Origin of the sequence: Lentibacillus kimchii, from assembly GCF_042666895.1 — a bacterium.
Lineage (GTDB): Bacteria > Bacillota > Bacilli > Bacillales > Amphibacillaceae > Lentibacillus > Lentibacillus kimchii.
The window spans coordinates 113,259-170,929 of the sequence record NZ_JBHTGR010000001.1 but is presented as its reverse complement, the minus strand read 5'-3'; the positions used below and the strand labels follow the sequence as shown (position 1 = coordinate 170,929).

The following is a 57,671-nucleotide window of genomic DNA, read 5'->3' as shown; positions in this document are numbered from 1 at the left end:
GCCTGGCTGTTGGTGCGTCTTCTTTGCCAATGCTGACCATTTTTTCAGCAACTGTAAAAGTTCTGGTGCTGCTTTTGACAAACTCGCCTGATCATTTATTTGATTAAGCTGCTTGTCAGCAGCAGCAAATAATAATTTAAATTGCTGTTGTACCGTTTGTCCGTCACTGCCTATTTGAGACAGTTTAGGCATCGTCATGTGAACAGGGATCTTTTGCTCTTCTGACTGATTAGCTTTTCCGGCTTTGCCATCCAAATCTGTGAGCAGTTTTTCGATAGCCGCTTGCAGGTTCTCTGGCATATCACTCAGCTGTGCATCTTTGCCTTCTCCAGTCAGTTTTTCCATGACGTCTTCCGGAATAGCCATTCCCTGTTCCGATGACCCGTCCCCATCACCTAGCTTAGTCAGAGCCTCCTGCAGATTCTCTAGCATGTCACTCAGCTGTGCATCTTTGCCTTCTGCAGTCAGTTTTTTCATGACGTCTTCCGGAATGGCCATTCCCTGTTCCGATGACCCGTCTCCCTCTCCTCCAATAAGATTCGCGATAAGTTGCTGCAGCGCATTTTCTGCTGATTCACCCTGGTTCTGCTGTTTTTGCTCATCGTTTGATTGTAAAAGCTGCTGCACTTCAGTCTCGCCGTCTTCTTGAGCGGTCTTCAGAAGATGCTGAAAGGGACTTGTTTCACTTTCTGCTGACGTGTGACCATTTGCTTGCATTGTTATTTCCTTTGTCTGCAAAAATGGCTGTAACATTACTCCGGCTGTATTCAATCGTTCACCCCCTTTCAAGTAAGAATCACTTTATTCCGTCTAATTAACAAACCTTTTCGTTAAAGTCGCCGCATAGTCAGCATCCATAGCATCAAAAATATCGCCTCGTGCGTCATTGGACAGCTCCTGCAGAATGGAAACCGCTAAATCCTGTTCCATTGCCTGTAAAACACGAGCAGCCTGCTCATTATCCATGTCGGAGAAAGATGATGCGATGTCTCCGACGGCATCTGGTCCATCCTGTTTAGACGACTCATCACCGGCATCATCTTCTTTAGAAATCTTGTTGTCTTTTAATTTAGCATTACGCTGTTTCAATTCAGTAATATTTGATTCCAAAATAGAAATCTCCCCATTTAATGAGTCAATTTTATCGTCTTGTTTATCGACCTTTTCACGCAGCTTGGCTCCCGCCTGCTTGTCATGCTGTTCCTGATCATCTGAAAGAACATCCGATACAACCGGAATATGACTGGCTTTTTCTTTTGCCCATCCTGTAACATCAACACCTGCCATCGTCATTATCATAGCAACAAGGAATAATACAATAAGTCCGGGTATCACAATTACAACAAGAAACCACAGCAACGGATTCATTTTCTTTTTGTCATATTCAGATTTCTGTACCATATGTCTCACCTGTTTTTTGGCTCATATACTGTTGCATCGACATCTCATCCATTGCAGCTTCTTCTTGCTTTTTAACGACAGCCGCGCTATCACGCTGGCGCTTTTCGATCAGCTTTTCAAATTTCTTCATTTCCACATAAGCTTGAGATAGGTGTTGATGTTTCGTTTCCATATTATTTCGGGCGCGCTGTACATGGTTCTGCAAATCTGTAATCTGTTCAGTTAAATTTGCAATATAATCAGCCTGTTCCCGAACTTTGTTAATGGGGACCGGTTTCTGTAAGCATTGCTCATAGGCTGCCTCAGCTGTTTCTTTTTTCCGGAGCAATTCATACAACTCGGTTGCCACATTTTCAAACTGATCAATCGATGTCTGATAGGCTTTTTGAGCATGATCCTTTTCATTTTCCCTAATATGCAGAACTTTCGTAAGCGCAGCTGTTTCCGTCATTATCAAGCCCCTCCATTCAGCAGCGTTTGCATTTGACTGATTGACTCATCCATTGCGTAATAGTCGTCAGTTCCCTGTTTTAAATAGGCCTGAATTTTCGGGTGATAGGTAATAGCACGATCAATGGCCTGATTTGTCCCGCGTTTGTAAGCGCCAATCTGGATTAATTCACGGTTCTCTTCATAAGCTGCTATCAGTTCTTTAATTTGCTGTGCCGCGTCCAGATGTTCTTTTGTCACAATACTTGTCATAACCCTGCTGATCGATTGCAAAATACTGATAGCCGGAAATTGACCTTGTTCGGCCAAATTCCGATCAAGAATAAAATGCCCATCTAAAATGCCCCGCACGCTATCGGCAATGGGTTCGTTCATGTCATCCCCATCAACAAGCACCGTATAAAAAGCGGTTATCGATCCCTGACTGCTTGTCCCTGTACGTTCCAGCAATTTCGGGAGTGTCGAAAAAACTGAGGGTGTATAGCCTTTCGTCGTTGGGGGCTCACCTGTCGCCAGGCCGATTTCACGCTGTGCCATCGCCACGCGCGTTACCGAGTCCATCAACAGGTTCACCTTATAGCCCTGATCCCGGAAATATTCACTGATAGCTGTGGCCGTATAGGCACCTTTAACGCGCATAAGAGCCGGCTGATCTGATGTTGCGACCACAACGACTGACTTTTTCAGCCCTTCTTCACCGAGTTCGCGGTCAATAAATTCACGAACTTCGCGGCCACGTTCCCCTATTAGACCAATCACATTAATATCTGCCGTGCTGTAGCGGGCCATCATCCCGAGCAATGTGCTCTTGCCAACGCCGCTTCCAGCAAAGATACCAATTCGCTGACCTTTTCCAACTGTCAGCATTGCATCTATAGCTTTAACACCTACTTGAATTGGCTCTGATATGGTCGGTCTGTCCAGAGGATTCGGCGGTGGCTGCTCTGTTAAATAGCTGGTTAGACCTTTAGGCAATGCCGAACCATCCAAACATTCACCAAGCGAATTAATGACTTGACCAATTAGACCCGGACCGACCTTCACCGTAAGTGGTTTCCCGGTTGACTCCACCAGAGAACCGGGGCCGATTTCGCTAATTGACCCATATGGCATCAACATAATCGTTTCGTCTCTGAAACCAACCACTTCGGCCATGATCACGGGTGCATGCGACGGACGATGAATGTAACAAACTTCTCCAATATTTGCCTCTGGTCCGCGCGATTCAATCATCAAACCGACAGCCCGCAATATTTTTCCATAGCGTTTAAACAAATCTGTCCGGTCAATCGCATCAAAATATTTGGTCATATTCATAGATCATTCTCCATACCGATTTCCCGTAATGTTGTGCGCAGTTGTTGCAATTGCGCATCAATACCAGCGTCAATACGGCCAAATGGATGTTCAATCAGGCAGCTTCCTTCACTTAACGTATCATCAGCATATATGGAAAGAACCGTATCTTTGCCGGTAAAGCTCGTAAGCTCGTCTTTTTGCCGGCTGATCAGATCATAATCAGCTGGATTCAAGTACAGTGCGACATTTGATTTATCTCTTACTGTCTGGATTGCTGATGTTACAAGCGGCATCAAGGATTCGGGCTGTTCGCTTAACTGCTGATGCATGATCTTTTCCGCGATATGAACGGCTAAATCCAGCAGCTGGTCATGACTCTCATCAAGGGTCTTATAATAGTCGTGCTGTGCCGCTTTAACAGCGTCATTAGCATTCGATATTAATTGCTGGTAATCATCCTGGCCACGTTGTAATCCCTGATTAAACCCGTCAGTATATCCTTCCTGTCTGGCCTGTTCGATATATGTCTGTTTTTCCTCTTTCCAAGCCGTTTGCGCAGCTTCAATTTCAGCATTTGTCTGGTCGATAACTTCCGTTTGTCTGACCTTTAGCCGTTCCAATTCCTCTTGCGCCTGTTTTATTTCTGATTGAACAGTCTCGTGTTTTGTTTCACTAGCATCTGCCAGCGTGGCATCAGCTGAATGTCTGCCGCTCACAGGCCGGACAGTAATACGTCTTTTTCCAGTTATTTCGGACTGTTTTGAAATGCGATCAGACAATGATATCGTCTCCTCCGCCACGTGCAATGATAATTTCGCCAATTTCCTCAAGATGACGGATAGACTCAACAATTCGCATTTGTGCATCTTCTACATCACGCAGCCGGACAGGACCCATGAATTGCATTTCTTCTTTAAATGTTTCTGACATTCGCTGGGACATATTCTTAAACACTGTCTCTTTAACCTCTTCACTGGCCGTTTTCAGTGAAAGGCGCAAGTCCTCATGGTCAACTTCCCGGATAACACGCTGAATAGCACGATTATCCAGCACAATAATATCTTCAAACACAAACATGCGTTTTTTAATGTCCTCTGCCAAGTCAGGGTCCTGAATTTCCAATGTATCAAGAATTGTCTTCTCTGTACTTCGATCAACGCCATTTAAGACTTCAACGACTGACTGAATACCGCCCGTCTGAGTATAGTCTTCAGTACCTGATGAGGAAAGTTTACGTTCCAACACCTGCTCAACCTGATTAATAATCTCCGGTGATGTCGAATCCATTGTCGCAATACGTTTAGCTACTTCTGCTTGCATCTCCTGCGGCAGTCCGGACAAAATCTGTCCGGATTGTTCTGAATCAAGATAGGATAAAACAAGAGCTATCGTCTGCGGATGTTCATTTTGAATGAAGTTCAGCACCTGCTGCGGACCGGCCTGACGAGCAAAATCAAAAGGCCTGACTTGTAAAGATGACGTCAAACGATCAACGATATTTGTTGCTTCCTGATCGCCAAAGGCCTTCTCGAGAACCGTTTTGGCATAACCAATACCACCCTGTGAAATGTAATCCTGTGCAATTGCCATCTGATGAAATTGATTCAGGGTATCCTCCTTGACATCGGGTTGTACTTTTCGAACTGACGAGATAGCCAGGCTCAGGCTTTCAATTTCTTCCGCAGATAGATGTTTATAAACTTGTGCCGATACGTCGGGCCCCAGTGAGATTAATAAAACAGCCGCCTTTTGTTTACCGGACAACGCCTCTTGTCTGGGCATCTGCATCTTCCTCCTTAATCATCTGAAAGCCAGCTTCGCAACAATTTAGCGAAATCTTCCGGGTTTTCCTGCGCCATTTTTTCTAATTGCTTCGTCCGCTTAACAGATTCAGAATCCTCGGCACTCTCCATTTCCGGTACGTCTGGCTCAGTTTCTTCGGTGACAGTACTTTCAAAAACCGTTTCCTCGTTTTTCTTCTGTTTTCTGTTTCGCAGCAGCATCACAGCTAAAGCAATAATAATGGCCAGCAGGGTCCCGCCAACAACATACATCCATACCGGGATAGCAGGAGATGGCTCTGGAGCATCAAAGCTTTCACTGAATTCCTGAAACACGATCGATGTTTTCTCTTCCGGGTCGATATTTTCATCGTAATCGCCATCAATGGTTGTGCTAATAACCGAATCCAAAATTGATGAAATACCTGAACTGACCGTTTCCTGTTCTGGATTCGACAAATACTGCACATTGCCATCGCCGTCTTGTTTATTTTTCGCTTCATCGACAGCAACTTGAATACCTAGATCGCGAACTTTATAAGGACTCTCGGCAATTTCTTTACGGATCCGGTTATACTCGTTGTTAACCGTTTTTTTGGACACCTCATAGTCGCCATTGTCACCTTCTTCGGATGCCTCATAATTAGGGATATCGCCATCACCTGTTCCGGGCTCACCACCAGCAGGCGGCTCACCCTCATAGGTTTCTTCGACTGTTTTGATGCTTACAGGCAAACCCTTCATTTCCTCTATATCAACCGGCTTAACCAGCTCTTCAACCCGGCTTTCCTCAGTAAAGTCAACATCAGCTGTCACTGATACAATGACGTTATCACGGCCAACCATCGTTCCCAGCATTTGCTGGACCCGCTGCTGGACATCTTTTTCGATATTTTTCTTAACATTTTGCTGATATGTATATGTATCTTCTTTACCGGTACCAAGCTGTGAATCCTGATCGTAATATTCAAAGTACTGGTTCATGATACTGATATTGTCTTCATTCAGATTCGGAACAGCCTTCGCAGCCAAGTGATATAAGGCACTGATTTCATTTCCTTTAAAATCGTAGCCGGGCTCTGTGTTAATCACAATTGATGCGCTTGCTTCCTGTTGGGATTCACTGACAAAAACAGGATCTTCCGGCATATTGATCATAACGTCAGCATCACGAATACCTTCGACACCTTTGATCATATTAGCCATTTCATTTTGCATAGCGTCCAGCTTGATCATATCGAATTCATTATCCGTTATCCCCCAGGAAGCATTATCACTGAAGAACGAATAATCAATGCTGCCACTATCCGGTATTCCTTCACCAGCCAGATCAACAAGCAGTGAATCAACTTTCTCCTCAGGAACTTTTATTGTGGTTCCGCTGCTTTCGACCTCATATGCAACACCTTTGGAATCTAATTCATCTTTAATCTGACTGATTTCCTGAGCGGATAAGTCATTATACAGCGGCACAAATTTTGAACCAGAGACCAGTAGAATAATAGCTATAATGATAATAAGAACGATCGCAATCGAGCCTATAAATATTCCTTTTTGACTTTTGGAACGTTCAGTCCAAAAAGACTTAGCCTTATCTTTTGCTTCTATTATTTTTGTCTTCATAAATTTTTCCCGCCAAATTCTAAAAAAGTCAATCAGATAATAAGCAGGCTTTAATATCTGATTCTAGTACCTAACTATTTAACATAAATTAACGTTCTAACCATCAGCCATATTTGCTAAATTTGCATACGCATAATTTCATTGTAAGCATCAATCACTTTACGCTGTACTTGGGCAGAAGCTTTCAAAGTGATTTGTGACTTTTGGGCCGATAGCATAACATCGTGCAGATTTTCGGTATCGCCTTTAGCCATTGCCTCTGTTTTTTTATCTGACGTAATTTGAGCATCATTAACATTGTTAATAGCTTTTTTTAACGAATCAGCAAAATCCTGCTGTGCTTCGCTCGGTGATACCGCCTGCTTGACTTGGTCAGCATCTGGTTTAACAGCTTGACTGTCTGGAATGCCATGCAAAAATCCACTCATCGAAATACTCCTTTCCTGCAACCTTGTATGTTACAAGCCACAATTCCAAATGGGAGTGTTAGGTTTATTTTCCGATTTCAAGGGCCTTCATCAGCATATTCTTACTGGCGTTAATAGCTGTCACATTAGCCTCATAGGATCTGGATGCTCCCATTAAATCCACCATTTCCTTCAAAGGATCAACATTCGGCATCTCTACATAGCCGTCAGGTCCAGCATCCGGATGGTTTGGGTTATATTTCTGTTTAAACGGGGAATCATCTTCCGTTATTTGCGACACTTTAACGCCTGAACCCGTACGAGACGTTTTCGAATTAACAGCCTGATCCAAAAAGGATTGAAAATTATCCCCTTTTGGTTCCATTGTCACCATCTTTCGCCGATATGGTTCATAAGTGCCGTCTGCATTCATGTCTGCCCGTGTCGTTTGCGCATTCGCTATATTCGATGAAACAACATCCATCCGGAGACGCTGGGCTGTCAATGAACTGGCACTTGTATTTAAACTATCAAATATCGACATCACTAACTGCCTCCTCCAATAGCCGTTTTAAGACTGGACAATTTACCATTCAGACGATCGACCAAGGCCTGATAGTAAATTTGATTTTTCGCCAGATCCGCCATTTCCTTATCTACGTCCACGCTGTTTCCATTGTGGTTATACGTCGTGTTGTTTGTCGTTGTAGAAAATGACTGATTCGTATTCGATTGAGAAAATGGTATATGTTCGGGACGGGTACGTTTAGCTGCTTGTGGTGATGTCATTTCCTGCTGTAAAACGTTCTTAAAATCAACATTTTTCGCTTTATACCCAGGTGTATCCGCATTAGCAATATTGTTGGAAATAGCACGATTCTTAGCGGAAGCATACTGGAGAGAGTTATCCAGTGTTTGCACGACGCCGGAGAACATCCCCATTGGACTCCCCTCCTAACATTGTTTTAAAACTTGTTTCCTCTTCGCCGGAATATCCCGCAAACATTCAGGCAGGATTGTCAAATCAATTCTTCATTTGTCAAGTGAACCAGCATAGTAACCAATCTTATCCATATCGTCATTGTAATGTAAAATAGTGTAAAAGTCTATCATGATTCGACATTTTTTTCTCTTCATGAATACAATTAGTTTGAAATTCCTATGACTTTGTCATTAGTTTGTCAATAAATTGTTGTTTAGTAGCTAATGAGGAACTTGCATACTAAATCAGATCCAATAAAAAAACGATTATCATGATGATAATCGTTTTTTATCTTGCCATTTACTTTTTAGCGGACACCTTATTTTGAACGCAATTTCTCCAGCTCGACCAGGAATTTGTCATTCAGCACTTTAATATATGTTCCTTTCATACCAAGTGAGCGGGATTCAATAACACCAGCGCTTTCCAGTTTGCGTAACGCATTAACGATAACAGATCGTGTAATGCCGACTCTATCAGCAATTTTACTGGCAACAAGCAATCCTTCGCGACCATTCAATTCTTCGAAAATATGATCGATGGCTTCCAGTTCACTGTACGAAAGCGAACTAATGGCCATTTGAACAACTGCTTTACTCCTGGCTTCCACTTCAATTTCTTCGGTTTTTTCATGCAGCATCTCCATGCCGACAACAGTAGCACCATATTCCCCGAGCAATAGATCATCTTCATTGAAGCTTTCCGATAATCTGCTCAGCACTAATGTACCTAACCGTTCGCCACCGCCAATAATTGGAACAATCGTCGTCAGACCATCTTTAAACAGTTCACGGTTTTCAACCGGAAATGCTGTGAAAGGACTGTCTATATCCAAGTTGGCTGTTGTTTCAAAAATGTTAAATAAACCGTGCGTATACTCCTCAGGAAATTGACGTTCTTCCAGCATTGATTTCATACGCTCATTCTCAATTTCCTGGTTGATCGCATAGCCTAATAGCTTTCCACGGCGGCTAAGGATGAAAATGTTGCCTTTAATAGCATCCTGAAGCGTTACAGACATATCATTAAAGTCAACTGGCTTACCACCGGTTTTTTGCAGCATGGCATTAATTTTTCGAGCTCGTTCTAATAATTCCATTTTCCATTTTCCTCCATTCATCACTAACGTACCATCTATAGAATAAATTGGCTTAAGTCTTTGTTTTGTATAATGCTGCTGAGTTTATCATCAACATAGTTTTCTGTGATTTCAATCGTCTCCATATTAATATCAGGCGCTTCAAACGACAAATCTTCCAATAATTTTTCCAGTATCGTATGCAGTCTTCTGGCACCGATATTATCTGTCTCCTGATTCACCTGAACAGCAATTTCTGCCAATCTGTTCACAGCATTGTCAGTAAACGTGACATTTATACCTTCTGTTTCCAACAATGCTGAATATTGTTTCAATAATGCATTGGATGGCTCCTTCAGTATACGTTTGAAATCTTCGACAGCAAGCTTCTCAAGTTCAACCCGAATCGGAAATCTCCCTTGAAGTTCCGGTATTAAATCGGATGGCTTCGCTGTATGGAAGGCTCCAGCAGCAACGAACAGCATATGATCCGTTTTAACTGAGCCGTGCTTCGTCTCAACGGTTGACCCCTCAACAATTGGGAGTATATCCCGTTGTACACCCTCACGTGAGACATTTGCGGAATCATCCTGCTTACCGGAGACTTTATCAATTTCATCGATAAATAAAATACCGGATTGTTCAGCACGATCGATGGCTTCCTGTGCCGCCTCATCCATATCGACAAGTTTCTGAGCCTCCTGAGTCGTTAGCACTTTTCTCGCTTCCGAAACAGGAAGTTTGCGCTTTTTCTTTTTATTGGGCATGAATTTGCTGAATGCATCCTGCATGTTCATACCCATCTGTTCCATGCCTGATCCCTGCAGCATATCAAACATCGATGGGGGGGTCTCCTCCATTTCAACTGTCACAGTTCTATCTTCCAATTCGCCTAATGCCAGCTGATGTTCCACTTGTTTGCGTTTGTTTTTAACCTCATCACTCTGCTCTGTCTGCTCATCTGATTCCTCTTCCTCATTCTGACCCGAAAATAACATTTCGAACGGGTTTTTGACACTATTTTGTTTTTTTGTCTGAGGAACCAGCAGTTCAACGAGCTTTTTATTAGCTTCCTGTTCTGCACGGCCTTTGACTTCTTCCATTTTTTCGTCTTTAACCATTCTCAAAGCTTGCTCAACTAAATCCCGGATCATTGATTCGACATCACGTCCAACATAGCCAACTTCGGTGAATTTAGTTGCCTCCACTTTAATAAACGGAGCACTGACCATACTGGCTAAACGCCGGGCAATTTCCGTTTTGCCAATCCCTGTCTGACCAATCATGAGAATGTTTTTCGGAACTATTTCATCCTTGATTTGCGCATCAAGTTTCATGCGCCGATACCGATTTCTTAACGCCACAGCAACTGACTTTTTGGCTTCAGCCTGACCGACAATATACCGGTCGAGCTGTTCCACAATTTGTTTCGGGGTATAATCTATTCCCATGCAATCAAGGCCTCCTTAATCAATTGTTTCCAGCGTTATGTGATCATTTGTATAGATACAGACTTCGCCTGCAATTTCAAGAGATGCCTGGGCGATTTCTTTAGCTGACAAGCTGTCTGTGTGCCTAACTAAAGCCCTGCCCGCACTCAATGCGTAGTTTCCGCCGGATCCAATCGCCAGTATGCCATCATCAGGTTCGATGACTTCACCAGTTCCTGATACAAGAAACATCTTATCCTTATTCACGACAATCAGCATGGCTTCCAATTTACGCAGAACCTTATCACTGCGCCATTCTTTGGCCAGTTCAACAGCTGCTCTGGCAAGGTTGCCATCGAACGTTTCCAATTTCCCTTCAAATTTTTCAAACAGTGTAAATGCATCCGCGACTGATCCGGCAAATCCAGCCAGCACCTGATCTTTATATAACCGGCGCACTTTCTTTGCTTTATGTTTCATAACAACGGCATCACCCATTGTTACCTGACCATCACCGCTCATCGCACATTGCCCATTATGTCTAATAGCAAAAATCGTTGTGGCATGCATACCTTCCGTCACGTGCACCACCTCTTTCAAGTAATTATTCTTTTGCCCGCGGATGACTATCCATATACACTTCCCGTAAATGATCTTTTGTAACGTGTGTATAAATTTGGGTGGACGATAAGTTTTCATGCCCCAAAAGCTCTTGAAGTGTCCGGAGATCGGCGCCTTCATTCAGCATATGCGTCGCGAATGTATGCCTGAGTTTATGAGGATGAACATGGACCGTCATTGCGGCATTTTCTACCATTTTATTTAAAATCATCCGCATTCCCCGGGCAGTTAACGGACCGCCTCTGGCATTTAAAAAGACAGCATCAGGAGAAGATGTTGTCTTTTCCAGCAATTTTTCACGTCCATCATTAATATAATGTTCCAAAGCCGTTTCTGCAAAGTGGCCAAATGGGAGATACCGTTCTTTATTGCCTTTTCCATTAACAAACATTGTCCCAATCGTAAAATCAATGTGCCCAAGCTTAACATTCTGGCATTCGCTGACACGTATGCCTGTGGCATAAAATATTTCGAGCAACGCTTGGTTGCGCTGACCAAGTGGATCATTTAAATCACTGACACTAAACAGTTTCTCCAATTCTTCAGTATATAAAAAACCCGGAATTGGATGTGTTGTTTTCGGAAGACTGACATAAATAAATGGATTAGCTGTTACTTGCTCGTGACGCTCCAAAAAACGATAAAAGCTTTTCAGACTGGAAATTTTTCTGGAGACGGACCGGCGGCCAAGTTTTCGTTTATATAACCTGGTCAGATACACACGAATAATGCGTTGATTAACATCTTCAAGTGAGCTGATCTGTTCCTCTTCTAAGAACGCAAAGAAATCCTCCAGATCATCCACATAAAAACGAACTGTATAGGGTGACGCATTTTTCTCAATTTGCAGGTATTCGGTAAAGTCTGTCAAAAAATGTCTCATTTCCATTAGAACTACACCCCGCCATACAGCTAATAAATCATATCACATTTCAAAACCTGCAGCAACTAATTTAACAGAATTATATTAAAATTCAAAAACAAACACAGTTCGATTAACTCTTAGCTAATTTGTCACCACTGCTATACTTTAAAAAGTCAAAGCCTGATCTGTCAAGCATCTACCTTAGCAATGCGCTATTATAGCTCTTTCGATTTAAATAGTCAATCAACAGATTAATGAATGTAGGAACATTTCGTTATTTATGACAGAATTGTGTCCGCAGAGGCTTTTGTGATTATAGAACACAAGAAAAACTGCCTGGTTTAAACAGGCAGTCAATTATCAACACTTTCTTTATAATCACACTGGGTACACTGGACTCTTGTTTCCTTTTTCGTTTTCTTTTCTACAAGCAGTGAACCACATTTTGGGCAAGGTCTGGCAATCGGTTTATCCCAGGAGACAAAATCACATTCCGGATACCGATCGCAGCCATAAAATTTCCGGTTTTTTTTCGATTTCCGTTCAACGACATCACCCTTTTGACACTTGGGACAGGTGACACCAATTTTCTTTAGAATCGGTTTTGTATTCCGGCATTCAGGAAAATTGGAACAAGCCATAAACTTGCCGTAACGCCCCATCTTATAAACCATTTCATGACCGCAATATTCACAGTCTATCCCAGCAGGCTCATCCCGTATCTCGACCTTTTCCATTTCCTGTTCCGCTTTTTCCAAACGTTTCCGGAAGCCGCTGTAAAACTCATCGAGCACATTGATCCATTTGGCCTTTCCTTCTTCGACAGCATCCAGGTCGTCTTCCATTTGGACCGTAAAATCAACATCGATGACTTGCGGGAAAAATTCTTTCAGGATATCCATGACAATCGTTCCCAGCTCAGTTGGGACAAAACGTTTACTGTCAAGTTGTACATACCCTCTCCGTTGTATTGTATCAAGAGTGGGAGCATACGTTGACGGACGTCCTATTCCTTGCTCTTCCATTGTCCGGACAAGTCTTGCTTCAGTAAATCTTGGCGGAGGCTGTGTAAAGTGCTGATTAGGTGTAATGTCTGTTGCATCAACAATCATACCCTCCGTTAGTTCAGGGAGCAGTTTATTGTCACTTTTTTTCTTGTCATCTGTTCCCTCAACATACACTTTCATAAACCCGTTAAATTTTAATTTTGAACCATTTGCCCGAAACTCAATCCCATTATTAAGCAAATTTACGGTCATTGTATCCATAACAGCGGGCGCCATCTGACTGGCAAGGAACCGTTCCCAGATCAATTTGTAAAGACGGTACTGATCACGTGACAGCGTCTCTTTTAATGATTTGGGGTCCCGGTTCACGGATGTCGGCCTGACAGCTTCGTGAGCATCCTGGGCACCCTGCTGCTGCTTGCCTTTGCCTTTATTCGGAGAGCCCAAATAGTTTTTGCCATAAAGTTCCTCAATATAACCTTTAGCCTCTTGTTTGGCCGTTTCAGCTATACGGGTGGAATCGGTACGCATATAGGTGATCAAACCCGTAGTACCACCATTTTTTTTACCCAGGTCAATTCCTTCGTACAATTGCTGGGCTACCATCATCGTTTTCTTGGCTTTGAAATTAAGTTTACGAGCAGCTTCCTGCTGAAGTGAAGATGTGGTAAACGGTTTGGATGGATTACGTTTGCGTTCCTTTTTCGTTACGTTATTAACGGTGAATTTATTGCCATCCAGCTTGTTGGTGATGTTTTTGACATCGTTCTCGGATTTCAGCTCCTGCTTTTTACCATCGAAACCATAAAAAAAGCCTTCAAAAACATCTTTATCTTTTTGAAATTGTGCGTCAATTGACCAATATTCTTCTGATTTAAAATTTTCAATTTCCTTTTCGCGGTCAATGACCATTTTAAGTGCAACAGATTGCACTCTTCCGGCGCTCAAACCTTTTTTGACTTTTTTCCATAGTAATGGACTGATATTATAGCCGACCAGTCGATCAAGAATACGCCGTGCCTGCTGAGCATCGACAAGATCACGGTCTATCGAGCGCGGATGCTGAAATGATTCTTTAATCGCTTCTTTTGTAATTTCATTAAAAACAACCCGGCATTTGGTATTTTCATCAATATTCAGTGCATAGGCCAAATGCCAGGCGATAGCTTCACCTTCGCGGTCAGGGTCAGCAGCCAGATAAACTTTTTTAGCTTTTTTAGCAGCTGACTTTAATTCTTTCAGCACATCCCCTTTACCGCGAATCGTTATATATTTCGGATCAAACTGATTATCAGGATCAACACCTATATAACTTTTCGGCAAATCACGCACATGTCCCATGGATGCTTTCACTGTATATTTCTTTCCCAGATAGCGTTCAATTGTCTTAGCTTTTGCCGGTGACTCAACAATCACCAGATAATCAGACATAGCATTTCCTCCCGGAGTTGCATTCATACATTTAATGGAAAATCTTTACTAATACTAAATAGTTATGCTGTGTTTGTCAAATACGTTATCATATGCCCCAATTCGGACCAATTCCTGTCCAGTCCTCTATAATATCCCCTGGCTCCTGGACGAGTTTCGCGCCATCCTGTATCATACGGTGACATCCAGCTGTCTGCAATGCTAGCGGTGAACCAGGAAGAGCGTAAACATCTCTGCCCTGATCAAGAGCCTGATCAACCGTAATTAACGTCCCGCTTTTTTCGGTGGCTTCAATTACAAATGTAGCAAAACTCAAGCCGCTGATAATCCGATTCCGCTCGGGGAAGTGATGACGTTCCGGCGGGATATCGGGAGGATATTCCGATAAAAGCAGTCCTTCAGCGGCAATCTTTTGGAAAAGCTCACTATGCTGTCTGGGATAAATATGATTAAAACCACTGCCCATAACAGCAATTGTCGGCCCATTATGGTTAATAGCGAGCTTATGGGCATAACCATCAATTCCTGCTGCCATACCACTGACAATAACCCAATCGTTCTGGATTAAAGGCAGCACAAACTTATTCATTTTCGAAGCCGCTTCAGAGGATGGACGTCTTGTGCCAATCACACTCAGGAGCGGCTGCTGCGTCAATAAATCGATATTACCTAAGGCATACAATACCAGCGGCGCATCTTTAATAGTTTTTAACACATAAGGATACACGGCGTCAACTATCGTTATCACAGTAATAGATTTAAGATCTTGCTGAATACGTCGTTTCAATGCGGGATTTTTAAGGTCAGAATGAAAGAGAGAAGCTTTGTTCAGAGGCAGCGAAAAAAATCGGCTGATTTCTGAGGCAGTCAGATGATAGATCGTTTTCAGCGAGGAATCATAATGAATAAATTTACGAATAGTCCTGCGTGTGATACCCCGGCATCTGTGAATATGAATTAACCGCTTACGCATTAATTCCAATCAATCACACCCTTTTTGATAATTGGAACCCAAAGATCGCCATCTTTGGGTTCCTGTCTATAACATCAGTGAGTTTTGCATTTTTCCTGCAAGCCGTTTTCTTTTAATACGTTAATCATTGTTTCGCCAATGACGGCTGGCGTATCAGCTGTCGCGATTCCGCATTCATTCATGATACGGATTTTTTCTTCAGCCGTTCCTTTGCCGCCGGAAATAATAGCACCAGCGTGACCCATCCGTTTTCCTGGAGGGGCTGTTGTGCCGCCAATGAAGCCAACAACCGGTTTGTCCATATTAGCATCAACCCACCGGGCCGCTTCCTCTTCTGCTGCACCGCCGATTTCACCAATCATAACAACGGCTTCTGTCTCTGGATCATCATTGAAAGCTGACAGAGCATCAATAAAGTCCGTACCAATGACCGGATCACCGCCAATGCCGACAGCGGTCGTCTGTCCATAGCCGGCCTCTGATAGTTGATGAACAGCCTCATATGTTAACGTGCCTGATCTGGAGATAACGCCAATATGGCCTTTTTTATGGATATAGCCCGGCTGAATACCAATTTTACATTCATCGGCTGTAATCACACCTGGGCAGTTCGGTCCAACAAGCCGTGTCTTCTTGCCTTCCATCGCACGTCTAACCTTAACCATATCCATAACCGGAATATGCTCCGAGATGCAGACAACAAGATCTAATTCAGCGTCAACTGCTTCCAGAATCGCATCCGCTGCTGCTGGAGCCGGAACATAGACAACTGAAGCATTCGCACCTGTTTCATCAACAGCGTCCTGAACAGTGTTAAAAACGGGAACACCTTCAACTTCAGTGCCACCTTTTTTCGGTGTAACACCGCCTACAATATTTGTTCCGTATTCAAGCATTTGTTTCGTATGAAATTTGGCTGTGCCGCCTGTAATTCCCTGTACAATCACTTTAGTGTTTTGATCAACATATACACCCATTTTCGTCCGTCCTTTCCTTGATTATTGTCATTTGGCCACGTTATTTAACCGCGGAAACAACTTTTTCTGCACCGTCTGCCATAGATGCGGCCGATGTAATATTCAATCCTGATTCATCCAGAATTTGTTTGCCTGATTCGACATTAGTGCCTTCGAGACGTACGACAAGCGGGATTTCGAGACCCATTTGCTTAGTCGCTTCTACGACACCTTCAGCAATGACATCGCATTTCATGATGCCGCCGAAAATGTTAACAAAAATACCTTTTACGCTTGAATCGGACAGAATGATTTTGAATGCTTCAGTTACCTTTTCGGCCGTTGCGCCGCCGCCAACATCAAGGAAGTTAGCCGGATCGCCGCCATAATGTTTAATAATATCCATTGTTGACATAGCAAGACCAGCACCATTGACCATGCAGCCAATATTGCCGTCGAGTGCGACATAGCTCAAGCCGGATTTGGATGCTTCAATTTCTTTATCATCTTCTTCACTCAGATCCCGCAGCTCCGTAAGATCCTGCTGACGGAACATAGCATTATCGTCGAAATTCAATTTAGCATCAAGTGCCATCACTTGGCCGTCACCTGTTGTCACGAGCGGGTTGATCTCAGCAATGGAACAATCTTTTTCCACATAGACATCATAAAGCCCCATCATGAACTTCGCAGCTTTACCGATAAGCTCGTCCGGCATATTAATATTGAACGCCAGTCTGCGTGCCTGGTAGCCAGCAAGTCCGACGACAGGATCAATGACTTCTTTGAAGATTTTCTCCGGAGATTCCGAAGCTACCTCTTCAATCTCAGTTCCGCCTTCTTCGGATGCCATCATAACAATGCGTGAAGTGGCACGATCCAGAACCAGGCCAACGTAATATTCACTTTGAATATCTGATCCTTCTTCAATTAATAAACGCGTCACTTCTTTTCCTTCAGAGCCAGTTTGATGTGTAACAAGCTGTTTGCCCAAAAGCTCTTCAGCATAGGTGCGCACGTCATCCACGCTTTTAGCCAGTTTGACGCCGCCGGCATTGCCCCGTCCGCCGGCGTGAATCTGTGCCTTTACAACCTTTACATCACTATTAAGCTTCTGTGCCGCCTCAACGGCTTCATCAGCTGTATAGGCGACATAGCCATTCGGCACATTGACGCCGTATTCACGTAAAACATCTTTGCTTTGATATTCATGAATGTTCATCTTTCATCCTCCCATCATATTTCAATGCACTGCTATTGTATAAAAAAACAACTAATTTCACAAGAAATAGCGGCTTATGACTGATTTTGTCTCCAAGTCTGCAAGGAAACCTCCGTTGCAATCAGCCCAGATTTGAGACCATCTCACTCACGTCCCATACGCTGATCGGTTTTGTACACAAAGGCAAATACTTCTGCGACAACCTGATAAAGCTCCTCAGGTATCGTTTCATTAATATTCAATTCGGCGAGCAGCGCAACCAGCGACGGATCTTCATGGACAGGGACCTGGTTATCATTGGCTTTTTGAATAATGGTCTCAGCTGTCAGTCCTTTACCGGAAGCTGTAACTCTTGGAGCCTGTTCATGGCTTTCTTCATATCGCATCGCAACGGCTTTATGACGTTGATCTGTCATATATGATAATCCACCCCCATGTATGGTTTCTGATAAGCTGTCCTGATAGCTTCATCTCCCGCTGGTTTGGTTTCATAGATTGGTTTAAATGTAACGGCAGAAAGCTTATAATCAGCGGCTTCCAGTCCTTTCTTCAGTACGGGTCTCAATACTGAGGCTTTCTCGGTCATAAGCTGATCCTGATCATTATAAATGGTTAGCGCAACAGCCCGTTTTTGGACGTGCATATCAATAATGGTTTCATTTAAATTCGTTAGATTTAAGTAAAATAAAATACGGCATGAGTCAGGGTTAATCGCACCGCTCTCTGTTTTGTTGCTGGAGAATTCCAGTTGTATATCTCCGGGCAATTGTAAGGGCGCCCCGGGCAGGTACATATTCGCTTGAATCGCATAGGAGGTTTCATTAACGGACTGAATTTGCATACCGTTCAGAAAATGTAAAAGCTGCTGTGACTGGTTATGAAGAACACCATCATTTTGCGAAACCATCTGCATCAGCATGGACTTGAGGGTCATTCCTTGCCTATGAAATTGATTGCGGGCAAGCTGATTTTCATAGGTTAAACCAGTTACGTCAAGCATTTGCTTAATCTCGCTTAAAAACTGTTCTTTTGGTGAGGTCACTTGATCCCCTTTCCCAAGCAGTTGTGTTAAGCGATACATCAGCTGCTTTTCAAGTTTGCTTGGATCAGGATTTTCTTGCAATTGCTGCAAGAGCGACTGCAATTGGTCAGATAACGCTGTTGTGTTCATCGAGACAAGGGCCTTGTAAACTGATTCTGTAATTGGCAAACCTGCTGACAGCATACCTTTCAGGGTTTGGTGTGCCTGCGCATCACTTTTATGACTATGTAACAGCTGGAAGGCCTGTTTCAACTGCTCTTTTGTAAACGGGATTTTTTCATCCACAAGCGTCTGAGCCAAATTCACATTAGCCTTCGATGTTTTCAGGCTCAACTGCTGCAGCAATGCAGTGGTACTCCCGGTTTCCTGTTTTGGAAGCTCCTCACCGATAACGCGCAAATGAACAACATCCTCTGATGGCTGCACCTGGAAATGGTATTTCCCGCCAGATGATAATGGGGCTTCAAGCTTTGCCATTAGTTTCTGCGAACCCAATTGAATTTGCGCCTTTTGATTTGGATACAGCTTCACAACGTCACCTTGAATAATTTGCCCGGGCCTTAATGTCCGGGCTTTACTGGTCACATTGGCTGTTGATGAAACGCGGTTATGAACGTGCATAAAACCCTCTCCCTGTCTATTTGGCTGCATCACGTACAGGAGCAAAGGTACGTCTATGGTAGGGTGAAACTCCCCGTTCCTTCAATGTCTCTAAGTGCTGTTTGGTCCCGTACCCCATATTGGACTTAAAACCATACTCGGGATAGTTCTCAGCTATTTCCTTCATTAATTGGTCCCTGGTAACTTTAGCTAATATACTGGCAGCAGCAATGGAAATACTCCTCTGGTCACCTTTTGTAATAGCGTCAGACGTTGTTGGCAGCTCATGAAGCGGCACGGCATCAATCAAAATATGGTCCGGAGATGGGTCCAGCTGATCAACAGCCTCATACATAGCCCGGTTGGCTGCTTCAGAAATATTGATCACATCAATCGTCTGATTATCAATGATGGCAATGCCATAGCTCACAGCTGCCTGTTTGATAAGAGTAAAATAATCATTGCGTACTTTTTCAGTTAATTGTTTCGAATCATTCAGCCCAAGCAGTTTGAAGTCCGGCGGCAGGATGACAGCTGAGGCAACAACCGGGCCTGCCAGTGGACCGCGTCCTGCCTCATCTATGCCAGCGATATAATGACAGCCTTTCGCATAGAGCGCCTGTTCATAGCGTGACATACGGCGGAAATTTTCTTCCAGCGCCTGTTCTTGCAGCCTTTGTCGCTCATACTGTTTAATCAGTTTTTGCACACCTTTGCGGTTATCAGATTTCAGTTCGTTTAGCCAGCTTTCGTCAATATGACCGGCGGCAAATAATTGTTTCAGTTGCGCTATTGAATATTGTTTCAAATGAATCACCTGCACCTGTTGTATTTATATCGGCTGATCGTGAGAAAAGTGAAGTGTGAATGCTTCTAAAGGTTTAGCAGTCCCCAGCCAGTTGCATCAGCGCTGCAGGCAGCCATTATATCAGCCTTTTAAAAAAGACACCTTCCGGATATTAAGCGTTACCCGGCGGTGTCTCAAATGTAATTTTTCCGAGTTTACCTCCCCGCAGATCCTGTATAATCAAACCAGCTACTTTATCAAAATTCACATGCCCGCCTGATTCCAGTGCACCACGCTTTTTCCCGATAGCAACGAAGATATCCCACATATCGTCCATATCAGGTGCAATCCCGAAGCGTTTTTCCAATTGTTCGGGAGAGTGCGCCTGGACATACTGAATGACAAAAGCAGTCACATCATCTAACGGCAGCAAGTGATCTTTAATAGTGCCAATCGCAGCGAGTCTGTAACCAACAGCTTCATCTTCAAATTTCGGCCATAGAATCCCCGATGTATCAAGCAGTTCAAACTCATTTTTTATTTTAAGCCACTGCTGCTTGGTGGTAACGCCGGGTTTGTCGCCGATTTGTGCAATCTTTTTATTAGCAAGGCGGTTGATCAAAGTTGATTTTCCGACATTCGGAATACCAAGAATCATAGCTCGGGATGGGCGCGGATTAATGCCTTTTTCTTTTAATTTATCAAGACTTGCCTGGCCTAATTTCTTGCCTGTTTGAATAACCTGCTTAATATCGCTCATGTCATTAACATCAATGGCAATGGCCAAAATTCCCTGCTCTTTAAAGTGAGCAAGCCAGGCTTCTGTCAGCTCATCATCTGCCAGATCCTTTTTCATCATAACAATCATTTTAGGTTTTTGCTGTAAAATGGACTGCAACAGCGGGTTTTGTGAAGACAATGGCGCCCGTGCATCAATTAGTTCGATGACAAAATCCACTAAAGACACGTTTTCTTCCACTTCACGCTTAGCCTTAGCCATATGGCCCGGATACCACTGTATCGTCATGATAATCACCCTAATCGTGTATTAATTGGAATCGATCTAGCGGCCAATAAACCAAACTGGCTTTTCCGATAATCTTATCCATCGACACAAGCCCCAAAATCCGGCTGTCAGTTGAATTGTTCCGATTATCACCCAGCACAAGCACATGGTTATCAGGGATTGTTTCATAGCCGCCAGGGAGCTGCTCTAAATCAAAATCATTCGTCAGCGTCTGATAAGACGGCATATGCTCTTTTCGCTCCTGCAGAAAAGGTTCTTCCACTTCATCACCGTCAACATATAATTGATCATCTTTAACAGTAATATGTTCACCAGGCAGACCGATAACCCGCTTAATAAAATCTTTTTTTTCTGAAGCGTGAAACACAACAACATCAAAACGATCAGGTTCATGTATATCGTAAATAAATCGATTGACAACCATCTGATCCCCGTTATGCAATGTCGGCTTCATGGATGGCCCATCCACAACGATCGGGAGAAAAAGAAAGGTTCTTATGATTAAAAATACACCCAGAACGATCAATAACGTTTTAAGCAAGTCAAGCCATTCGCCCTTTAATTTTTTCATAGACTCCCACCGCCTGCTACTAATATCTCTTCATTAATGTTATATGAACAGTGTCATATGATTCATGCCTGTCAGGGACTTTCGGGCATCCTGACAAAAGTAAAAAGAGGCTTGCGTGAATACACCAAGCCCCTTTACAAAGTCAATTTCAACTGACGGATTAGCGACGTTCTTTAATACGTGCTGCTTTTCCGCGCAGATTGCGAAGATAGTACAGTTTCGCACGGCGGACAAGGCCACGGCGGGAAACTTCAATTTTCGCAAGGCGAGGTGAATGCAGCGGGAATGTACGCTCGACACCGATACCGTAAGAAATCTTTCTCACAGTAAATGTTTCACTGATTCCGCCGCCTTGGCGTTTGATGACAACACCTTCAAATACCTGTACACGTTCACGCGTGCCTTCAACAACCCTGACGTGAACTTTGACAGTGTCACCTGCACGGAATTCAGGATGATCGGTACGAAGCTGATCTTTCGTCACTTCTTCGATAATGCTTTGCATCCTGCTTCACTCCTTCCAACCAATGCTCATATCACACTAAGGACAGCGGAACATCGTTTTTTTCGCTTCTAACTAATGTAAGCACAATAGATACTATACCATATTGGAAATGCGAATTCAATCTTCATTTTGCTGGATTTTCCGCAGTAATTCGCCATCCTTTTCCGTTAAGTTCTCCTTAACAAGCATATCAGGCCGGCGTTCATACGTTCGCTTCAGTGACGCTTCCCGGCGCCATTCAGCAATTTTGGCATGGTCTCCTGATAAGAGCACTTCCGGCACTTTCATACCGCGAAAGTCAGCCGGGCGTGTATAATGCGGATGTTCAAGCAAACCCGATGAAAATGAATCTTCTGCCGCCGATTCTTTGTTCCCCAGTGCATCTGGAAGCAGTCTGACCACACTATCGATCAGGACCATCGCCCCAAGTTCACCGCCGGTTAAAACATAATCACCAATCGATATTTCATCGGTAACAAGGTGCTCGCGTATGCGTTCATCATACCCCTCGTAATGGCCGCAAATCAGCACCAAATGGTCTTCTTCTGCCAGCTCCTCTGCTTTTGACTGCTGATAAGGCTCACCCTGGGGGGACAGTAAAACCACACGAGGTTTTGTTTGCCCGCCGCTCGTGAGCGCATCAAGTGTATCAAACACCGGCTGCGGGGTTAAAACCATGCCAGCGCCACCGCCATATGGATAATCGTCAACTTTTGAATGCTTGTTTGCCGAATAATCACGAAAATTAACGAGGTTGTAATTAAATGCAGCGTTGTCCTGTGCTCTTTTTAAAATTGAAGCGTTCAAGACACCTTCAATCATTTCGGGAAATAAAGTTAAGACATCAATATGCATTAATCCAGCAGTCCTTCCATAGGTTCAATGACCACCTGGCGAGATGAGACATCAACCTGTTTAACAACATCTTCAATATAGGGAATAAGCGCGTCCTGGCCACTCGCTCGTTCAATCACCCAGACATCATTAGCACCTGGAGCAAGGATTTCCTTAATATCGCCGAGATAATCACCGTTCGTCTGATACACAGCACAGCCAATAATCTCATGATAATAAAACGCATTTTCTTCCAATTCCGTGAGCTGATCACCTGTGACTTTTAAATAAAGCCCTTTAAATGGCTCGACATCATTAATCGAGTCAAAACCAGCAAAGTGCAGCAGATCAAAACCCTTATGGGAACGGTAGCCATCGATGGTGAACGTTTGTTTAGTGCCATTTTCAAGCTCCACAAGCAGCTCATTGCCGTAAGCAAAACGCTCCGGAAAATCAGTGATGCGCTGTACTTTCACCTCGCCTTTGATACCATGTGTATTCACAATTTGTCCTGCATTAAACAGTTCTGTCATGTCATCACCTGCTATTTTCAATCCGGACAACGACATCGTCTTCAATGACAATAACCGCGGCTTTCATCACATCGTCCCAGTGCGATCCAACATCGACTTCAACAAGCGCATCAACTTCTTTTTCGGTTATTTCACTGCCCATTTCCAGAATCGCCAGTTGTTCTGATTTAAAATCAACCGACTCCATTTTTTCCTGGCGTTTTTCGATCTCTTTTTGAAATCGTTGCGACAGCTCCTGTTTGGACATTGTATGCTTATTTTCCTGTTTACGCTGTTCAAACTTAAGTTGTTGACATTCTTGTTCAAGCCGCATTTTCTGATCATAGAAATTATTCCGCAATTTAGCCTTGCTTTTTTCGGTAATAATTTGTTTAACCTGGACCTTTTTAATAATTTGCATGTGGGATCCCCGCTCTCATTAAACGTGTCCGGACTGGAATAGTTCCATATATTTGTTTTAAAAAAGGGAAAGGCGGGCCTCTCCCTTTACATAATATCCAAATGAATACGCTTTTCTGCTTTAGGTCTGGCAGCATAGACCAGTGTACGAATTGATTTAGCAACCCGTCCGTTTTTGCCGATCACCTTCCCGGCATCGCTCTCATGGACAGTCAAATGGTACACAATTTTAGTGTCTTCCTGCATTTCAGTCACAGCAATAGCCTCTGGATGATCGACAAGGGGTATCACAATCGATTCAATAAGGCCGGTCATGATTATCAATCACTTAACACTTAATTCTTTTGCTCGTGAAATTTTTTCATGATGCCTTGTTTTGAGAAAAGATTACGGACCGTGTCGCTCGGTTTTGCACCATTTGTCATCCAGTTCATCGCTTTGTCCTCATCGATTTTAACTTCAGTTGGATTGACAACTGGATTGTATGTTCCAATTTGTTCAATAAAACGTCCATCTCTTGGTGAACGTGAATCAGCTACAACAATTCGATAAAATGGATTACGCTTTGAACCCATACGTTTCATACGAATTTTAACTGCCATAATGTCACCTCCGTTATGTTTGTTTCACAATTTTAGATTCTAACAGATCACCTTACATCTGTAAAGTGTTTATCCATTACAGATTAATCATTTTTTGAACCAGCTGGCCAGCAGTCTGAGCAGCGCCGCTTCAGAACTACATAAAAGGCAGATTCATACCTTTGCCTTTCTTCCCTTTTTGTGTGCCAGTCATTTGTTTCATCATTTTTTTCATTTCATTAAACTGTTTCAGCAGCCTGTTCACCTGAGATACAGACGTTCCAGACCCTTTGGCAATCCGTTTTTTTCGGCCTGCGTTCATAATAGACGGATCCTGACGTTCATCTTTGGTCATAGACTGGATAATTGCTTCGATATACACAAGCTGGCTCTCATCAATCTGGGCATTTTTCAAGCCCTTCATTTTATTTGCACCAGGGATCATATTCATCAGATCATCCAGCGGTCCCATTTTCTTAACTTGATCCATTTGCTCCAGGAAATCATCAAATGTGAAGGAGGCTGTACGCATTTTTTCTTCGAGTTCTTTAGCCTGCTTTTCATTCACATTTGTTTCGGCCTTTTCAATCAAGCTCAGGACATCGCCCATTCCAAGGATGCGTGAGGCCATACCTTCAGGCTGGAACGCTTCCAGCTGATCCAGCTTCTCACCCATGCCGGCAAATTTGATTGGTGTATCCGTAACGGCTCTTATGGACAGAGCAGCACCGCCGCGCGTGTCACCGTCCAGTTTCGTCAAAACAACACCGGAGACCGCTAATTGATCATTGAAACTTTCTGCCACATTAACAGCATCCTGGCCTGTCATGGAATCAACAACAAGAAAGGTTTCATCCGGCGTTACAGCGGCTTTAATCTGTTCCAATTCAGCCATCAGGTCCTCATCAACATGGAGCCGTCCTGCCGTATCAATGATGACGTAATCGTTATGCTCTGCTTTTGCCTGCTCAACAGCTTCGCGAGCGATAGCCACCGGATCAGCATTTGTTCCTTTTGAAAAGACAGGTATATCAAGCTGTTCGCCGACCGTCTCCAGCTGATCAACCGCTGCCGGCCGGTAAACGTCAGCGGCTGCGAGAAGCGGTGAACGGTTATGTTTTTTTCGCAGGTAATTGGCAAGTTTGCCGCCCGTTGTCGTTTTGCCGGCACCTTGCAGCCCAACCATCATAATAACAGTAGGCGGGTTATCAGCAACGGCTACCGTGCTCTGTTCACCGCCCATCAGCTCGGTTAATTCCTCCCTGACGACTTTAATAACCTGCTGGCCGGGTGTCAGACTTTCCATGACTTCCTGTCCAACGGCGCGTTCTTTTATCCGTTTCACCAAATCTTTAACAACTTTAAAATTAACATCTGCTTCCAAGAGAGCCAGACGCACTTCCCGTGTCATATCCTTAACGTCCTGCTCGGAAACCTTACCTTTGCCGGTTATCTTTTTCATCGTACTTTGTAAACGATCGGCCAATCCTTCAAATGCCATTAAGGTTCCCCCTACTCTAATTCTTTTAATTGACTGATGAAGATCCTGAAATCTTGATTTTCCGCTTGCTCATCCATTTGGTCTAAAATGACCATGCGTTTTTGAAAACGATCATAAAGCATCAGTTTTTCCTCATAGGATTCAAGCATGCTTTCGGTCCGCCGTATATTATCATAAACCGCTTGACGCGAGACCTGCAGCAATTCAGAAATTTCACCGAGCGAATAGTCTTCACGATAATACAAATCCATATATTGACGCTGTTTAGGGGTCAGGAGCGGTTCATAAAAATCAAATAAGTAATTAATGCGCGTTGTTTTTTCCAGCAAGCCATTCACCCCTTTAAGCACAAATTCCTTGCGTTGTTAAGTGAAACCTCTTTACAAGAGTTTACCATCATTCCGTCTCATCTTCAAGCAGATCTGCAAACAAACCATAGACAAAGGCATGTGCATCAAATGCTTGAAGGTCATCAACTTTTTCACCTAAACCGGCAAATTTGACAGGAATATTAAGTTCATTGCGGATGGCCAGCACGATACCACCTTTAGCAGTTCCATCCAATTTCGTCAGTATAATACCTGAAACATCCGTGGCTTCAGAAAATGTTTTTGCCTGGCTCAAGGCATTCTGGCCTGTTGTAGCATCAAGTGTCAGCAATACGTCGTGCGGTGCATCAGGCACTTCCCGTTCAATAACACGCTTCACTTTGGCCAGTTCATTCATTAAATTCACCTTGTTCTGCAGCCGCCCTGCCGTATCACAAATTAAAACATCAGCCTCGCGGGATCGCGCCGCTTTAATACCATCAAAAATAACGGCCGCCGGATCGCTGCCTTCACGCTGTTTAATAACATCCACACCAGTCTTTTCGCCCCAGGCATCCAGCTGTTCAATCGCACCAGCGCGGAACGTATCACCGGCGGCCAATAAGACATGTTTGCCTTCCTGTTTTAACTGATAAGCCAGCTTGCCGATTGACGTCGTTTTGCCAGCGCCATTCACACCAACAACAAGAACAATAGACAAGCCGTCTTCCTGCAAGTTCAGTTTCTCAACTGTTTCATCATCATCACCGTAATAAATCTCCACAAGTTTTTCAGAAATGACATCCTTCATCTCTCGTGTATCTTTGATATTTTGCCGTTTCACTTCCATTTTCAATTCCTCGACAAGTTCCATGACAGTATTAATGCCAACATCTGCTGTAATCAGCACTTCTTCCAGCTCTTCAAAAAAGTCTTCATCGACTTTCCGGTAGCGGGCAACCAGATCATTAATCTTACTGGAAAATGAATTGCGGGTTTTTTCCATACCTTCTTTATATTTTTGAGAAACATCCTCTGTTTCCGGATTATTTTCTTTTTGTTTAAATTTATTTTTTAATTTATCCATGAATCCCATGCAGCCGTTACCTCCTACGCATTGATAAGCTCTTCTGTCTCTTCCAGCCTGACGGAAACGAGACGTGACACCCCTGATTCCTGCATTGTGACGCCATATAAGACATCCGATTGTTCCATTGTTCCTTTACGATGCGTAATGATAATAAATTGCGTATCCTGACTATATGTTTTTAAATATTTGGCAAAGCGGACAACATTCGCTTCGTCAAGAGCCGCTTCCACCTCGTCCAATACACAAAATGGCACGGGACGAACACGCAATATAGCAAACAATAAAGCAATCGCAGTTAACGCTCGTTCACCACCGGAAAGCAGTCCAAGATGCTGCAGTTTTTTCCCAGGCGGCTGCGCAATAATCTCGACCCCGGTATCAAGCAAATTTTGAGGATCACTCAGCTGTAATTCTGCCTTTCCACCGCCAAATAATTGTTTGAAAACAGTAGTGAATTCCGTTTTGATTTGTCCGAACGTGTCACTAAAACGTTTTTCCATTTCCGCATCCATTTCCGCAATGACAGTATGCAGTGTCTGTTTAGCCTCTACAAGATCACTTTGCTGACCGGATAAAAAGTCATAGCGTTCAGATATGCGATCATATTCATCAATGGCGCCTAAATTAACCGTCCCCAGCTGGTCAATCGCCTGCTGAATAGATGCGACCATATTTTGTGTTTCTTCGATATTGTCTGTTTTATCATAGGACTGTCTGGCCTTTTCAAACGTCATCGTATAATCATTCTGCAGCTTAGACAGACGGTTTTCCAGTTCAACGTCAAGACGATTAGCCTTAACATCTTTTTCCTGAATCAACTCTTTAAACGCCTGATGCTGCTTCGTTTCCTCTTTAAGTTCGCGGTCCTGCTCCTGCAAACGCTGCGTGCGCTGAGAACGATCCGAACGCATGGTTTGAATTGTTTCAGTGATTGTTTCTTTATGCGCCTTCGCTTCAGAAATCGCTGCGTCGATATCGTCCTCAGTCTCTTTCGATTTCTCAGCCGTCTGCAGGTCATCCAAATCTTTTTTATAACGTTCGTACTGCTCCCTGGCGTCATTTAACTGTGATTGCACGTCGTTTGTCTTGTTACGCTGGTTTTTTAAACGTTCTTCCTGTTCAGCAAGCGTGACTTGCGCCTTTTGGTAGTCATCCTTTAATTGCTCCAGATTCTCCTGATAAGCTGACTCCTCTTCCGACAGCTTATCTATCTTCTGCTGGGTTTCTTCCAGCTTGCCGGAAATCGCGGCAAGTTCTTGTGCGAGCTGTTCGTCACGGGCTTTCAGATCGTTCGTATCTTGCTCAAACTGCTGATTATCCTGATCATAACGCTCTAAATTATCGTTCAGTGAAGCAAGCTTCATCTCTGCTTCTTTAAATGCCGCATGACGTGCCTGCAAGTTTTCCTGCTCTTGGTTCAGCTGACTTTCTTTTGCCGTAATGGCTTCTTCCAGCTGACTTATCTCCTGCTTTTGCTGATCAACCTGCTGTTGAAATTCCTGTGTTCTTTGCTGATAATCCTGAAGTTTTTCGGTCACGTCCTGCAGGTCTTTTTCTCTCGTGAATAACGATTGTTTTGATTTCTTCTGGGCACCGCCGGACATGGAACCTCCTGGGTTAACAACATCCCCTTCCAATGTCACAACCCGGTGTTTCCGCTTAACAGCACCAGCCAGTTCATTGGCATCTTTTAGCGTCCTGGCGACCAGCACATGGCCCATTAAGTGGCTGACCGCTTTCTGAAATGCTGATGAGACAGTTACAAGATCGCTGGCTACCCCAATGAAACCGGACTGATTTTCTGCATTCGCAAGCATCTCACGTGATACAAAGCGTTCCTTGATGGAATTGAGCGGCAAGAAAGTTGCCCGGCCGCTATTTGTTTCTTTCAGCCATTCAATGGAACGGCGCGCTGTCTGGTCATCGCTGACAACGACATGCTGGGCTTGTGACCCCAAGACGGTTTCAATCGCTGTGATATAGGTTTTGGGAATGTCAATCAGCTCAATCATGGCACCCTGGACACCGGATAGTTTCCCATCCTCGCGTGCTTGGAGAACAGCTTTAACACCGTTGAAAAAGCCTTGAAAGTCTTCCTTCATGTCTGTAAGCATTTCCTGTTTGGACTTCAGCTTTTCAATATGCTGATAACCCTGGTTCAGTTTCGACTGCGCTTCCTGAAAAGCTTGACGTTTCTGTGCCAGCTGGTTTTTCTCCTGCTGCAATGATTCCGATAGGGCCTGACATGTTTTTTCCTGTTCAGAATAATCCGCTCGCAGCTTTTCCAATTTCGCGCTAAAATCTTCCCGGTCTGCCAGCAAGTCTGCAAATGTCTCCGCTTGTTTCTTTTTCTTCCCATCAACCTGGTTCAGTTGTTCCTGGATTGATTGTTTTTCATTGCGTTTGGCAGCCTGCTCATTTAAGTTCTCGATATAATCTGCTTTCAGTTCCTCAATTTGTCCGCTGATATTTTCCCTGTCAATCGACAGTTTTGACTCCAGTTGCGTTACCCGCTGTTTTGTATCGTCGCGTGTTTGTTTTAGCGAGGCGAATTTTTCATTTTCCTGTTTGTATTCATATTCGAGTTTGTCAACCTGCTCAGATGCTTCTTGTTTTTGTGCGGTGAGCTTATCAAGGTTTTCACTTAAGTGCTTTGTCCGTTCATCGAATACTTGCTTTTTTCCTTCATATTGCTCCAGGTTTTCCGTTGCAGTTAACAAATCCGCCTGATACTGTTCGATTGTTTCATCGAGTTTCTGGAGTTCCTGCCGCTCCTGTTCAAGTTCAGCCTCTTTTGTCTGAATAGCCGTATTCTGTTTCAATTCGTCATCTTTTTCTTTTTTCAATTCATCCAAAAGACCCTGCCACTCACCATGGAGCTGTTCAATTTCTGTTACGAGCAGGGAAATTTCCTGCTGCTTCAATTGTTCTTGTTTATCTAAGTATTTCCGGGCTGTTTCCGCCTGTTCTTTCAGTGGTCCGATCTGTTGGTCAATTTCCTGAATAATATCTTCCACACGATACAGATTTTCCTGCGTTTCGGCTAATTTATATTCCGCTTTTTTCTTACGCTGCTTGTACTTTAAAACACCGGCAGCCTCTTCAAAAATAGCGCGCCGTTCGTCAGCTTTCGAGCTGAGTATCTCTTCAACCCTTCCCTGACTGATGATTGAAAAGGATTCACGACCAAGCCCGGAATCTATAAATAAATCAACAATATCTTTTAAACGACAGGATTGCTTATTAAGATAAAACTCACTCTCCCCAGAACGATAGACGCGTCTGGTAACACTCACTTCTTCATAATCAAGCGGCAATGTTTTATCACTATTGTCCAAGACAAGTGTTACTTCAGCAACATTAAGAGCCCGCCTTGTATCACTGCCCTGAAAAATAACATCTTCCATTGTGGTCCCTCGTAAGGACCGGGCTGACTGCTCCCCCAGCACCCATCTAATCGCTTCGGTTATATTACTCTTTCCGCTTCCATTTGGGCCAACCACAGAGGTCATACCAGGAACAAAATCAACGCTGATCCGTTCTGCAAATGATTTAAAGCCCACACTTTCCAATCGTTTCAAATACATAGCTATTCTCCTAGTTTCGCTTACGTTTGTGCAGCATTTCGCGTTCTTGGGTTGGCATTTTAACGTGTTTATTTTATCATATAGAAAAGGACAATAGAAGGCACAGCTGACACTATAAGCAATGCAAAGCCCTTTAAAGGAGTGTTCACATGAACCTGGAAAATCCGACGCGGGAAAATTTGAAGCATATTCTGAATGAACTGGCTGATCAATTAGACGTCGTCAATCGTGAATTAATGGAAGCCGATGACTATGATCTGGATAAATATGAGGATATTAAGTTTATGTATGATATGGTGAAACAAAAAGGCTCTCTAAGCCCTTCTGAGACACAAGCATTCATTACGGAACTTCGGGCGGTCAGGAAAGCGTAATTTTTAACAAGCATTCTGGTTAAACCATAATAAAAGGCTGGTGCTCAGAGTATAAGCATACAGCCTTTATGCATCATCATCTGCTGTCTGATGTGTCCAGTGTGTCTTTAGCAGCACGCTGTTCGGCCTCTTTTTTGGTGTGACCTGCTCCCTCACCTGAGACGGCATTATCAATTAATACCTGAGCCACAAATTCCTTATCGTGGGACGGGCCTTTCTCATCAGCAATGACATACGCAATACTGTGATTTCCTTCCTGCTGAATTTCTTCCTGCAGCTTGCTCTTATAATCCATCGCATGTGAAAAAGCACCGGTGTTTATTTTCGGATAAACATAGTGTTCCAAAAACGTGATAACCGCGTCATAACCCTGGTCTAAATACAGGGCACCAAGAAAGGCCTCAAACACGTCTGCCAATATGGCTTCTCGCTCACGGCCCCCTGACTGTTCTTCGCCCCGCCCGAGCAGAAGATAATCACCAAAATGGAGGTTCCTGGAGAACTCAAACAGGGACGCTTCACACACAATCGAAGCGCGCCATTTCGTCAAATCCCCTTCAGGCAATTGGTCTTTTTGTCTGTATAGATATTGGGAAACACCCAATTCCAGGACAGCATCGCCCAGAAATTCCAGACGTTCATTATCCGATATGGCTTCCTTCCGATGCTCATTCACATAAGATGAATGTGTGAAGGCTTGTCGCAGCAGTTCTTGATCGTTAAACGTTATACCCAGCTGTTTTTCCAATTGTAACAGATTCATTTCGATTCTCACCACTTAGTATGAAGGTTAGCATCATTGTACTGAAGATGTACAAGGTTGTAAATAACAGAAGTCCCGCATCGTGCGGGACTTCATTTGAATGCTATCGTTATGATTGGCTGCTGTTTATGTATTCGACAGCCGCACCAACTGTATTGATCTTTTCAGCTTCTTCGTCAGCGATTTCAATGTCAAATTCATCTTCAAGTTCCATAACAAGTTCAACCACATCAAGTGAATCAGCTTCTAGATCCTCTTTAAAAGATGCTTCCATCGTCACTTGTGATTCTTCAACTTCCAATTTATCAACAATAATATTTTTTACTTTAGCAAATACATCGTCTGCCACGGTTTGTTCACCTCCTTTCAATTAATAAAAATTCATACGGGCTCGACTGCTAATGTTACATTACCATGCCGCCATCAATATGGATGGTCTGACCCGTAATATAGTTCGCGTCATCAGATGCCAAAAAACGAACCGTACGTGCCACGTCTTCCGGTTCTCCCAGTTTTTCCAGCGGTATCAGCGACAGCATCCCATCTTTTTGTTCGTCCGTCAAGGCATCTGTCATCTCCGTTGAAATGAAGCCAGGTGCAACCGCATTAACACGGATATTGCGGGAAGCAAATTCCTTAGCAGTCGTTTTCGTCAAGCCGATGACACCCGCTTTAGCGGCTGTATAATTGGCTTGTCCGGCATTACCGCTCACGCCAACAACCGAGGAGACATTAACGATCCGTCCGGCTTTTTGTTTCATCATCTGGCGTGATACGGCTTTCGTGCACTGAAAGACACCTTTCAAATTCGTATTAATAACCTGATCAAATTCGTCTTCCTTCATGCGCATTAACAAATTATCCCGGTTAATGCCGGCATTGTTTACCAGGATATCCAGACTTCCAAATGCATTAACGACTTCCTTCACCATGGCTTTAGTTTCTTGTTCAGAAGCCACATCAGCCTGAATCTTACACGATTTTACACCTAATGCCTCAACCTCTTCAACCACTGATTGTGCACGGTCTTCGCTGCCTGAATAATTAATCGCTACATTCGCCCCTTGCCGTGCCAGTTCCAGAGCGATTTCCCGGCCAATACCGCGCGAAGCACCTGTTACGAGGGCACTTTTTCCATTCAGCATCAGGATTCCTCCCTGTACCATGTTAAGAACTGCTCCAATGAGTCCGGATCCTGAACGGCAAATGTTTTCGCCTGACGGTCAATTTTCCGGACTAAGCCGCTCAAGACTTTTCCGGTCCCGGCTTCAACAAAAGCATCGATTCCTTCGTCAAGCATATGACGAACCGATTCCTCAAAACGGACCGGTGAGTACATCTGCCTGAGCAGCAAATCTTTTACGGTATCCTTTTCTGTGACAGGTTTCGCCGTCACATTGGCATAAACCGGTATACTGGCATCATGAAAATCAACCTTTTCCAATTCTTTAGCAAATTGGTCGTTAGCCGATTTCATCAGCCTGGAATGAAATGGCCCGCTTACATTCAGCGGCTTGATCCGTTTAGCACCATTTTCCTTCAGCAGCGGCTCAGCTTCCTCAATGCCTTCTTTAGATCCGGAGATGACAATCTGACCCGGGCAGTTTAAATTAGCCAGATCAACTGTCTTGTCAGAGTCCAGCTGATTCAATGCCGCCTCAATTGCTTCCTGCGACATGCCCAGAACGGCAGCCATGGAGCCTTGTCCTTTTGGAAAGGCCTCTTCCATCAGCTTCCCTCGTGCGGCAACAAGCGGCAGTGCTTCTTCAAGTGACATGGCTCCAGCTGCAACAAGTGCGCTGTATTCTCCCAGACTGTGTCCAGCAGCAATAACCGGCTGAACATTGTGATCTATCAGAGTACGGTAAACAGCTATCCCTGATAAGAGCAGGGCTGGCTGGGCGTTCTCTGTGTCAGTCAATTCTTCAGCAGGCCCTTCAAACATCAGATCAGTTAACTTTTTGCCCAGGAGTTTATCAGCTTCTTGAAAAAGTTCCTGTACGGCTGGATAGGCATCATATAGCTGTTTTCCCATGCCCACCGTCTGGGAGCCCTGTCCTGGAAATAAAAGTGCAACACGTTTCATGTCTATTCCCCCTTATCCCATTCAATCGATTCAACGGTCGTTTTAATTGTATCAGACACATTGTTTTCCACCATATTGACAGCCTGTTGAATCGCGTTAAAAAAGGCACGGCTGTCCGATGATCCGTGTGCTTTAATAACAGGTGAGGCAAGACCAAACAAGCCCGCTCCACCATATTCTGAATAATCCATTTGACTTTTAAGGCCTTTTAAATCATTTTGAACCATACTTGCTGCCAGTTTAGTCTTAAGCGATGACTTGAATGTCTGCTTCAAGAGTGACAACACGGTCATAGCCGTTCCTTCAATCGTTTTCAGCGCAATATTGCCGCTGAAGCCATCCGTGACAACTACATCAGCGACACCGGATAAAAGATCACGGGCTTCCACATTCCCGATAAAATTTATGGGAGCATTCTGCAGCTGGTTAAAAGCCTTGCGTGTCAAATCGTTGCCTTTTCCGTCCTCTGTACCTATATTCAAGAGCCCAACGGCTGGATTTGAAACAGCTCGAACTTTCTCTGTATAGACCGAGCCCATAATGGCATATTGTACAAGATTATGCGGCTTAGCATCAACATTTGCACCAACATCCAAAAGCAAGAAGCCTTTCCCGTCATTAGTCGGAAGTGTTGGACTTAAAGCCGGACGGTCAATGCCGCGGATTCGTCCCACAACAAATAAACCGGATCTCATCAGGGCACCAGTATTCCCCGCCGAAATGCATGCATCAGCCCGGTTTTCTTTGACTTCCTTTGCCATCAGCACAAGCGGGGCATTTTTTTTGTTCTTCACAGCCCGTACTGGCTCATCATCAGCCGTAATAACCTCATCTGTATGAACTATGTCGATTTGCCGGGAATCTGACAAATACGGCTTGATTTTTTCTTCATCGCCGAAAAGCGTTATCTGCAGATTATCTGTAGCAGCTACTGCCTTTTCCGCACCTTTCACAACGGCTTCGGGTGCGTTGTCGCCTCCCATAGCGTCAATGGTTATCCTCATATCCAATATCCCCTTCTGTATCGCTGGTACGATACATATGAAATAAACCGGTGAACACTTTTTCACTATCCACAAAACTGTTCACCTGTATGGTTGTTAAACCTTTATCAGCCAAATCATCAACAAAGGCCTTTGCAACAACCCGTTCACCTGTTTTCACCTGTCTGGTGAACTTAATTTCTGACTTAGCTGTTAGTGCCAGTTCATCATTAATGACAGCAACGGCCAATGAATTGGCTTGGGCAAACAAATGATGACCACGCGCGATTTTATTGCGGGAAAAGGCGTGTTCCTCTTTAATATCCAAAATAGAAATGGCACGGTTATCTAACTCAAGGTCAATAATTTCGCCAATGACTTCATTCAACGGTAAAGCTTTCACCGTTTCATTCCACTCATCCGCAGCGACAGATTTAATTCGCTCGCGAAGTTCAGGAATCGCAAGCCCCATCCGGTCAAGTCTGATAGTCTGTATGCTTACAGCAAACTTTTCCGCCAAATCCTCATCCGTTATAAATGGGGTTGCTTCAATGGTTTCTTTTAACAATCGCTGTCGTTCTATCTTACTGATTTTCATTTACAGCACCGTCCAAATAGGAAAAACCAGATAGTTGTCCAGTCAAGTGGCGCCACCATGCTTTTCCTGTTAATGATTGCTCGAATACATGGCATCCTATGACTTGGTACTAATAGTAATATATAATACCGCTTATATCTATGCAAGTCATCGCTACTATTATCGGTTAAATGACCAGAATCTTTAATCTAATTTTTCCTGAAACACAGCTTCTTGTTCCAAATACTGCTGCAATTGCCGGCATTCCGGATCATGCTCAAGCATGCCATTTTCAATAATTTCTTCTGCGTCCTTGCGCGCCGTTTCCAGTGCCCGATAGTCATGGATCATATCGGCTACTTTAAACGCCGGAAGGCCGCTTTGTTTTTTTCCAAAAAAATCACCGGGGCCGCGCAGTTTTAAATCCCGCTCCGATAACTCAAAACCGTTATTTGTTTCTGTCATAATCCGCATCCGCTCTCTCCCAGTTTCGCCTTTTGGATCTGCAAGCAGAATGCAGTAACTTTGCTTATCACCGCGGCCTACACGTCCCCTGAGCTGATGGAGCTGGGAAAGGCCAAATCGTTCAGCATCATAAATCACCATAGTGGTTGCGGCAGTGACATTAACACCAACTTCCACAACCGTTGTTGAAACAAGAACGTCCACATTACCAGCGGCAAATTGCTTCATAATGCTGTCTTTTTCGTCGGGCGAAAGCCGTCCATGCAGCAGCCCGACTGTCAGCGCCCCCGAATAAAATGTCGCCAGCTGCTGATACAAATCAACCGCATTTTGAATGTCCAGCTTGTCTGATTCCTCAATCAGCGGACAGACGACATAGGCCTGTTCACCCTGCTCAGCACGCTTTCCAATAAACGTGAGAACACGGTCCAGCGTGTTTTCTTTAGCCCAGTATGTTTCAATCGTCTTTCGGCCTGAAGGCATTTCATCAATAACGGAGACATCCATATCTCCAAATGCTGTTATCGCAAGCGTCCGCGGTATTGGTGTAGCAGTCATAAATAAGACATCCGGATTCAGCGCCTTTTCCCGTAAGGCACGGCGCTGCCGGACTCCGAAACGGTGTTGCTCATCCACAATTGCAAAACCCAGATCATAAAAGGTAACATCATCCTGAATCAAAGCATGTGTGCCAACCACAATGTCTATTTCCTGACGTGCTATTCCAGTAAGTATTTCCTGTCTCTTTTTTCCCTTTACAGATCCAGTTAACAAGGCAACAGAAGCCTTGTCGTCAAATGTTTCCTGGAGCGATTGAAAGTGCTGTTCGGCTAATATTTCTGTTGGAACGAGCAATGCCCCCTGTTTACCAGCAGTAATGGAAGCATAAAGACATACTTCAGCGACAGCTGTTTTGCCTGAACCGACGTCACCCTGCAGCAGCCGGTTCATGCAGTAGGGCGATTTCATATCAGCTAAAATTTGCTTTAATGCTTTATTCTGGGCATCAGTAAACGAAAACGGGAACTGACTGATAAACTGTTTCAGGGTGGCCTGCTCGAAATGCTGCGCGTTCCCTGAACTCGATTCCCGTTTCAGCTTACGGAGCAGTTGCATCTTAAGCTGAAACAATAAAAATTCTTCATAAGTGAATCGCCTGCGGGCATGCTTCAAGTCTACACGGCTTTCAGGGAAATGCATCGTGGCAACAGCTTGAGGCCGATCAGGCAGCTTATAGCCTTCCAGGTAACGGACTGGCAGCAATTCCGTAATGGTTTGCTGATCAGATGTGAGTGCGCTGCTGATAGCTTTTTTGAGCACACCATTCGTTAAATTGCCTTTCAGGGAATATACTGGCTGAATCGTATTTTGCTGGTCAGCCGGCCCTTTTTTGTAATGACTGACAGTTATCTGCAGCCGGTGGGCATCCCATTTGCCAGTTAACGTCACCGTGTCACCCGAATTCAATTGGTTTTTGGCAAATGAACGATTGAACATGACCGCTTTCACTGCCACCCCTTCCACGTCGACATTAAATGACAGACGGGATTTTTTCGGGCCATAAAATTGAACGGAAGGCGGGTAAATAACCTTGCCCTCAATGGTCACTTTATCATCATGAATGAGTTCGCTGAGCGGTTTAATTTCGGTGACATCATAGCGGTAGGGAAAATAAAACAGCAAATCTTCCACGGTGCTGATACCTATTTCGCCAAGATCAGCAGATGCTTTTTCTCCGACACCCTTTAGAACTGTTACGGGATCACTTAGCATATTCCTCACTCTTTTCAAACGGGCATTCATACGTATTATTCACTGTGTTCGCTGGATCAGCTCATACTGGCATATAAAGATCCAGCGATGTTCCATAATTCTCAGCACGCTGTATATATGTACCTTCTTTGCTAATTATAACAAAAACGCTTATAATATTCACGGTGGATGGTGCATTTATTAAATGTGCGATCGGGTGGGAGAGGGCTCGTAACAGTAGAGGATATAGATGTCTAAGCAAAACAATTCGTTATCACAGGATCAGAAAGGAAAATGGCGCTCGGAACTGACCGCCGGGCTGATCGGCTATTTTACAACAGTCTACATTGTCATGGTCAATGGGGCCATGCTGAGCGAAGCAGGATTGACACTGGAAAGCGGAATGATTGCTACGATTTTGGCTAGCTTTGCTGGGTGTATCCTAATGGGGCTGTTTGCTAAACTCCCACTCATCCTGATTCCAGGTATGGGTATTAATGCTCTGTTTGTCTTTTCTATCGTAGAAAGCACGAGCCTTTCCTTTCATGAAGGGCTGGCAGTTATTCTAGTTGCTTCAGTGTTATTTATCTTTGTCGCTCTGACACCTCTGGGTGCTATTTTAAAAGAGACGATTCCCGAATCTTTAAAACATGCGATTACGGTCGGGATTGGTTTTTTTCTGATACTGATTGGTCTGGAAAAAAGCGGGCTTATTGTAAGCGGCAAAGAGACGATCATTACCATCGGCGACTTTTCTTCACCGGAAGTGATTGTTGGGCTTTTAACCTTATTTATCGCGGTTTTTTTATTCATGAAAAATATACCAGCGAATTTTCTGGTAACCATTATCGCCGGCACAATCATCGCTTACATAGCAGGTGTGATGAACACAGCACAGCAATCCGTTGACATTCATATGAATGAGCTGTTATTTTTCCCGTCATTTTCCGCACTGAACGAGCCTGATTTTTGGCTGTCTGTTTTTCCGCTGACAATTGTCCTTATTTTTGAAAACATGGGGATTTTGCACGGCCAGCTCCATATGCTTAACCGACAGAACAGCTACAATCGGGCTTTTCAGGTAACAGCCTTTTCGTCACTAATGTGTGCGTTCTTTGGCACATCGCCGACTGTGTCGACAGCAGAGAACGCCGCGGTGATTGCTTCCGGCGGAAAGACAGGAAAAACAGCGGTGATAACAGGCTTGCTGTTTCTCGCAACACTTTTTATGATTCCGTGGATCACGATGATACCTGACACCGCCATCAGCCCCGTCCTGATTATCGTGGGCGTACTAATGGCGCAAAATCTTCGGAATATACCGCTGCATGATTTATCAGAAGCGCTGCCTGTATTATTTATTGCTGTCATGATCCCGTTCACATACAGCATTGCGGACGGGATGGCATTTGGCTTTATCACTTACCCGATTGTGAAAACAGCGGTTGGTAAGCGAAGCAGCTTATCAGGCAGTCTGCTTATTATTTCCGCTTTATTTCTATTCTATTTTGTCATTAAAATAGCGGGTATCTAAAAAGACCTCCCCCGCAGTAAAATGCACCCTATATTAAGGGCATTTTACAGCTGGGAAGGTCTTTTTTAGCCGTTATTCCAGTGCAAAGATAAACGAATAAACGGGCTGTTGACCGTTATGCGTCTCGATTTCCAGTTCATCAAAATTTTGTTCCACATAGTGCGCAATTGCCTGAACGTCATCACTGCTGGCATCCTCACCCTGTAAGATCGTGAGAATGTCATCGGTGTCCGTTATCATGTTTGCCAGCAGTGCTTCAGCCACCTGCTGCTTATCCGGACTCGACACTTTGATAGTGCCATCCGCAATTCCCATGAAATGACCTTTTTCGATCGTCATGCCGTCAATCTGGGTATCACGGACAGCGTATGTAACCTGACCCGTTTTGACTTCACGACTGGCAGTTTCCATGGCGTCGTGATTATCGCCAATTGCCATCTCAGGATGAAAAGCTAGAAGACCACTGATCCCCTGGGGAATAGTCTTTGTCGGAACAACGGATGTCGCAGCCTCTGCCAGTTCAGCCGCTTGTTCTGCCGCCATAACGATATTTTTATTATTCGGCAAAACAAGCACATTTCGCGCATTTGCTCGATCGATCGCTTCAGCAATATCCTGAGTGCTGGGATTCATCGTCTGACCGCCTTCGATCACAACTGTTGCCCCAAGGCTTTCAAACAACTCTTTAATTCCGGATCCTGTTGCTACCGTCACAATCCCATAAGCAGTCTTTTCCCCGGACTGCTCCTGTTTAAATTGCTCACCGACAATCGACGTATGCTGTTCACGCATATTATCGATCTTTATATGTGTTAACGAACCATAGCGCTGGCCTATCGTCATAACCTCGCCCGGATATTCAACATGAATATGTATTTTAGCAAGTTCATCATCTGAAACAACCAAGAGCGAATCACCATATTTGCTCAGCTCCTGCCGAAAAGCTTCCTCGTTAAATGGCTGCTCTTTCAGCTTGTCCGCATCAAATTGCACCATAAACTCAGTGCAATACCCATATTCAATGTCCGCTGTATTTATTATATCCTGCGCAATTTTGTGATGCTCAGCATTAATTATGGCATCCATATTAACATCATCGGCATTCTGTTCTGGTACGTCATCACCATTAAGAGCTGCCAGAAAACCTTCGTAGATCGTCACCAGGCCCTGGCCGCCTGAGTCAACGACACCAGCTTCTTTAAGAACAGGAAGCAACTCTGGCGTGCGCTTCAGGGAAGCTTTTGCTTCTTGTACAACGCACTCCATTAAGACAGTAATATCTTTTTCCGTTTCTGATTCAACAACTGCTGTTTCAGCTGCATCTTTAGCAACCGTCAAAATGGTCCCTTCGACAGGTTTCATGACAGCTTTATAGGCCGCTTTCACACCACTATCCAATGCGTTGGCCAATCCTTCTGAAGTCAGAAGCTGCTGATTATCCAGCCCCTTGGCAAATCCGCGGAACAATTGGGATAAAATCACACCCGAATTCCCGCGCGCTCCCATCAGAAGCCCTTTGGAAAACGCGTCAGCCACTTCGGCAATATCCCCGCTCCCCAATTTTTTGACTTCATCCGCACCAGATGTAATGGATAAGTTCATATTGGTACCGGTATCTCCATCAGGCACCGGAAACACATTTAAAGCATCTATCTTATCGGCGTTATTTTTCAAATGGCGGGCACTTGCCTGTACCATTTGAGTGAAAATTGCGCCATCTAAGGATTCCTGCGTCACAATACGTTCCTCCCTCATAACTGCAATAGACCTGAATGCTGTCCGGAGACACGATTATTCCCTGGCCACCCGGACACCTTGAATATAGATGTTTACCGAATCAATCTCCAGACCCAATGATTTACTGAGTGTGTATTTCACCTGTGATTGAACATTATGTGCCACTTCCGATATTTTGGTTCCATAACTGACAATAATAAACATATCAATATGCAGATGATCGTCTTCTTGTCTGACAATCACACCTTTTGAAAAGTTCTCTTTTCTGAGCACTTCAGCAATACCATCTCTTATTTGACTTTTCGATGCCATCCCGACAATGCCGTAGCATTCCACAGCTGCACCACCGGCAATCGTCGACATGACATCATTGGTGACCGTGACCTGGCCATCATTTGTATTCATCTCGATGGACATTTGTTAACCTCCTCAGAACCAGCAAATGTAAATTGAATACGAATTATAGCATATTTTACTATACCTATACATTGAATAAAAGCATACCGCGACTGAATTGCAAAATAACCTCTTATAACAATGAATCATTTTCATAAGTCTGTCAAGTGATTTTTCTTGATTAAGCAGCAGCAGTAATTGCATCAATAAGCCAAGTATGATAAATTAGGAGAGCAGTTTAGGAAACAAGTGAACAGGAGGTATAAACATGTCTAGAAAATGTGCTGTAACCGGTCGCCGCACCCATACAGGGAACAATCGGTCCCACGCAATGAATGCTAATAAACGCAAATTTAAATCGAATGTCCAGAAAGTGCGCATTATGGTAGACGGCAAACCAAAACGGGTTTATGTATCTGCACGCGCCCTGAAGTCTGGTAAAGTACAACGCGTTTAATTAAGTGATTTTATATTCTCATATAGGAAGCATCCGTATAGGATGCTTTTTTATATGAGAAAAAAGCTTCTGCCATATTATGACAAAAGCTTATTAAACCCTGCCTTTATTTACCCCTTTTAAATACATCTGCAACCACTCGGACAAACCCGCCTATAAATCGTGGGAGCTTAATTGTATAAAATTTCATAAGTTCTCAGCCTCCTCTGTATCCAAACAAACTTTCAATACAAAAAATCAGGATGTCTAACCATCACAACTCTTTATTATTAATAGTATGCCTTCATCAAATGAAAAAGTACCTGAATTTGAAATCAGCCTGTTAGAAATACAGCGGGTTGACCCCCAAAGAAGCGTCTTATCCGCAAGCCCGTAGTAAAAGCCATGAAGCGTCAGGCCTTTTACCTGCTGGGTAAATGGTATAAAGGAAATCGTCGGGTAGTCCATGTCATAGCGAATTTCGTGTTCACCGGGCATGGCTAACTCAAGCTGATTTTGCTGATCAATGATAGCACCTGATACGTTTCTGCTTTTCATCGGATACAGTAATTGCATATTGATTAAGGCGTGATCAAGCCGCCCACCCGTTACCCCAAATAAAGAAATGGTTTCGGCATGCAGATCATACGCTTTATTGAGGGCAATATCCAGGTCCGTCTCTTCCTTTTCAACAGGATACTTCTCAAAAACATCCGCACCCCTCTCAACCTTGGCCTGCTCGTCAAAACTCATTGAATCAAAATCACCGACTGCATAATCCGGCGTGATCCCTTTTTCCAGCAATACCAGTGCGCCGCGATCAGCTCCGATCCACACATCTGGTTCGCAGTCTGAAAGATCAGGAATCAGCTCCACTGGACCGTTTCCCATAATCGCAATGTGTGACACGATGTTAATCGCCTCTTTCAGAAGCCTGAAGCAGATTGCTTATAGCCTGTTTGCGGTCAGCCTGTTTAAAAATAGCGCTTCCTGCCACCAGGACATCTGCCCCAGCATCGGTACATTGTCTAATTGTGTCACGATTAATCCCGCCGTCAGCCTCAATTTCCAGATTTAGCTGATTGGCCTTCCGCCATGCATCAATCTGTTCAATTTTATGTACAACCTGCGGGATAAACGATTGGCCTCCGAAGCCTGGATTCACCGTCATCAGCAAGACAAGATCAACATCGTTCAGAATATCCCGGACCATTTCAACAGGCGTTGCCGGATTAATGACAACACCGGCTTTTGCTCCACTATCCTTTATAAGCTGAATGGTCCGGTGCAAATGAGGGATGACTTCCTGATGAACCGTTATGATGGATGCCCCGGCCTCAGCAAAAGCTGGAATGTACTGATCCGGATTTTCAATCATTAAATGGACATCAAGCGGCAGGCTGGTATGCGGCCTGATCGCATCAACAATGAGCGGTCCGATCGTAATATTCGGGACAAAATGACCATCCATGACATCAACATGGATATAATCAGCCCCACCTTCTTCAACATCCCGTATTTCCTTCGAGAGCTGCGCGAAATCAGCTGATAAAATAGACGGTGCAATTTTCGTCATAGATTAATACCTCGGCTTTCGTGAATAAATTTCCTCTAAAAAGCGCAAATAGTGTTCATATCGGCTGGAGGCTATATCACCATTTTCCACGGCCTTCTTGACAGCACATTGTGGCTCATGATTATGCAGACAGCTGCGAAACTTGCACTCCCCCTGCCGGTGGCGTATTTCCGGAAAGCAGTCCCGCAGTTCATCTGCCTCAATATCAGCAAAATCAAGTGTGCTAAAACCTGGCGTATCAGCCACAAGACCTCCACCCGCTTCAACAAGTTCAACGTGCCGGGTTATATGTTTTCCTCTGCCCAAACTCATCGATATATCGCCTGTTGCAAGCTGCAGTGAAGGATTCAGACTGTTCAACAGCGATGATTTGCCAACGCCTGATTGCCCGGCCATAACGGATACACGCTCCGTTAAGTAAGATCTTAGCCTGTCTGAAATTTCCTGCTCCTCACCAGATATTAATTCCACGAAATACCCGATTTGTTCGTACACTGTTTGATAGTCAAGCAGGTTTCTTTGAGCAATTTCCCCAATGAGATCCTGTTTCGTCAGGAAAATAACTGGTTTCATTTTTTTCGCTTCAATCGACACAAGAAAACGATCCAATAAAAGTGGTTTAAACTCAGGCATATCAGCTGAACTGACAAGGATAACCTGATCAATATTGGCAACTGGCGGACGGATTAGCTTATTTTGCCTCGGGTTAATCGCCAGGATGTAGCCTTCATCAGGCTTCGGTGCCTCGAATTCAACAAAATCACCGACAAACGGTGTGATCTTTTGTTTACGGAAGATCCCTCTCCCGCGACACTGATACACATTACCAGACGATTGTACATAATAGAAACCGCTGATTGCTTTAATAATTCTTCCTTCAGCCATCTAGTCACCTGCCACTTCTTTATACGAAACTGACTTATCGATTACAACCTGATCATCACGCATTACCTTGTATTCTCCAACACTGCCGGGCGCAATCGTTAAGGGGATCTTAAGCTCTTTGTCATCGGTGATCGTGTACGTCTCATACGTTTCATCTATGGAATGGTTGCTATCCCCTATATAAACGGACACGGTTTGTTCAGGCTTCTCATCCTGATTTTTCATTTCCTCATCTGGACTATACGGAACATTAAGTGTCACCTCATGATTAACAGGCGGCTTTTCTTCAGGCCCGTTGGATATGGTAACTTTCACCGTATCGCCTGCTTTCATTTTCGTTCCTGCTTCTGGATCCTGATTGATGACGTTACCTTCTGATATATTGTCCGATGCTTCCTCTTTAATGACAACATCTAAACCTTGGTCTTCTAATGTATCGGCTGCTTTTTGTTTAGTCATGCCGGCTACGTTATTTAAATGGATCGGGGCCGAACCCTTACTAACATCAAAAATGACTTCCGTTTCTTCTGGAATGACATCAGTTTCAGGCGAAGGATGTACTTGGGAAACGATTTTCCCTGGCCCATGCTCATCCGAGTAATCCTCTTTAGCTGTTATATTGTCAAAGCCTTTATTTTTCAAGATGCGTTTAACCTGGTCATAATCATCTCCGGTATAATCAGACATGGTCACGGTTTCTTTTCCCTGACTAACCATCATCGTCACCAGCGTATCTTCATTCACCGTACTTCCGGCCTCCGGATCTGTTTCAATGACCTGGCCTTCATCTATCTCCTCTGAATAGTCCATCTCGCGTTTTGTATCCAGGTTCGAATCACGCAATTCAGTCAATGCTTCTTCATAGTTCATACCGCTTACGTCAGGAATATCAACATTTCCAGGCAGTAAAAAGAACGTGGCAGCCCCGGCCGCTAATACAAGAGCCAGAATGCTAAATAGGATCGGCCATTTTTTTCGCCGGCGCTTTTTGGCGACTTTTTCCTCGCCGCCAGATCCCTTATCCGTTTGCTCTGTTTTGTTATCAGAATGGGGTTTCGTATCCTCATTTGACGAATTAACCGTTGTATCTTCATACGCATTCGACTGCATAGCGTCATCCGTTATGATAGGAATTGCTTTTGTTTCATCGCCTTCCTCGGCTGGCGGCATAAATTTTTCCTCGTCGCGCCTGTCAGGGTTGAGTGCTGTATCCAGATCACGCTCCATATCATCAACTGAATCATAACGGTGAAATGGATCCTTCGCTGTAGCTTTTAAAACACTATTTTCAACACTTTGAGGTGCATTCTGGTTAAATCGTTTAACCGAGGGTGTATCATACTGTAAATGCATTAAAGCGATCGAGACAGGTGACTGTCCTGAAAAAGGGAGACGTCCTGTTAATAACTCAAACAAAACAATGCCGAGTGAATAAATATCCGATTTTTTAGTGGCAGCACCACCGCGAGCCTGCTCAGGTGATAAATAATGGACGGATCCCATCACAGAATTGGTCTGAGTTAATGCTGTCGCACTCAAAGCCATTGCAATGCCAAAGTCAGTCACTTTAACATTGCCATATGTATCAAGCAAAATATTCTGCGGTTTGATATCCCGATGAATAATATCGTTGGCATGGGCATGCGCAATCGCGGAAGCAATTTGTTTCATAATTGCCAGCGCCTCTGCCGCATCGAGTGGTGCATGCTTCTGAATATACTCCTTAAGCGTCAATCCATCAACGTACTCCATCGCCATAAATAAAATTTGCTCATCTTCACCGACATCGTAAATGTTAACAATATTGGGATGAGACAAGCTTGCTGCGGCTTGCGCTTCCCGGTCAAAGCGAGCAATAAACTCCTCATCGTCAGCATAATCCATACGCAATACTTTTATAGCCACTTGGCGGTCAAGAATAAGGTCTTCTGCCAGATAAACATCCGCCATACCACCGCCGCCAATGGCCTCCACGACCTTATAGCGCTCATTCAGCAGGTGACCAATAAGCATTACGCATCACCTGCTTGCACACGGTCGTCATGGCGGATGATAAGAAGCGAAATATTGTCCTCACCGCCCTGTTCATTGGCTCGTTTAATCATGTCATTCCCGATTATGTCAGGTTCCTGTTCTTTTTGCATAAACGTCTCAATTTCGTTATCTGTTAATTTATCCGTCAGTCCATCAGTACACAGCAGAAGCTGATTGCCAGACGTCCATTCGATTGTCTGAACATCAGGCACGGCAACGCCTTCTGTTCCCACTGCCTTCAGCAGAACATTTTTACGGGGATGCTGTTCAGCTTCTTCCGGACTGATTCGACCGGATCGCACCAGTTCATTAACCAGAGAATGATCCTCTGTCAGCTGCTTCAGGCCCTGTTCGCTGTGCAGATAGCACCGGCTATCACCAATATGCGAAACAGTCATAAATTGATTTGTGCAGACAGCCGCAACCACGGTTGTACCCATACCGGCATATGCCTCATGTTCCAGAGCTTCTTCATGTATCGCACGATTCGTTTCCTGAAGTATATTGGTTAACCATGTCTCGGTTTCTTCGGCGGAGTTTAAGCCAGTCAAAGGTTCCCACTTATCCCGTATGAAAAGCGTTGCCATCCGACTGGCTACATCACCTGCCTGGTGACCGCCCATCCCATCGGCAATGACCGCAAGCATCTGACCGGCCTCATTATAAAACACACCGCCATCATCTTCATTATGATCCCTGATTTGGCCTTTGTCTGTCTGGAAATATTCCTTCATTTTTTCACCTCTCGACAGCAACCTGTCCACTTTAAATTGCAAGTATCAAGCCTTTCGTTTAAGCCGCGTGATGAAAAATCCATCAGTCGAAAACGTCTGCGGAAACAGCTGCAAGCCATTTTCCGTGCAGCCGGGTGACTGCCGGATCTCGGCAGGCAATTGTTCAAAAAAACGTTTGTCCACAACAAAATTGGTACTAGTGGCCAGGAAATTTGTAATGACATCATTATTTTCTTTTTCTCCAACTGTACAAGTACTGTAAAGCAGCAAGCCATCTGGTTTTAACAGGGGAGCCACTTCTTCCAGTATAGCAAGCTGAATTTCCGCTAGCCGCTCACTGTCCCTTTCTTCCTTGTGGTACTTAATATCCGGTTTACCGCGGATAACGCCAAAACCCGTACAGGGAGCATCCACCAGAATCCGGTCAAAACGTTCTTTTTTGTACTGTTCCTGCAGTTTACGAGCATCACCGGCTTGGGCATTGATAATTGTTAGATCAAGCTGGGCTGCTTTTTGCCTGACTTGCTTCGCCTTTTTGGCTTGCAGATCATAAGCGGCAACGGTCCCGTCGTCCTGCATTTTCTCAGCAGTATGCGTTGCCTTGCCGCCAGGTGCACTGCAGGCATCCAATACGTCCAGACCCGGTTCAGCATTAAGCATCTCCGTTACCAGCATTGAACTTTGATCCTGAATCGTTACATAGCCTTCCTGAAAAAGCCATGTATGTATTATATTGCCTTCATCAACAATAATGCCTTGATCGGAAAAATTCGATTTGCGGGTTGAAAAGCCAAGTTTATACAGTTCATCCATTGCCCTGTCACGTGTGATTTTTAACGGCTGCACCCGGATACTCAAAGGCTTTCGTTCAAGATTGGCACGGCACATGTCTCGTGTCAAATCATAACCGTACACATCCAGCCAGTTCCTTACGAGCCATATTGGGTGGCTTGTCTCCACAGCCAGCCGTTCTGCGGCGTCCTGAATAGCATCTATATCAGGAACACCCTGGCGCTGCACGCTTCGCAGAACACCATTCACAAACGAGACAATGCCTTTATGACCGCGACGTTTGGCAATTTCCACCGCTTCGTGTATAACCGCATGGTCTGGGACCTTATCCAGAAACTGCATTTGATAGACAGACATCCGGAGCAACATACGGACCCATAACTGCAGCTTTTTGCGTGAATGGATAAAAGGCTTGAGATAATAATCCAGCGTTAATTGACGCTGAATGGTCCCATAGACAATTTCTGTCAAAAGTGCTTGATCGTTTGATGAGATGTTTTGAGCTTTGATTTCTTGATCTATCAGCAAATGACTGAAGCCGCTATCCTGTTCAATGCGAACAAGCAGCTGAAGAATGGTGTCTCTTACATGATAGTCAGTCATTTAATCCCCCATTAACGTACCTGTTTTAATCCGATCCGATGAGCCTTGCAAGTACTGGTTAACACTCATGCGCTTTTTACCGGCGGGCTGAATTTCAGTCACTTTTATACCCTGTTGATCACCACAGACAACGATAAAAGCGTCATCGCCGATAATCTGGACAATCTCACCCGGTTCGCCTGTATAGATTGTATCATCCATTTCACCCCACCAGATTTTCATAACCTGGCCATTATACGTTGTAAAGGCAACCGGCCAGGGATGCAGCCCTCTAATGTGATTATAAATCACCTCGTGTGACTCGCGCCAGTTTATTTCTTCCTGCTTGCGCTTGATTGTCATGGCATAAGTTGCTGAATCGTGATTTTGACTGACAGGGCTAATATTTCCGGCAAATAAATCAGGAAGCGTATCAGTTAGGAGACGTGCTCCTGTTTCAGCCAGTTTATCATGCAGTATGTCTACATGGTCATTACTTTTAATCGGCACGGTCTCCTGGCTGATAATATCACCTGTATCCATTTTTTCATCCATATACATAATGGAAATCCCTGTCTCCTGTTTGCCTTGTAAAATCGCATGATGAATCGGAGCACCGCCTCGCAATTCCGGCAGCAGGGACGCATGTACATTAATGCACCCAAATACCGGCGTTTCAAGTATGGCCTTCGGTAAAATTTGGCCGTAAGCAGCCGTTATGATAATGTCCGGTTCATAGTCAAGAATCGTTTGGTAATCATCTTTCAGTTTTTCTGGCTGCAATACCGGTAAAGCGTGTTTCTCTGCTGCCTCTTTGACTGGGGGAGGTGTCATCACTTTTTTGCGGCCTTTGGGACGATCCGGCTGTGTCACAACCAGCATTGGCTTACAGTCTGTCTTAATCAGGGCCTCCAGAATCGGTACAGCAAAATCAGGTGTCCCCATAAAAATAACACGTTTCATCCAACTCACTCCTTTCCGTTAACTATATTTACATTAACTGGTATGGCTGCATATCCACAGATATTTGCAGGTCTCGTTTACGCATATCATCGGCAAATTGACGAATAATTTTATTAATTAATGCGCGCAGCTCTGGCTCATGCTTGTATTTTATCATGCATTGGTAGCGGTAGCGATCTTTTACCCGGGCTATTGGTGACGGAGTTGGACCCAGGATAACGGTATCCTGACGCACATACTTCCATAGTTGTTTGGCAATTTGCTGGGCAGTCTGTATAGCTGTAACATGATTTTCATGAGAAATGGTGACTAAAGATAAAAACATGTAGGGCGGATACTGAAATCTTTTCCGCATCTTCATCTCCTGCTGGTAGAACTGCCAGTAATCATAGCGGCTTGCCAGTTCAATACTGTAGTGATCTGGTGTATAGGTCTGGACAATAACCTCACCAGGCAAATCATGTCTGCCTGCACGTCCGCTCACCTGTGTCAAGAGCTGGAATGTTTTTTCGGATGCTCGAAAATCCGGCAGGTTAAGCATGGAATCAGCTGTTAAAACGCCAACAAGCGTGACATTTTCAAAATCAAGCCCTTTGGCGATCATCTGGGTTCCCAGCAAAATATCTGCTTCCTGGTTAGCAAATTGATTGAGCAGTTTCTCGTGGGCTCCCTTCCGCTGGGTTGTATCAACATCCATTCTTAATAGGCGTACCTCGGGCATCAATTGTGTCAGCGCCTCTTCTATGCGTTGTGTTCCCGTTCCAAAAAAGCGGATTAAATCACTGCTGCACATAGGGCAATACATGGGCACAGGCTCTTCATATGAACAGTAATGACACCTGAGCTGATTGCTGTGTTTGTGAAATGTCAGCGCAATATCACAATGTGGGCATTCCCGGACGTGACCGCATTCCCGGCACATGACAAACGTAGAATAGCCGCGCCGGTTTAACAAAAGAACGACCTGCTCACCACGGCTGATGCGCTGTTCCATCGATTCCTTTAAATGCCGGGAAAACATAGTGCGATTGCCTGCATGCAGCTCCTCGCGCATATCCACAACATGAACATCCGGCATTGCTTTATCATTCGTCCGTTTGCTCAGAGTCTGTAAGTTATAAACGCCTTTATGCGCTCGCGCGTAAGACTCCAAAGCTGGTGTCGCACTTCCCAAAACGACAGGACAATGATGGTAATCGCCGCGATGGATTGCTACATCGCGCGCATGATAACGGGGCTGATCTTCCTGTTTATAGCTGGTTTCATGTTCCTCATCAATAATGATGATACCCAGGTTTTCAAATGGAGCAAACACGGCTGATCTGGCTCCAACCACCACCTGAACTTCGTTTTGCTGAACGCGTCGCCACTCATCATATTTCTCACCCTGGGATAAACCGCTGTGCAGGACTGCGACATTGGAACCGAACCTAGCTTTAAACCGGTTAACCATTTGCGGTGTTAAAGAGATTTCCGGCACCAGTACAATCGCTTCTTCCCCACGGTCAATAACCTCCTGGATGGTCTGTAAATAGATTTCCGTTTTTCCGCTGCCCGTGACGCCATGCAGAAGAAATACCTCGTGCGCATGATCCCGAATTCTGTGCAGAACAGGTTTGATAGCTTCGTGCTGTTCAGATGTCAATTCAAGCGGCTCCGTTCTGTCAAACTGAGTTTGCGCATACGGGTTCCTGTAGACTTCTTGTCTGAACGATCTGAGCAAGCCTTTAGAAATCAGTGTGTTAATTGTGGCCCGTGTCGTGTTAAATTTTTTCATAACCGTCTTTAGCTTGATTTCCTGTGGCTGTTCAATAAAAAAAGTGAGTAACTGCTGCTGCTTTTTCGCCCTGTCTGACATATCCTGCAGTGCCTCTTCCAGCAGATGCGGTTCTCGTGCCGGCTCCAGATATGTGACATATTTCTTTGTCACACGTGACTTAACCAAATAATGAACCGTTATGTCCCCATCCTGTATAGCTTTTTGGACTTTTGAAAAACGGACATGTCCGTTATCCAGCTCTTCATACGGAACAAAATCCCTGCCGGCAAAAAACGCTTCGAGTTCACTGGAAAGCGAATCCTGACGCAGGCGTTCAAGTTCTTTTTTATAATTTGCTTTTAAGACTTGCGGCAACATCGCCTGGTACGCTGTAATATATAAGCTCAACGTTTCTTCAGCGAGCCATTTGCCGAGATCAAGCAATTCCGGTGTCAGGATTGGGGTCAAGTCAAGAACATCCGCCAACTCTTTAAGCTTATCGAAGGATGATTCATCTGCTAAGCTCACGACATACCCCATGACCTTACGCGGACCAAAAGGAACAATGACGCGCATGCCAGGCTGCAGAATGTCACGGAAACGTTCGGGTATCGTATAGTCAAATGTCTGATTAATTGAACTGGCCGGCACATCAACAATCACATTCGCAATCGTCACGTTGTCTCAGCCTTCATATCACGAGCGATTAACAGCATGATCTCCCGAGCGATAGCCTGCTTGGATTTTAGTGTCAGCTCTTGTTTATCCTGGGCGCTGTTAACATAGGTTACGGCATTGGTATCGCCTCCGAAACCAGCACCATCAGCCCCTAGATCATTAATGATGACAGCATCGAGTTTTTTCTGTTGCAATTTTCTTATGCCGGCGTCCACCGGATGTGTGGTTTCCGCTGCAAAACCTGCCAGAAATTGCTTGCCCTTTAAATTACCAAGAGACTGCAGAATATCCTTTGTCCGCTCCATGTCAATGCGCCAGTCATCTGACTGTTTTTTCAGTTTTTCATTATAGGCGTGTTTCGGCTGATAATCCGCAACGGCAGCTGCTTTAACAACAATATCACTCTGCGGGAAATATGCATGCATTTTCTGATACATCTCTTCTGATGTGACGACATCAACGCGGTTAATCTGCTGATGGCGCGTTGTCAGACTTACCGGACCGGCAACCAGAGTCACGCTGGCACCTAAACTTGCTGCTTCCTCTGCCAGAGCAAAACCCATTTTTCCTGTGGAATGATTTGTGAAGAAACGGACAGGATCGATTTTTTCCTGTGTGGGACCTGCGGATATCAGCACATGTTTGCCGGCCAGTGGAGCATCACCTGAATAATGCTCGTCTACTGCTGTCATAATGCTTTCCGGCTCTTCCAGTCTTCCTTTGCCGACATAGCCGCACGCCAAATAGCCATCCCCCGGTTCGATAAAGTGATAGCCCCAAGCATCAAGCTGCTGCATATTCTTCATTACAGCGGGGTGTGCATACATATGGACATTCATCGCTGGTGCGATATAAACACTGGACTGTGTGGCAAGAAGGACAGTTGACAGCATATCATCAGCGATTCCGCCTGCAAGTTTTCCAATAATATTAGCTGTTGCCGGTGCAAGAATCGTTATGTCAGCCCAGTCAGCTAAGTCAATATGGGCAATTTTTTCCGGATCTTTTTCATCAAAAGTGTCTGTATAAACCGGGTTTCGTGATAGAGCCTGAAATGTCAGAGGTGAGACAAACTTCTCCGCATTCCGGGTCATAATCACTTTGACTTGTGCCCCCTGCTGTGTCAGTTTGCTCGTTAAAGCACACGCTTTGTAAGCAGCAATACCTCCTGATACACCAAGAAGTATGTGTCTATTTTGCATCATACGCCACCCTCCCGGGAAACATGTCAAAACATAAACCCCCCGCAGGTTAAACAGCGGGGGGTTGCGAGACGCTTTATTTGCTATCTTCTTTTACGAACACTTTTTCCGCCATCACTTCTTCAAGTGCCTGACCAACGTACTTATTTGATTTCGGATGATCGACCAGGACTCTATCTGTTTCCTGTATCTCCCGTGCACGCTTAGCTGCAATCGTAGCCAGTGTGTATTTAGAACTGATTTTTGTCTGTAAATCATCAACAGATGGTTCCAGCATGGACATATTAGGATTCCTCCTTTAATATTTGCTTATATTGTCTCGCGATTCGCTCGCGCTTGCAATGTTCACTTTGGATGATGGACTGGATCTTGGAAACAGCTGTATTCACATCATCATTAACCACAACATAATCGTAAACGTCCATCATGTCAATCTCATTTTCCGCTTCTTTCAACCGGTTCAATACGGCATCCTGCGATTCGGTTCCCCGTTCAACAATCCGGTTTTTTAATTCCTCAAGACTGGGAGGGAATAGAAAAATGAAAACGCCCTCTGGAAAATTTTCTTTCACCTGTACAGCACCCTGCACTTCAATTTCCAGAAAGACATCCTTCCCGCTCCGCAATGTATCTTCTACATAGCGCCTCGGTGTTCCGTAATAATTGTTGACAAAACGGGCATATTCCAAAAGCTCTCCATCCGCAATGAGCTGTTCAAATTCATCATTTGTTTTGTAAAAATAATCAATGCCTTCAGCTTCCCCAAGCCGTTTTTCCCGGGTCGTCATGGAAATTGAATACGCCAGATCATTTGACTGCTTAAACAGGTCCTTTCTGACGGTCCCTTTTCCCACACCTGAGGGGCCGGATAAAACAAATAAAATGCCTTTTTCATCAAGCAAAACGTTTCCTCCTAGCTATTCTCGTCTACAGCATCTTCATGACTGATAACGCGCTGTCCGACAGTTTCTGGCTGTACAGCCGAGAGAACAACATGGTCGCTGTCTGTTATGATAACAGCACGTGTACGCCGCCCATAGGTGGCATCCACCAGTTTCTCTGCGTCACGTGCGACCGTAATGATTCGTTTAACCGGCGCCGATTCCGGTGACACAATTGAAATGACCCGGTTAGCTGAAACCACGTTTCCGAATCCTATATTGATTAATCGTAAACTCAAATTGGCTCCCCCTTAAATGTTTGCGTATCAACGTCTCTTTTCTCTCTGTCGACGGAATCAGTTCAAAATGATTAATAAACCTATTATAATGTAAATAAAAGTCAGAACACAAGCATTTGCCATCTTACAGGCAGCTGCTTAAACGTGACGGCGATCGCAATGGGGATATCTCTTAATCAAGCACGTTTCTATATAACGTCATTATACCAATTATGACAATAAAGAAAAACCCTTCTTGTCTGCGCGTCCCCAGCGAATAGAGTTACCCTCTAACGCATAGGGGCGCTGTGCTTAAAAGAAGGGACATAAACCTTATTTTTTACTGAACCCGAATAGAACACTCGGGATGACACTTAAACCAAGAACAAGCACCCAATCTCTCACGCCCAGAGCAGTTGTATGAAAAATTGGCTGTAAAGGCGACCAATAGATAACGACTAAAAGCAGCAGAATGGATGACAGGACTGCCAGCACTAAAAACCGGTTTTCAAATGGATTTCTGGCAAATATTGAATGCTCACTGCGGCAATCAAAAACATGAATCAGCTGAGCCATCACCAGTGTCGTGAAAGTGATCGTCTGGGCATATATCAATTGATCCGGATCACCCTGAAAGGCCATCATAAAGGCAGTCAGAGCAGCAATTCCGATCAAAAAACCGCGACTGATAACTTGAAAACCAAGACCTCTGGCGAAGATGCCTTCTTTTGGATTCCTTGGACCGCGCCGCGTGACATCGTTTTCTGGCTGATCCAGTCCCAGGGCCATTGCCGGCAATCCATCTGTGACCAAATTCACCCATAAAATCTGTACCGGCACTAGCGGCAGCGGCATAGCTAACAGCATCGCCAAAAGCATGACTAAAATTTCCCCAACATTAGAAGCCAGTAAATAACGGATGAATTTGCGGATGTTTTCATAGATATTACGTCCCTCAATAATTGCCGACTTAATGGTCGCAAAATTATCATCCATTAAAATAAGTGACGAGGCTTCCTTCGTAACATCTGTCCCACTATACCCCATGCTGATTCCAATATCACTAGCCTTAATTGCCGGGGCATCGTTCACGCCATCACCGGTCATAGCAACAATATGACCTTCCTCCTGAAACGCCTCGACAATTTTAAGCTTGTGTTCCGGGGTCACCCTTGCAAACACGTAGACCTGGTCAATAACGTCACGCAGTTCTTCAATTGACATAGCATTCAGCTGCGCACCATCCAGAACCATGCCGTCTTCCGGAAGCAGATTCAGTTCTCTTGCAATGGCGCGGGCGGTTTTTTCATGGTCGCCCGTGATCATGACAGATTTGATGCCTGCTTCACGGGATTCGGCAATAGCTGATTTCACCTCTTGTCTTGGCGGGTCCATCATGCCGTATAAACCGATGAATGACAGATCATTTTCCAGTTCCACTGAATCCAAAGGTGTGTTTTTCGCAAGTGGTTTCATACCTATTGCCAGTGTGCGCAATGCCTTTTCCGCCATGTTATCAATTGCTCGTTCGATTGACTGCTGATCATCCCGCTGCATTTGCTTTCGTCCGTGTTCATTCATGACGTAAGCTGATCGCGGCAGAAGAACTTCAGGGGCGCCTTTCGTAATCAAAAAGCGCATTTTATTGTCATCTTCAACGACTACACTCATCCGCTTACGTTCAGAATCAAAAGGCATTTCTCTAATAATTCGGTAGTTATCCTGAAGCTGATGCGACATGTCAAGTTTTCGGGCGGCCACAAGCAACGCACCATCTGTGGGATCACCATCAACATAATAATGGCCTTTCTTAACCATTAATGAAGCATTATTGCACACCATGCCATAAAGAAACATTTGTTCCAGATTCGGAAAGTTCCTGTCAACTTTGTCCTGCTCCAGATAAATATCACCTTTTGCCTTATAGCCTTCCCCCGTTACATCAAGTGTTTTATGATTGAGAAAAACTTCTTTAACCGTCATTTTATTTTCCGTCATGGTACCTGTCTTGTCTGAACAAATAACTGAAGCACAGCCCAGTGTTTCAACCGCCGACAGTTTCCTGACAATAGCCTTCTTCTTAATCATACGCTGAACACCCAGCGACAGAGCAACGGTCACAATAGCCGGCAGCCCCTCAGGTATGGCGGCCACGGCCAGCGATACGCCTGCCAGAAACATATTGTAAACCGAGTGACCCTGATAAACACCGGCCAGGACAACTAAAGCTGTCAAAAGGAGTGCTACTGCAATCAGAATTTTACCCAGTTCAGCAAGTTTATGTTCAAGCGGTGTTGTTGTTTTTTTCGTTTGGGTCATCAGCGATGCAATTTGTCCCATAACGGTACGCATACCTGTACCAACAACGATTCCTGTTCCATTTCCTCGCGTCACAATTGTATTCATAAACCCCATATTTACTTGATCCTGCGCTTCAAGCTGATCTTTCGAAATCGGGGATGCATGTTTCATAACCGGCAAGGATTCGCCGGTTAAAGCTGATTCTTCTGTTTCCAGATGATTAGCCTGAGTCACCCGGATGTCAGCTGGCACCCTGTCACCACTGCTAACCCGCACAACATCACCTGCTACCAAATCCTGTGACAGGACTTTTTGCCACGTCCCATCACGCAGTACCGTAGCCACAGGTGCTGCCATTTCTTTTAATTTATCGAGCGACTTTTCCGCTCTTTGTTCTTGAAAATAGCCGAGAATTCCATTAACCAGTACGATGATGATAATAGCTATTGCATCAACATATTCCCCCAGCATGCCGGCAATAAGTGTAGCGGCCAGAAGTACCAGTACCATGAAATCCTGGAATTGTTTCAAAAAAATCAGCCATCTGGATGTTCTTTCTTCTGAGGCCAGCCGATTTTCACCATCCTGTCTCCGGCGCTTGTCCACTTGTTTATCCGACAGGCCCTGCTTTGTCGTGACGTGCAATTTTTGCTCGACCACATCCACATCCATCTGATACCATTTCATCCTGCATTCCCTCCAGCTTCATCAGGAAAATCTTTTGCGCGTCAGTCTGTATACCAATATCTATGCAGACTTGTCTGGAAACATGCTATACTGACATTATGAAAAGCAGGCGGATTTGATACAGATGTTTTGCTGCTTGCATGCTGATCAGCATGCGTTACAAGAGCCTCTCGGGGCTAACGGTTCGTCTGGAATACAAGGAGAAGTGATTAGATGCCATATGATGGAATTGTTACCCGCGCGGTTACAAACGATCTGCAGGAAAAGATCATACCAGGGAGAATCGCCAAAATACATCAGCCTACAGATACAGAGCTGATTATCA

General features: G+C 44.4%; 60 protein-coding genes (2 of these 60 cut by a window edge). 4 read left to right on the top strand and 56 right to left on the bottom strand.

Annotation, left to right across the window (positions count from 1 at the left end; translation table 11 throughout):
* The 33 genes from ACFQU8_RS00915 to smc all read right to left on the bottom strand — a co-directional run.
* Positions 1 to 771, bottom strand: the 5' portion of a protein-coding gene (locus ACFQU8_RS00915) for a flagellar hook-length control protein FliK (protein ID WP_382357270.1). Its footprint begins 717 nt before the window's first position; 771 of the gene's 1,488 nt are visible here — the first part of the coding sequence; it begins with the start codon at positions 769 to 771; its stop codon lies beyond the left edge, outside the window.
* Between the two features lie 39 nt (positions 772 to 810).
* A complete protein-coding gene (locus ACFQU8_RS00910; protein ID WP_382357269.1) occupies positions 811 to 1,401 on the bottom strand; it encodes a MotE family protein in 591 nt (196 codons plus the stop codon).
* Positions 1,385 to 1,852 carry a flagellar export protein FliJ gene (gene fliJ / locus ACFQU8_RS00905; RefSeq protein ID WP_382357268.1) on the bottom strand — a complete coding sequence of 156 codons (468 nt, stop codon included), beginning with the start codon at positions 1,850 to 1,852 and terminating at the stop codon, positions 1,385 to 1,387. Before fliJ ends, ACFQU8_RS00910 begins: the two co-directional genes overlap by 17 nt.
* Positions 1,853 to 1,854: 2 nt before the next feature.
* Entirely contained in the window at positions 1,855 to 3,168 is a 1,314-nt protein-coding gene (fliI, locus tag ACFQU8_RS00900) for a flagellar protein export ATPase FliI (RefSeq protein WP_382357267.1), read from the bottom strand.
* The gene (gene fliH / locus ACFQU8_RS00895) at positions 3,165 to 3,929 is read right to left on the bottom strand and encodes a flagellar assembly protein FliH (RefSeq protein ID WP_382357266.1); all 765 of its coding nucleotides are present in this window, start codon (positions 3,927 to 3,929) and stop codon (positions 3,165 to 3,167) included. The genes fliI and fliH overlap by 4 nt, the downstream gene beginning before the upstream one ends.
* Positions 3,922 to 4,932 carry a flagellar motor switch protein FliG gene (gene fliG, locus ACFQU8_RS00890; protein WP_382357265.1) on the bottom strand — a complete coding sequence of 337 codons (1,011 nt, stop codon included), beginning with the start codon at positions 4,930 to 4,932 and terminating at the stop codon, positions 3,922 to 3,924. Before fliG ends, fliH begins: the two co-directional genes overlap by 8 nt.
* Before the next feature lie 14 nt (positions 4,933 to 4,946).
* A complete protein-coding gene (gene fliF / locus ACFQU8_RS00885) occupies positions 4,947 to 6,554 on the bottom strand; it encodes a flagellar basal-body MS-ring/collar protein FliF (protein ID WP_382357264.1) in 1,608 nt (535 codons plus the stop codon).
* 116 nt (positions 6,555 to 6,670) lie between these two features.
* Positions 6,671 to 6,982 (bottom strand): flagellar hook-basal body complex protein FliE, encoded by a 312-nt coding sequence (fliE, locus tag ACFQU8_RS00880; RefSeq protein ID WP_382357263.1) that lies wholly within the window; start codon positions 6,980 to 6,982, stop codon positions 6,671 to 6,673.
* Between the two features lie 64 nt (positions 6,983 to 7,046).
* On the bottom strand, positions 7,047 to 7,505 hold the full coding sequence (gene flgC, locus ACFQU8_RS00875) for a flagellar basal body rod protein FlgC (RefSeq protein WP_382357262.1): 459 nt from the start codon (positions 7,503 to 7,505) through the stop codon (positions 7,047 to 7,049).
* A 2-nt stretch (positions 7,506 to 7,507) separates the two neighbouring features.
* Positions 7,508 to 7,903: a flagellar basal body rod protein FlgB gene (gene flgB / locus ACFQU8_RS00870; RefSeq protein ID WP_382357261.1), complete on the bottom strand. Its 396-nt coding sequence runs from the start codon at positions 7,901 to 7,903 to the stop codon at positions 7,508 to 7,510.
* Between the two features lie 359 nt (positions 7,904 to 8,262).
* Positions 8,263 to 9,042, bottom strand: coding sequence for a GTP-sensing pleiotropic transcriptional regulator CodY (gene codY, locus ACFQU8_RS00865; RefSeq protein ID WP_382357260.1), 780 nt, complete (start codon positions 9,040 to 9,042; stop codon positions 8,263 to 8,265).
* A gap of 35 nt (positions 9,043 to 9,077) precedes the next feature.
* Positions 9,078 to 10,472 carry an ATP-dependent protease ATPase subunit HslU gene (hslU, locus tag ACFQU8_RS00860; protein ID WP_382357259.1) on the bottom strand — a complete coding sequence of 465 codons (1,395 nt, stop codon included), beginning with the start codon at positions 10,470 to 10,472 and terminating at the stop codon, positions 9,078 to 9,080.
* A 15-nt stretch (positions 10,473 to 10,487) separates the two neighbouring features.
* Entirely contained in the window at positions 10,488 to 11,033 is a 546-nt protein-coding gene (hslV, locus tag ACFQU8_RS00855; RefSeq protein ID WP_382357258.1) for an ATP-dependent protease subunit HslV, read from the bottom strand.
* 22 nt (positions 11,034 to 11,055) lie between these two features.
* Positions 11,056 to 11,955 carry a tyrosine recombinase XerC gene (gene xerC, locus ACFQU8_RS00850; RefSeq protein WP_382357367.1) on the bottom strand — a complete coding sequence of 300 codons (900 nt, stop codon included), beginning with the start codon at positions 11,953 to 11,955 and terminating at the stop codon, positions 11,056 to 11,058.
* 335 nt (positions 11,956 to 12,290) lie between these two features.
* A complete protein-coding gene (gene topA, locus ACFQU8_RS00845; protein WP_382357257.1) occupies positions 12,291 to 14,375 on the bottom strand; it encodes a type I DNA topoisomerase in 2,085 nt (694 codons plus the stop codon).
* Between the two features lie 88 nt (positions 14,376 to 14,463).
* The gene (gene dprA / locus ACFQU8_RS00840; protein ID WP_382357256.1) at positions 14,464 to 15,162 is read right to left on the bottom strand and encodes a DNA-processing protein DprA; all 699 of its coding nucleotides are present in this window, start codon (positions 15,160 to 15,162) and stop codon (positions 14,464 to 14,466) included.
* Between the two features lie 260 nt (positions 15,163 to 15,422).
* Positions 15,423 to 16,325 carry a succinate--CoA ligase subunit alpha gene (sucD, locus tag ACFQU8_RS00835; RefSeq protein ID WP_382357255.1) on the bottom strand — a complete coding sequence of 301 codons (903 nt, stop codon included), beginning with the start codon at positions 16,323 to 16,325 and terminating at the stop codon, positions 15,423 to 15,425.
* 40 nt (positions 16,326 to 16,365) lie between these two features.
* A complete protein-coding gene (sucC, locus tag ACFQU8_RS00830; protein WP_382357254.1) occupies positions 16,366 to 17,526 on the bottom strand; it encodes an ADP-forming succinate--CoA ligase subunit beta in 1,161 nt (386 codons plus the stop codon).
* 143 nt (positions 17,527 to 17,669) lie between these two features.
* Positions 17,670 to 17,942 (bottom strand): EscU/YscU/HrcU family type III secretion system export apparatus switch protein, encoded by a 273-nt coding sequence (locus tag ACFQU8_RS00825; protein ID WP_382357253.1) that lies wholly within the window; start codon positions 17,940 to 17,942, stop codon positions 17,670 to 17,672.
* Complete coding sequence (locus tag ACFQU8_RS00820; protein ID WP_382357252.1) at positions 17,939 to 19,189, bottom strand: hypothetical protein; 1,251 nt, start codon at positions 19,187 to 19,189, stop codon at positions 17,939 to 17,941. The genes ACFQU8_RS00825 and ACFQU8_RS00820 overlap by 4 nt, the downstream gene beginning before the upstream one ends.
* A 16-nt stretch (positions 19,190 to 19,205) precedes the next feature.
* Positions 19,206 to 19,985, bottom strand: coding sequence for a ribonuclease HII (locus tag ACFQU8_RS00815; RefSeq protein ID WP_382357251.1), 780 nt, complete (start codon positions 19,983 to 19,985; stop codon positions 19,206 to 19,208).
* A 142-nt stretch (positions 19,986 to 20,127) separates the two neighbouring features.
* Entirely contained in the window at positions 20,128 to 20,982 is an 855-nt protein-coding gene (gene ylqF / locus ACFQU8_RS00810; protein WP_382357250.1) for a ribosome biogenesis GTPase YlqF, read from the bottom strand.
* Positions 20,983 to 20,992: 10 nt separating this feature from the next.
* On the bottom strand, positions 20,993 to 21,553 hold the full coding sequence (gene lepB, locus ACFQU8_RS00805) for a signal peptidase I (RefSeq protein ID WP_382357249.1): 561 nt from the start codon (positions 21,551 to 21,553) through the stop codon (positions 20,993 to 20,995).
* 160 nt (positions 21,554 to 21,713) lie between these two features.
* Positions 21,714 to 22,058, bottom strand: coding sequence for a 50S ribosomal protein L19 (gene rplS / locus ACFQU8_RS00800; protein WP_382357248.1), 345 nt, complete (start codon positions 22,056 to 22,058; stop codon positions 21,714 to 21,716).
* A 117-nt stretch (positions 22,059 to 22,175) separates the two neighbouring features.
* Positions 22,176 to 22,913: a tRNA (guanosine(37)-N1)-methyltransferase TrmD gene (gene trmD, locus ACFQU8_RS00795; protein ID WP_382357247.1), complete on the bottom strand. Its 738-nt coding sequence runs from the start codon at positions 22,911 to 22,913 to the stop codon at positions 22,176 to 22,178.
* Positions 22,913 to 23,425: a ribosome maturation factor RimM gene (gene rimM, locus ACFQU8_RS00790; RefSeq protein WP_382357246.1), complete on the bottom strand. Its 513-nt coding sequence runs from the start codon at positions 23,423 to 23,425 to the stop codon at positions 22,913 to 22,915. The genes trmD and rimM overlap by 1 nt, the downstream gene beginning before the upstream one ends.
* Before the next feature lie 4 nt (positions 23,426 to 23,429).
* Positions 23,430 to 23,825: a YlqD family protein gene (locus ACFQU8_RS00785; protein ID WP_382357245.1), complete on the bottom strand. Its 396-nt coding sequence runs from the start codon at positions 23,823 to 23,825 to the stop codon at positions 23,430 to 23,432.
* Between the two features lie 86 nt (positions 23,826 to 23,911).
* Positions 23,912 to 24,139 (bottom strand): KH domain-containing protein, encoded by a 228-nt coding sequence (locus tag ACFQU8_RS00780; protein ID WP_382357366.1) that lies wholly within the window; start codon positions 24,137 to 24,139, stop codon positions 23,912 to 23,914.
* A gap of 20 nt (positions 24,140 to 24,159) precedes the next feature.
* The gene (gene rpsP, locus ACFQU8_RS00775) at positions 24,160 to 24,426 is read right to left on the bottom strand and encodes a 30S ribosomal protein S16 (RefSeq protein ID WP_382357244.1); all 267 of its coding nucleotides are present in this window, start codon (positions 24,424 to 24,426) and stop codon (positions 24,160 to 24,162) included.
* Positions 24,427 to 24,562: 136 nt separating this feature from the next.
* The gene (ffh, locus tag ACFQU8_RS00770) at positions 24,563 to 25,906 is read right to left on the bottom strand and encodes a signal recognition particle protein (protein WP_382357243.1); all 1,344 of its coding nucleotides are present in this window, start codon (positions 25,904 to 25,906) and stop codon (positions 24,563 to 24,565) included.
* Between the two features lie 11 nt (positions 25,907 to 25,917).
* The gene (locus ACFQU8_RS00765; RefSeq protein WP_382357242.1) at positions 25,918 to 26,235 is read right to left on the bottom strand and encodes a putative DNA-binding protein; all 318 of its coding nucleotides are present in this window, start codon (positions 26,233 to 26,235) and stop codon (positions 25,918 to 25,920) included.
* A 67-nt stretch (positions 26,236 to 26,302) separates the two neighbouring features.
* The gene (gene ftsY / locus ACFQU8_RS00760) at positions 26,303 to 27,310 is read right to left on the bottom strand and encodes a signal recognition particle-docking protein FtsY (RefSeq protein WP_382357241.1); all 1,008 of its coding nucleotides are present in this window, start codon (positions 27,308 to 27,310) and stop codon (positions 26,303 to 26,305) included.
* Positions 27,311 to 27,324: 14 nt separating this feature from the next.
* A complete protein-coding gene (gene smc, locus ACFQU8_RS00755) occupies positions 27,325 to 30,891 on the bottom strand; it encodes a chromosome segregation protein SMC (RefSeq protein ID WP_382357240.1) in 3,567 nt (1,188 codons plus the stop codon).
* A 149-nt stretch (positions 30,892 to 31,040) separates the two neighbouring features.
* Between smc and ACFQU8_RS00750 the strand changes: the two genes are divergently transcribed.
* Complete coding sequence (locus tag ACFQU8_RS00750; protein WP_382357239.1) at positions 31,041 to 31,265, top strand: DUF1128 domain-containing protein; 225 nt, start codon at positions 31,041 to 31,043, stop codon at positions 31,263 to 31,265.
* Positions 31,266 to 31,341: 76 nt separating this feature from the next.
* On the opposite strand, the gene rnc is transcribed toward ACFQU8_RS00750, so the two are convergent.
* The 7 genes from rnc to recG form a co-directional block, all read right to left on the bottom strand.
* On the bottom strand, positions 31,342 to 32,028 hold the full coding sequence (gene rnc, locus ACFQU8_RS00745; RefSeq protein WP_382357238.1) for a ribonuclease III: 687 nt from the start codon (positions 32,026 to 32,028) through the stop codon (positions 31,342 to 31,344).
* Between the two features lie 109 nt (positions 32,029 to 32,137).
* Positions 32,138 to 32,377: an acyl carrier protein gene (gene acpP / locus ACFQU8_RS00740; protein WP_382357237.1), complete on the bottom strand. Its 240-nt coding sequence runs from the start codon at positions 32,375 to 32,377 to the stop codon at positions 32,138 to 32,140.
* Positions 32,378 to 32,432: 55 nt separating this feature from the next.
* Positions 32,433 to 33,173, bottom strand: coding sequence for a 3-oxoacyl-[acyl-carrier-protein] reductase (gene fabG, locus ACFQU8_RS00735; protein ID WP_382357236.1), 741 nt, complete (start codon positions 33,171 to 33,173; stop codon positions 32,433 to 32,435).
* Positions 33,173 to 34,114 (bottom strand): ACP S-malonyltransferase, encoded by a 942-nt coding sequence (gene fabD, locus ACFQU8_RS00730; protein ID WP_382357235.1) that lies wholly within the window; start codon positions 34,112 to 34,114, stop codon positions 33,173 to 33,175. Before fabD ends, fabG begins: the two co-directional genes overlap by 1 nt.
* Before the next feature lie 2 nt (positions 34,115 to 34,116).
* Positions 34,117 to 35,118 (bottom strand): phosphate acyltransferase PlsX, encoded by a 1,002-nt coding sequence (gene plsX, locus ACFQU8_RS00725; RefSeq protein WP_382357234.1) that lies wholly within the window; start codon positions 35,116 to 35,118, stop codon positions 34,117 to 34,119.
* Positions 35,102 to 35,695: a transcription factor FapR gene (gene fapR / locus ACFQU8_RS00720; RefSeq protein ID WP_382357233.1), complete on the bottom strand. Its 594-nt coding sequence runs from the start codon at positions 35,693 to 35,695 to the stop codon at positions 35,102 to 35,104. Before fapR ends, plsX begins: the two co-directional genes overlap by 17 nt.
* Positions 35,696 to 35,878: 183 nt before the next feature.
* Positions 35,879 to 37,912, bottom strand: coding sequence for an ATP-dependent DNA helicase RecG (gene recG, locus ACFQU8_RS00715; protein WP_382357232.1), 2,034 nt, complete (start codon positions 37,910 to 37,912; stop codon positions 35,879 to 35,881).
* Between the two features lie 229 nt (positions 37,913 to 38,141).
* Here recG and ACFQU8_RS00710 point away from each other — a divergent pair, with 229 nt between their 5' ends.
* Positions 38,142 to 39,425 (top strand): NCS2 family permease, encoded by a 1,284-nt coding sequence (locus ACFQU8_RS00710; protein ID WP_382357231.1) that lies wholly within the window; start codon positions 38,142 to 38,144, stop codon positions 39,423 to 39,425.
* A gap of 72 nt (positions 39,426 to 39,497) precedes the next feature.
* Here the strand turns inward: ACFQU8_RS00710 and ACFQU8_RS00705 are convergent, their stop codons facing one another.
* Complete coding sequence (locus ACFQU8_RS00705; RefSeq protein ID WP_382357230.1) at positions 39,498 to 41,162, bottom strand: DAK2 domain-containing protein; 1,665 nt, start codon at positions 41,160 to 41,162, stop codon at positions 39,498 to 39,500.
* A gap of 54 nt (positions 41,163 to 41,216) precedes the next feature.
* A complete protein-coding gene (locus ACFQU8_RS00700; protein ID WP_382357229.1) occupies positions 41,217 to 41,579 on the bottom strand; it encodes an Asp23/Gls24 family envelope stress response protein in 363 nt (120 codons plus the stop codon).
* Between the two features lie 247 nt (positions 41,580 to 41,826).
* Between ACFQU8_RS00700 and rpmB the strand changes: the two genes are divergently transcribed.
* Positions 41,827 to 42,015, top strand: a complete 189-nt coding sequence (gene rpmB, locus ACFQU8_RS00695; protein ID WP_382357228.1) for a 50S ribosomal protein L28 — start codon at positions 41,827 to 41,829, stop codon at positions 42,013 to 42,015.
* Between the two features lie 106 nt (positions 42,016 to 42,121).
* Here the strand turns inward: rpmB and spoVM are convergent, their stop codons facing one another.
* The 14 genes from spoVM to ACFQU8_RS00625 form a co-directional block, all read right to left on the bottom strand.
* Positions 42,122 to 42,205: a stage V sporulation protein SpoVM gene (spoVM, locus tag ACFQU8_RS00690; protein WP_382357365.1), complete on the bottom strand. Its 84-nt coding sequence runs from the start codon at positions 42,203 to 42,205 to the stop codon at positions 42,122 to 42,124.
* 56 nt (positions 42,206 to 42,261) lie between these two features.
* Entirely contained in the window at positions 42,262 to 42,903 is a 642-nt protein-coding gene (locus ACFQU8_RS00685; protein ID WP_382357227.1) for a thiamine diphosphokinase, read from the bottom strand.
* 4 nt (positions 42,904 to 42,907) lie between these two features.
* Positions 42,908 to 43,570, bottom strand: a complete 663-nt coding sequence (gene rpe / locus ACFQU8_RS00680; RefSeq protein WP_382357226.1) for a ribulose-phosphate 3-epimerase — start codon at positions 43,568 to 43,570, stop codon at positions 42,908 to 42,910.
* Between the two features lie 3 nt (positions 43,571 to 43,573).
* The gene (gene rsgA / locus ACFQU8_RS00675) at positions 43,574 to 44,455 is read right to left on the bottom strand and encodes a ribosome small subunit-dependent GTPase A (RefSeq protein ID WP_382357225.1); all 882 of its coding nucleotides are present in this window, start codon (positions 44,453 to 44,455) and stop codon (positions 43,574 to 43,576) included.
* The gene (gene pknB, locus ACFQU8_RS00670) at positions 44,456 to 46,468 is read right to left on the bottom strand and encodes a Stk1 family PASTA domain-containing Ser/Thr kinase (RefSeq protein ID WP_382357224.1); all 2,013 of its coding nucleotides are present in this window, start codon (positions 46,466 to 46,468) and stop codon (positions 44,456 to 44,458) included.
* On the bottom strand, positions 46,468 to 47,223 hold the full coding sequence (locus ACFQU8_RS00665) for a Stp1/IreP family PP2C-type Ser/Thr phosphatase (RefSeq protein ID WP_382357223.1): 756 nt from the start codon (positions 47,221 to 47,223) through the stop codon (positions 46,468 to 46,470). Before ACFQU8_RS00665 ends, pknB begins: the two co-directional genes overlap by 1 nt.
* A gap of 45 nt (positions 47,224 to 47,268) precedes the next feature.
* Positions 47,269 to 48,618, bottom strand: coding sequence for a 16S rRNA (cytosine(967)-C(5))-methyltransferase RsmB (gene rsmB / locus ACFQU8_RS00660; protein ID WP_382357222.1), 1,350 nt, complete (start codon positions 48,616 to 48,618; stop codon positions 47,269 to 47,271).
* A complete protein-coding gene (gene fmt / locus ACFQU8_RS00655; protein ID WP_382357221.1) occupies positions 48,619 to 49,560 on the bottom strand; it encodes a methionyl-tRNA formyltransferase in 942 nt (313 codons plus the stop codon).
* Between the two features lie 28 nt (positions 49,561 to 49,588).
* Entirely contained in the window at positions 49,589 to 51,997 is a 2,409-nt protein-coding gene (gene priA / locus ACFQU8_RS00650; RefSeq protein ID WP_382357220.1) for a primosomal protein N', read from the bottom strand.
* A complete protein-coding gene (coaBC, locus tag ACFQU8_RS00645; RefSeq protein ID WP_382357219.1) occupies positions 51,994 to 53,202 on the bottom strand; it encodes a bifunctional phosphopantothenoylcysteine decarboxylase/phosphopantothenate--cysteine ligase CoaBC in 1,209 nt (402 codons plus the stop codon). Before coaBC ends, priA begins: the two co-directional genes overlap by 4 nt.
* Before the next feature lie 73 nt (positions 53,203 to 53,275).
* Positions 53,276 to 53,476: a DNA-directed RNA polymerase subunit omega gene (gene rpoZ, locus ACFQU8_RS00640; protein WP_382357364.1), complete on the bottom strand. Its 201-nt coding sequence runs from the start codon at positions 53,474 to 53,476 to the stop codon at positions 53,276 to 53,278.
* Between the two features lie 7 nt (positions 53,477 to 53,483).
* The gene (gene gmk, locus ACFQU8_RS00635; RefSeq protein WP_382357218.1) at positions 53,484 to 54,101 is read right to left on the bottom strand and encodes a guanylate kinase; all 618 of its coding nucleotides are present in this window, start codon (positions 54,099 to 54,101) and stop codon (positions 53,484 to 53,486) included.
* A gap of 11 nt (positions 54,102 to 54,112) precedes the next feature.
* Complete coding sequence (gene remA / locus ACFQU8_RS00630) at positions 54,113 to 54,379, bottom strand: extracellular matrix/biofilm regulator RemA (protein ID WP_382357217.1); 267 nt, start codon at positions 54,377 to 54,379, stop codon at positions 54,113 to 54,115.
* A gap of 312 nt (positions 54,380 to 54,691) precedes the next feature.
* Complete coding sequence (locus ACFQU8_RS00625; RefSeq protein WP_382357216.1) at positions 54,692 to 57,346, bottom strand: calcium-translocating P-type ATPase, SERCA-type; 2,655 nt, start codon at positions 57,344 to 57,346, stop codon at positions 54,692 to 54,694.
* Between the two features lie 213 nt (positions 57,347 to 57,559).
* On the opposite strand from ACFQU8_RS00625, the gene ACFQU8_RS00620 reads away from it, so the two are divergent.
* Positions 57,560 to 57,671 carry the 5' end (the start) of an Rqc2 family fibronectin-binding protein gene (locus ACFQU8_RS00620; RefSeq protein ID WP_382357215.1) on the top strand. The gene runs 1,595 nt beyond the window's last position, so only the first 112 of its 1,707 coding nucleotides appear in the window; its start codon is at positions 57,560 to 57,562; its stop codon lies beyond the right edge, outside the window.

Coding starts and splice junctions, on each gene's coding strand:
- ACFQU8_RS00710 (WP_382357231.1), top strand. CDS start 38,142: ATGTCTAAGCAAAACAATTCGTTATCACAGGATCAGAAAGGAAAATGG.
- rimM (WP_382357246.1), bottom strand. CDS start 23,425: ATGACAGAACTGTTTAATGCAGGACAAATTGTGAATACACATGGTATC.
- pknB (WP_382357224.1), bottom strand. CDS start 46,468: ATGCTTATTGGTCACCTGCTGAATGAGCGCTATAAGGTCGTGGAGGCC.
- coaBC (WP_382357219.1), bottom strand. CDS start 53,202: ATGATGCAAAATAGACACATACTTCTTGGTGTATCAGGAGGTATTGCT.
- rpsP (WP_382357244.1), bottom strand. CDS start 24,426: ATGGCAGTTAAAATTCGTATGAAACGTATGGGTTCAAAGCGTAATCCA.
- fliJ (WP_382357268.1), bottom strand. CDS start 1,852: ATGACGGAAACAGCTGCGCTTACGAAAGTTCTGCATATTAGGGAAAAT.
- ffh (WP_382357243.1), bottom strand. CDS start 25,906: ATGGCATTTGAAGGATTGGCCGATCGTTTACAAAGTACGATGAAAAAG.
- topA (WP_382357257.1), bottom strand. CDS start 14,375: ATGTCTGATTATCTGGTGATTGTTGAGTCACCGGCAAAAGCTAAGACA.
- flgB (WP_382357261.1), bottom strand. CDS start 7,903: ATGGGGATGTTCTCCGGCGTCGTGCAAACACTGGATAACTCTCTCCAG.
- fliI (WP_382357267.1), bottom strand. CDS start 3,168: ATGAATATGACCAAATATTTTGATGCGATTGACCGGACAGATTTGTTT.
- trmD (WP_382357247.1), bottom strand. CDS start 22,913: ATGCATATTGATGTCTTAACTTTATTTCCCGAAATGATTGAAGGTGTC.
- fabG (WP_382357236.1), bottom strand. CDS start 33,173: ATGCTGAATGGAAAAAGTGCCCTCGTAACAGGTGCTTCGCGCGGTATT.
- hslU (WP_382357259.1), bottom strand. CDS start 10,472: ATGGGAATAGATTATACCCCGAAACAAATTGTGGAACAGCTCGACCGG.
- rplS (WP_382357248.1), bottom strand. CDS start 22,058: ATGCAAAGCATTATCGAAGAAGTGACGAAAGATCAGCTTCGTACCGAT.
- ACFQU8_RS00780 (WP_382357366.1), bottom strand. CDS start 24,139: ATGACCGGCCTTATTGAATCGATTGTGATACCCCTTGTCGATCATCCA.
- sucC (WP_382357254.1), bottom strand. CDS start 17,526: ATGAACATTCATGAATATCAAAGCAAAGATGTTTTACGTGAATACGGC.
- flgC (WP_382357262.1), bottom strand. CDS start 7,505: ATGTCGATATTTGATAGTTTAAATACAAGTGCCAGTTCATTGACAGCC.
- ACFQU8_RS00665 (WP_382357223.1), bottom strand. CDS start 47,223: ATGAAGGAATATTTCCAGACAGACAAAGGCCAAATCAGGGATCATAAT.
- rsmB (WP_382357222.1), bottom strand. CDS start 48,618: ATGACTGACTATCATGTAAGAGACACCATTCTTCAGCTGCTTGTTCGC.
- ftsY (WP_382357241.1), bottom strand. CDS start 27,310: ATGGGATTCATGGATAAATTAAAAAATAAATTTAAACAAAAAGAAAAT.
- fliE (WP_382357263.1), bottom strand. CDS start 6,982: ATGAGTGGATTTTTGCATGGCATTCCAGACAGTCAAGCTGTTAAACCA.
- xerC (WP_382357367.1), bottom strand. CDS start 11,955: ATGAGACATTTTTTGACAGACTTTACCGAATACCTGCAAATTGAGAAA.
- spoVM (WP_382357365.1), bottom strand. CDS start 42,205: ATGAAATTTTATACAATTAAGCTCCCACGATTTATAGGCGGGTTTGTC.
- fapR (WP_382357233.1), bottom strand. CDS start 35,695: ATGAAAATCAGTAAGATAGAACGACAGCGATTGTTAAAAGAAACCATT.
- codY (WP_382357260.1), bottom strand. CDS start 9,042: ATGGAATTATTAGAACGAGCTCGAAAAATTAATGCCATGCTGCAAAAA.
- rpe (WP_382357226.1), bottom strand. CDS start 43,570: ATGACGAAAATTGCACCGTCTATTTTATCAGCTGATTTCGCGCAGCTC.
- ylqF (WP_382357250.1), bottom strand. CDS start 20,982: ATGACGATACAGTGGTATCCGGGCCATATGGCTAAGGCTAAGCGTGAA.
- rpoZ (WP_382357364.1), bottom strand. CDS start 53,476: ATGCTGGAACCATCTGTTGATGATTTACAGACAAAAATCAGTTCTAAA.
- fmt (WP_382357221.1), bottom strand. CDS start 49,560: ATGAAACGTGTTATTTTTATGGGGACACCTGATTTTGCTGTACCGATT.
- recG (WP_382357232.1), bottom strand. CDS start 37,912: ATGCTAAGTGATCCCGTAACAGTTCTAAAGGGTGTCGGAGAAAAAGCA.
- lepB (WP_382357249.1), bottom strand. CDS start 21,553: ATGAAAAAATTAAAGGGCGAATGGCTTGACTTGCTTAAAACGTTATTG.
- ACFQU8_RS00910 (WP_382357269.1), bottom strand. CDS start 1,401: ATGGTACAGAAATCTGAATATGACAAAAAGAAAATGAATCCGTTGCTG.
- ACFQU8_RS00785 (WP_382357245.1), bottom strand. CDS start 23,825: ATGCAAATTATTAAAAAGGTCCAGGTTAAACAAATTATTACCGAAAAA.
- plsX (WP_382357234.1), bottom strand. CDS start 35,118: ATGAGGATAACCATTGACGCTATGGGAGGCGACAACGCACCCGAAGCC.
- ACFQU8_RS00825 (WP_382357253.1), bottom strand. CDS start 17,942: ATGACAGATCAACGTCATAAAGCCGTTGCGATGCGATATGAAGAAAGC.
- fliG (WP_382357265.1), bottom strand. CDS start 4,932: ATGCCCAGACAAGAGGCGTTGTCCGGTAAACAAAAGGCGGCTGTTTTA.
- smc (WP_382357240.1), bottom strand. CDS start 30,891: ATGTATTTGAAACGATTGGAAAGTGTGGGCTTTAAATCATTTGCAGAA.
- rnc (WP_382357238.1), bottom strand. CDS start 32,028: ATGAATCTGTTACAATTGGAAAAACAGCTGGGTATAACGTTTAACGAT.
- rpmB (WP_382357228.1), top strand. CDS start 41,827: ATGTCTAGAAAATGTGCTGTAACCGGTCGCCGCACCCATACAGGGAAC.
- sucD (WP_382357255.1), bottom strand. CDS start 16,325: ATGGGTGTATATGTTGATCAAAACACTAAAGTGATTGTACAGGGAATT.
- ACFQU8_RS00625 (WP_382357216.1), bottom strand. CDS start 57,346: ATGAAATGGTATCAGATGGATGTGGATGTGGTCGAGCAAAAATTGCAC.
- fliF (WP_382357264.1), bottom strand. CDS start 6,554: ATGAAGACAAAAATAATAGAAGCAAAAGATAAGGCTAAGTCTTTTTGG.
- ACFQU8_RS00820 (WP_382357252.1), bottom strand. CDS start 19,189: ATGCACGTTCATAACCGCGTTTCATCAACAGCCAATGTGACCAGTAAA.
- fabD (WP_382357235.1), bottom strand. CDS start 34,114: ATGAAACGTGTTGCACTTTTATTTCCAGGACAGGGCTCCCAGACGGTG.
- ACFQU8_RS00700 (WP_382357229.1), bottom strand. CDS start 41,579: ATGTCCATCGAGATGAATACAAATGATGGCCAGGTCACGGTCACCAAT.
- rsgA (WP_382357225.1), bottom strand. CDS start 44,455: ATGGCTGAAGGAAGAATTATTAAAGCAATCAGCGGTTTCTATTATGTA.
- ACFQU8_RS00750 (WP_382357239.1), top strand. CDS start 31,041: ATGAACCTGGAAAATCCGACGCGGGAAAATTTGAAGCATATTCTGAAT.